Genomic DNA, 53063 nt, shown 5'->3' on the forward strand with positions numbered 1-53063 from the left:
CTCAACGACAGCGGGCGTCTGTGGCGGTATGACCTGGCGGTCTCACCGGTGAGCGCACGCTACGTCCGCTTCCGTGTCACGGCCGGCGGCACGTGGCTGTTCTCGAGCGAGATGTCGACGTACCTCGCCGGTGCGGACCCGATCGCCGCGGCCGCGGGCACGAACTCAGGCCAGACCAAGACGTACGTCACGTCGGTCGCGGCGAGTGCGTCATTCCCCGACACCGGCGGCACCGAGCTGACCGACGGGAACCTCGGAAACCCCGACAGCTACACCGCCGACGCATCGTGGCAAGGCCACCAGAACCTCGGCGCGACGCCGCTTGATGTCACCGTCGATCTCGGCGCGGCGCAGCGGGTCGGCGTCGTGCGCTCGTACCACTTCAATTGCCCCGGCTGCGGCGTGTTCCGCCCCGCCAAGATCGAAATGCTCACGAGCACCGACAACAGCCTGTACACCTCGCGCGGCTACACCGTGGCCGACGCGGCGGTCAACGACGCCGGCAGCCGCTGGCGCTACGAGTTCGACCTCAGTGGCGTGAGCGCGCGCTGGGTGCGCTTCCGGATCACCACCGGCGGCGAGTGGCTGTTCTCCTCAGAGGTGCAGGTCTTCGCCGAAGGTGCGGGTCCGATCACGCTGCCGCTGAGCTACAGCGACCGCCTCACCAGCGTCGTCGATCCGAGCACGCCTGGTCGCAAGGTCAGCTACGGCTACGACCAGACCGGCCGACTCACGCGCTTCGTCGACAAGATCGGCAACACCGCTGGCCAGGACCCGGTCCTGCACAGCTGGCACTACGCCTACGACGGGCCGAGCCAGCACATCACCACCGTGGTCGACCCCGACAGCCGCTTCCGTGTCACCAACACCTACAACACTGAAGGGCGTCTCGCGACGCAGAAGGACGGCGTCGGCAACACCAGCAGCTTCACGTATGGCAACCAGATCACGATGGTCACCGATCCGCGCGGTCACCTCACCACGCAGCTGTTCGATCCGCGTTGGCGACTCAACAGCCAGTCCGAGGTCGTCAACCTCGAGAACTACCTGTTGCAGTACTTCTATGAAGATGCGTGGGAGAACCTGACTCGCACCATCGACCGCAACGGCAACGAGACCATCTTCGAATACGACGCCCGCGGCAACGTCATCACCAAGACCGATCCGCCCGTGCCGCCCGACCCGGCGACCGTTACGCACTATGAGTACGACACCAAGAACAACCTCACACGCATTCTCGACGCGCGCGGCTTCGAGACGATCAATACCTACAACTCCGTGACCAACGTGAAGGAGTCCACCAAGCAGCAGATCGCCACCGGACCCGCGACGTACGCGCTCACCAAGTGGCAGTACCTCGACGGCGCCAACCCGGGGCTGCCGACCAAGATCATCTCGCCCCGCGGCAACACCGATCCGCTCAACCCGAACTACACCTACTCGCAGACGGTGGTCTACGACGGTCAGGGCAACCTCTCCACACGCACCGACGCGGACGGCAACCTCACCCGCTTCTGTTACGACAGCGTGAGCCGGCAGACTTCGATGATCGATCCGGATGGCAGTGCGGCCTGCGGCGTGTCGTCCCCGCACACCTGGATCACGACCTACGACCCGAACGACCGGGTGACGGAGAACAAGGATCCGCTGACCCACAGCGCGTTCACTGGGTATGACGGCGCGGGCAACCGTACCAGCGCGACCGATCGCAATGGCAACATCACGACCTATGCGTACGACGGCGCGGCGCGGCTGCTGAACGTGAAGCAGAAGCCCGATCCGGTGGCGCAGCCGAGCCTCGTGTACACGACCACCGTTACGCAGCGCGATGCAAACAGCAACGCCACGCAGGTGACGCAGGACCAGCAGGGTGCTGGTGGCGCGAACACGATCGTGACCGACTACGGCTACGACGAGATCGACCGCCTCACCAGTGCGACCACGCATCCGACGGCGGTGCTCAACCTGACCACCAGCTACGTCTTCGACCACAACGGCAACACGACGCGGCGGACGACTGCCGACACGGTCCAGACCAACTACCAATATGACGCGCTCAATCGGTTGAAGCAGGTATCGGCGACCGGTCTCTCGACGATCACCTACAGCTACGACGAGCTCAGCCACCGCAAGCAGATGATCGATGGCACCGGAACCTCGACCTACACATACGACGGTCTCGGTCGCCTGAAGACCGCGAACCAGCCCAACGGCAACCTCGCCTACGACTATGACCTGGACTCCAACCGCACGCTTCTGACGTATCCGACGGTCGGCAGCGTGACCTACGCCTTCGGTCCCGCCGGCCGTCTGTCGACCGTCACCGACTGGGCCAGCCGCGCCTCGAGCTACACCTACTACCCCTCGGGTCTCGCGCACACCGTCACGCTGCCGAGCTCGCTCGGCGGCCTCACCACGACGTACGGCTACGACAACGCCCAGCGCCTCACCAGTCTGGAGAACGCGACCGCCGGCGGCACGATCACCAGCGACACCTACACCCTCGATAGCGAGGGCAACCGCACCGCCATCGACGAGCTCATGCCGCCGGTCGTGTTCGCCTCGGCCAAGATCAACACCGACGCCGGCACCGCGGTGCAGGACCATCCCGCGATCGCGGTGGGCAGCGAGCAGCCCAACCCCGCCAGCTACCTGATCTGGGACGACCAGCGCGACGGCGCGACGAACTCGAACATCTACTTCTCGCGCCGCGATCCCGTCACCGGCGTCTGGAGCGCGAACGTGAAGGTCAACACCGACACTGGCACGCGCAATCAGGCCAACCCGGCGATCGCGACGGACAGCAGCAGTAATGCCTACGCGGTGTGGGACGACTTCCGCGACGGCACGAACAACCAGAACATCTACTACTCCAAGCGCTCGGCCGGCACCGGCACGTGGTCGACGCCGAACCTCAAGGTCAACGACGGCACCGGGAACACCAACGAGCGCAACCCGCGCATCGCGGGAACGGCCGCAGGGATCGAGACCGCGGTGTGGGTCGACCTGCGCTCCAGCCAGAACAACATCTACTCCAGCCAGCTGCCGGCCGGCGGCAGCGCCTGGCCCGCGAACAAGAAGATCACCGACAACACTGCCGCGCTCAAGGACTTCCCCGATGTCGCCGTCGACAGCGCCAACACCGCCTATGCCGTGTGGCAGGACTCGCGCAACGGGAATGTCGATGTCTTCTTCTCCAGCCTGACGAACGGCGGCGCCAACTGGGCCGCCAACGTGAAGATCTCCGACGACCCGGGCACCGCCGCGCAGACCAAGCCGCGCATCGGCGTGGACTCGACGGGGAATCTCACGGCGGCCTGGATCGACGCCCGCACCAGCCCGGCCCACGTGCGCGTCGCACGCAAGCCCGTTGCGGGGGCGTGGTCCGCCTCGATCGACATCACGCCCACCCCCGCCAACGTGCAGTCACTCGCCCTCAGCGTCCGTCCCGACGGATTTGCCTGGGCGGTCTGGGGTGACACGCGAGCTGGTGCATCCAACCAGGACATCTGGGGCTCTCGATACGACCCCTCGCTGAACACCTGGAGCGCACCGGTCCGTCTCGACGACGATCCCGGTACCAGCGCCAATCAGCTGAACCCGACCGTGGCCTTCGGCCCGGCCGAGGTGATGCTCTCCTGGAGAGACAACCGCCTCTCCGCCAACGGCGACACCCAGGCCCGCCGCATTCAGGTCATCGCCGGCATGGCCGACCACTTCGCGCTCTCCTATGACGGGCTCAACCGGCTCAAGGGCGTCGTCGGCCCGGTCGCCGAATCCTTCGCGCTCGACGGCCCCTCCAACGTGACCAGCCGCAGCGGCACGACCGAGAGCTATGACAAGTCCAACCGCCTCACCGACGACGGCAGTACGCACAACGTCTGGTCGGACGCCGACCGCCTCACTACCCGCGGCACCGACACCTTCGGCTACGACGCGCTGGACCGCATGACCTCATCCAACGTCAGCGGCAGTCCCCGAACGTATGCGTACAACGGGGACGGACTTCTGCAGAGCCGCACAGGATCCGGCGCGACAACGTTCCTTTGGGAACCTCTTACCTCGCCGAGTCGCCTGCTAAGACAAGGCTCCGACAACATCGTGTACGGGTTCGGCGCGCTCTACATTGTGAAGAGCGATGGAACGACGCTCACGCTCGCGCGCGACGCATCGAAGAATGTGCGCGCGGAGCTCAACGGCGGTGGATCAGTAACCGCGGCCTTCCGCTACCGCTCGTACGGTCAGGTCAGCCAGAGCACGACCGCGTCACCAACGTACCTTGGCATGGCGTCGCAGCTGATCGATCCGTCGGGCCTCTACTACATGCGCGCACGTTGGTACGACGCGTCGGTGGGTCGATTCCTCACGCACGACGCCGTACGTGGCAGCGCCGACAGCCCCGCATCCCTCAATGGCTACAACTACGCGAACGCAAATCCAGGTCTGCTGAGTGACCCGAGCGGGCTCGCTGCGACGGCTGGTGACGACGCCGGGTGCGGGGACCTGTGCCCCGGTGATGACACTAGTCCTTGGCAGCTCGGATGGGAGTGGCTGACTGGAACCGGACCACGCGAGCACAACTTCACGGACGGAGACGCTTTCACGGAGTTGCTCCGGGGTAGCGATTACATACAGCAACTCACGAAAGCAGTAGGAAGTGGGGCGCTTCCCGACAGCGGTCCCGTCGTGTACAGCCTCGGTGGCATCGATGGTGCCGCCAAGTACGCAAGGGACTACTCGACGGTGGTCACTGGTGGTCGGACGGGAAACCTAGCAGTCACGTATCTCGGCTCGTATACGGGCAGCTATTCCGTTACGAATGGGATTCTCGAGATACGGATTAGCAATGAGTCGACCATCGCATCAGCGACTCATCCACCCGTGATTGGGTACACCGACTGGTGGCAAGACGCGATTGGCAATCCACTCAATCAGGCCTTCGCGAGCGGACCGATGTCAAAGACTAGCCAACAGATCGTGCTGCATCAATTGCTCCATCGTTAGGCGCGTGAGCATGTTTGGGCTGGGCGAGGGCGGGCGACGCGTGTTGCTCGTCCTTGCTGCGGCTCTTCTTTCGGTCGGCTGCGCGAAGCCCACGCAAGCCGATCTTGTGGGGCGCTGGGCATTGACGGATGTATCGCGCCAGTACCTGCCGGCTAACTTGCGCACTGCCGCAGGGCAGGTCGATCTCGTGGCTGACGGAACATTTACAGCCGTGGGGCTCCCGGACATGCGAATCGAATCCTCCGGTCGGATCATTTCGACTCGGGACGGTCGCGGTACGTGGAAGATCCTGACGCTCGGTGGGACCGACAGAGTGGAACTGGTGTTCGCGGATGGCCGCGGTTCAGAGCTGCAAATTTCGACATCGATCTCGTCGGGGCCGACGTTGTACTACTTCCTCACCGACCCCGATTCGGGACAACGCCTTGAGTTTGTGCGGCGGCCTTGAGGAGGCTGTGTCGGCGAGCAGTGAAGTTGCCCCGCTTTCGTGGAGCGTTGAACACTAGGTGATCGCAGCCCTATGGATGCGGCGTTCCCTCTACGGGGAGTCAATACTCTTTCGCAAGGGGATGTTCACGCCGCAGAGTGTCCTCAATGCGGGTCTGAATGCCGACCGCATGGTTGCCAATGCCTTCGGTCGCGCGATAGTCGAGACACTCGGAGTTATGGCGGGTGCATTCCGCACGGGAAGTGAACCGGACCAACATTGGGATGGTCTCTATTTCACACAGTAACGACTCTTCGGTGGCGGGCTTGGTACGCGACACGATTGCGCGTCACCCAAGCCCGCCACGCGGGATCGGCTTCAAAGTCGTTCTAGGTGCCGACTGTTCCTGAGCTACGAGCGCTTCAAACAGCGGATGAGCCCGTGACGAGGGTCCTGTGCGTGTGCATCGTCGCCGTCTCGCTGGTCGCGTGCGGCTTTCGTCTGGGCGACCTGAGCCATAGCGTCATCTACGAAAATGCGACCGACGGCCGCGTGACCGTATACCCATTCGGTCGCGAATACCCGGGGGTGAAACGGGTACTCGATCCGGGCGCGTCTCAGAAAGACAACTTGCTGATCAAGGACGAGCGCCCGGAGACTTGGGTCGCCACCATCGAGGCAGTCGACGAGTCGGGAACGTTCATCTTTTGCCACCGCTACACGAACCGCGAGCTCGCGCAGCTTGCGAATCGCGTGGTCGTCAAGAAAGGGGACATCACGTGTTGACGTGTGATCCACCACCGCGGGCATCAGTCAACGACCCAACCACCGCGTCTCGGCGAACTGGCCCGAACACGCGGGGCACGTCTCACCCCGCGGCGTTCTGTCGTCCTTCTTCTTCGGTCGGCGCGGGCGTGCCGTCGCCGTAGACCAGCCACGTGCCGATCCGCTCTGCTTCGGCGCGCTCGACGGGCGACGCCGGGACCCTGATCCTCTCGAGTCGTTCGCGGTAGAGATCGAACATCGCTTTCATGGTCTCGCCTCGCCGCGCTTGTTCCGGGAGCGAGAGCGAGTAGGGGAGCCGCGCCGCGAGCACGAGGGCGATGCCGCCGTAGACGGCCACGATCCGCTCGTCGGCTGTGAGCGCGATCGGAAGACGCATTGCCGCGAGCATTGCCGACCCGATCGCCAGGGCCACGTAGAACACACCGACGAAGAGCACCGCAGCCGTCACGTACGTCCACCCATCCGCAAGCGCCGCGGATCGATCGATCTCCTCGCGCTCATCCTTGGGAACCACGAGCCACAGGCGTTCCCAGTACGCGACGGCGTGCAAGCCATACACGCGCAGCGAGTAGTCCTCCGAACTCGCGAGCACGTTACCGAGCTTCGTCGGACGCGTCGCGACAGGCGTGCCGTCCTCGCGGGTGGGGAATCGCCGCAGCCGATCCCAGGTCTCGAGGTAGCGCCAGTCCGTTTGCGGGAGGCGTCTCGCAGTAGCGCGAAGATGGTTGACGTATCGTTGCCAGCGGCGACGCCGCCACTGGTACAGCCAGTTCGGCCAGAGTCGTCGTCCCTCCAGCACCTCGTAGATCGGGTCGTCGAGCGCTGCGATGACGATCCCGGCGAAGACCGCAAGTCCGACCCACCCGGCAACGGCTTGCAGCGGATCTGCCAGCACCCGGACAACGCGACCAAGGAGCGGCGACAGCAGCACGACCACGATCGTTCCCGGGAGGACGACCCGATAGAAGAAGGGGAGGCCGAAGCTGGTGGCTTTGTCCACCGCGGTGCGTTAGCGGGGCCGCGGCCGGGGCGGTGGTGGCGGTGGCCCGTGCGGACCACCCGGGGACTTGGTCTCCGGTGGCCTCGGTGCGGGCGCGGGTGGTGGCGCCGGTCGACGAGCGCTCACTTCTTCTTCGCCGCCTTCTTGGCTTTCTTCCCAGTCTTCTTCACTTTGTGAGGCGGTGGCGGCGGGCCATTCGTCCGCCCCGGCCCCTCGGTTCGTGGCATCACACCCTCGTCACTCGTTCATGACTTCGCGTCGGACATCTCGCGTTCGTGTCGCGCAGCCGGCGTCCACTGCGTCCCCCACCTCTGCTCCAGCTTCATGCGCGTGTCCCGATCCATCCCTCTGACCGGCTCGGGCTCCTGCGGAAAGATGCGCAGCCAGTACGACTCGGCGTCAAAGACCTTCCCGGTGAGCGGGTCGGCGTAGCGCGCCTCGACCTGCAGCACCGTGACTCGCTCAAATGACACTGGCGTAAGCATGAGCACCATCTCGGCGCTCGGTTGGTAGTCGTTCGCAGGTTCCCATACCGGCAAGAAGTCCAGTCCTCGATCGGGATCGTCCTCGGGCGCGGCGCGCGTGCGAAAACGAATCTTGGTTGCCGCTCGCTGCCCCGTGTTCTTGATGAGCAGGCCGTAGCCGTCGGCAGCGCGAGCCGCATTTGGGTTCATCAGCGAGAGCACGGGACGCTCGAACGGACTCAGCAAGTTGCGTGTCTCGTTGTGGACCCGCGCTGCAAACGCCACGCTCACCAAGCCTGTGATCGCCGAAGCGATAGCGGCGCCCACGCTCAACAACGCTACGTCGCCGGTAGTCAATCGCCCAGATCACCGATTTCGCTCAGGTCGGACTCGTGCGATCCACCGGCGCGCAGGGACTGCAGGGCGATCAGGATCACACCCACCTCAGCGATGACGATGATCAACCCGAGGAACTGCAGGGCGATGACCTGCGCCTCGCCGGTCAGCTTCCCGGTGAACTCAGAGGCGGCGGCGACCCAGCCGGCGCCAACTGCCCCACCCACCAGCGCCGATGATCCAGCGGTAGCTGCTGCGCTGCGGAACGTATGCCCTTCGATCATCGCCCGAATCCCTGACACACCCGTTCCTAGTCGCGCGTGAGCTTCCAGCGCGCCGGCGACGTGGTCACCAACCCGCGAGCTACGACCGCGTCTTGCTCGGCGCCGTTGAGGGTGGTGGTTGCCGACGTGGTCTGGACTTCGGAGACGTTGTGCGCCGCCCGGCTCTTCTTGGTCTCTTGCAGCAGCTTGATCAGCTCATGGGTTGGGTTCGCGCCGAGCCCGAGCAGCAGGCCAGATGCAACGACACCGACGCGCAGGGGCTGGCTCTCGGCCGCCGCGCTCGCCGCGGTGCTCGCGAGCGTTGCGTTGCCAACCAACACCGCTTCGAAGAGGTCGATGCCGAGTGCGCCCGCGACGACCAGTCCGATGAGCATGCCGAGGTACAGGCTGATGAGCCGACGGCCGGGATTGTCTTTGAACGTCCCGACGAAATTCGTTAGACCAGCGATGGCCTCGGTCGCGACTTTCACGGATGCGGTGACCTGCGGGTATTTCTGCTGGAGGACGTTGATGCCCTTCAGCGTGGCACTGCCGATCAACTGGACGCGTTGGTCGTCGGGCGCGAGGGTCCGAAGGTCCGCGATCGCCTGATCGATCTTCGCGATCTCGTCGTGTGCGGCGTCGATCTGCACCTGGGTCCATGTGCCCGCGGCCGCGAGTTGTTGGACCGCGTCCGTTGCGCCCGCGTACACCGGCGTGAGCACCCCGTTGAGGTCAGTGACCATCTCGTCGACCTTCGTCCCAACGATGCTCATGGGCCACCAGGCGCCGCGGAAGAAACCGACGATGGTCCACAGCGTCTCGATGCCGCGCTCGATGCCAACCGCGACGGTCGTGGCAAGCGCGACCGTCGCCGCGGCGTCGCGTGCTGCCGCCGTGGCGACCTTCCCGAACATCGCGACGTACACGGCGACGGCGACCACAATCAGCGTTCCAATCACCAACCACCAGAAGACCGTGCGCTGCAGGTTCGATGTCGACGACGAGCCAACGATCGCCACGGCTGCCCTCCCCGCTCGCCCTCACAGTTCCCCGCCAGCCCCGCCGGAAGCATACCCCTGCGTCTAGTAATACTCGTGCGTGCTTGCTGTCGGTCGCGCGGCGCCCGGGCCGATCAGACGCGCTCCCCGGCCCTCCAGGAGCGCGCTGGGGGCGGGGGCGGTAGCCCGTCGGTCGATGTCTAGTAAAACTAAGAAGACGTAAATTAGAGTCCCAGCCGCAGTCGGCGCGCCTCGCACACACAAAATCGGCGGCCGCCTGCGGAGGCATGACATGGCTAGGCAACTGGTGATCCTGCTGGCGGCCGTGGTCTCGCTACTCGTAGAAGCCAGTGAGGTGGCGCTGGCTGGACCGCGACCGCCCTGCGTTCCCGGTTGGGGTTGCTGAACCCCGTCAAGCGGTGGGCGGCCAGTCGGCCGCCCACCCGTTTCCGTATGCTCAAGTGGTGAGTACGCGAACCGTTAACGCGCGCCGCGTTCGACAGCGAGCGAAGGGACCGATCGATCCCGCATTCGGCGAGCGCGTGCGGTCACTGCGTCAGGGACGCCGCCTCACCCAAGCGGCGCTCGCGGGGGACGACTTTACCACTGGCTTCATCAGCTTGGTCGAGACCGGTCGTACACGGATCTCGCTGCGAGCGGCAGAGATCTTCGCGCGCCGCCTCGGGGTCGCGGTTTCAGAGTTGATGGTTCCCTCTGAGTCGGCACCCGCGGTCGAGCTCGAGCTTCTGCAGTCAGAACGCGCGCTGCTGTCGGGCAACGGCGCGGACGCGCTCGAGGCCGCCGAACGCGCCCACCGACGGAGCAAAGGCCTGGATCGAGCGCGTGCCGTACGGGCGCGCGGGCGCGCGCTCCTGAAGCTCGGCCGTGCGCAGGAAGCGCTCGCGGCGTTTGACAATGCAGCCCGGGACTTTCGCACCAGCGGGGCGCACGACCTTGCCGCACGCACGCTGCTGGACATGGCCCACGCCTACCGGCAGTTGGATGCGCCCGGCGAGGCGCTGCGGGTGGCGGTGCAGTGCGACACCGCGCTGCAGACCGCGCAGGTCGTCGACCGCACGCTGGAGCTACAGGTGCTGCTGTTCCTCGCGAATGCGTTCGTTCGCATGGGGGACTACGCATCGGCAAACGCCAGCGCCGAACGCGCGTTGCAGGTAGCCCGCGATGTCGGAGACGCTGGTGCGCTCGCCGAGCTGTACGCCGGGCTCGCGCTCACGCGTCACGCCCAAGGTGATTCGGAAGCGGCGGTCTCCTACACCGCGCGCAGTCTCCACCTCTATGAACAGCTCGGCCGCGAGCGCGCCGTCGCCGAGGCCTGGAATACCGCGGGCTGGGTGGCGATCAACCGTCGCGAGTACCGGCGCGCAAAGGAAGCTCTAGACCGCGCGGACGCGCTCGCCGCGCGCATCGATCACGGTGAGCTCGCGGCGCTGATCATCGCGACGCGGGCAGAGCTCGCCCTCGCGCAGGACAAAGCGGAAGAGGCGGTGCGCCTTGCCGAGCAGTCGCTCGCGCATCCCCGGGCCACGCGGTACGCGCGCGGCAACGCCACGCTCATCCGCGCACGAGCGTTGAGCGCGAGCCGTACGACGCTGCCACGTGTAGTCGCCGCGTTCGAGCAGGCGATCAAGGCGAACGCTGGCGAACCGCAAGCACGCAGAGCCGAGGTGCACGAGGCCTACGCGGATGCGTTGGCCGCGCGCAACCAGACGCAAGCAGCCTTTGAGCAGAGCAAACGGGCCCTCGCGCTCACCCGTCCTGCGAGTGCGTAGTGGCGCTCACACGTCGTCGTGCCGTCGAATCACATATGCACCCGGACGCAAGGCCTGCGCCCGATCTGGTCCCCAGGCCCGCTGCAGCCGCTCAAGCACAGGTTCCGGCAAATAGGGCAAGAGATGCAAGACCAGTTCCGCCGCGGGTTTGACGCTCAGACCCGCGATGACGGCGTAGAGGGCTCCGGAGGCGTCTGCTGCGCTCTCATCCAGCGACGGACATCGGAGCCTTTCGCACATTCCACGTACGTAGCGCGGCGTACCCTCCACGGCAAGTGACGCGGATGATCTGCGCGTGGAACGCGAGCCGGTGGGTGAGTTGCCGCGCGGCATCGACGGCAACGCGACCTGCCGGTCGATCAGGGTCGCGCGCGGCTTGGGCGTTTCGGGCGACGTGCTCGCGCAGATCCTTATTCGCCGGCGCGGTGTCGAGCAGCAGCTTGAGCGGATCCGGAACCTATACAGGTGGGGCGACATGGCTGAGGACGCGTACCTGACCCAACGCAAGCTGCTCACGCGCGACCTCGAGGAACTCCCAATCGCAGACGACCCTGTCCCACCGGCGGAAGCAATCGCCCTCGCCTCGCGCGTCGGCGAGCTGTGGGGGGAGATGACCGACGACGAGCGTCGGCGCTTCGTGGAGGAGTGGTTCGATGAGCTTCGGCTTGGGCGGGACGGCACGATAGCAGTGCGCGCGAGAGAGACCTACCGCGAGATTGTCTTCAGCGCTCTTGACGCGTGGTGGAGGTCGGACCCGTCACGCCACCTTGGCGCCTTGCACCTCCTCAATGACCTTGACGCGCTTCATCTTCAGCTGAGCGTGAGCTGTGATGGCGTGGCGCCTAATAGCGGGACAAGGCGATGGTCCTGCACGTCGTTGCTCATGATTCCAGTGCGTTTTTCATCTCTGCGAACATCGCCACGCGCTTTGTCTTCAGCGTTCCGGGCGCGTAAGCGGCATGCCAATCGGTGCCCGTCTCGTCAAGCGTGAGCGCCTTCAGCGCCTGATCGTCCTGCTTGCCCTTGCGCGCTTCGGTCACCGAGCGGAAGTAGTAGTGGAAGAAGAGGCGGTTGAACTCGGTGAAGTAGATGTCGGCGACACGGGTGTCGCCTCGGATGATGACCATGTTCTCATCGTTGTCGTTGGTCGACGCCTTGCTGAAGTTCGCCGAGCCAGTCACGACGATCGGATCGTCGCTGAGCGGATCGTGTAGCAGGAACTTCGAATGGATGTAAGCGACGTGCTTGTTGAGCTGGAGCTCGCGCGTATTCGTCTCGTTGACCCACTGATAAAGGGGCGCCTTGATGAACGAGCCCCATGCCTCGTAAACGTTGTTCTTTGCGTTCAGGGCCACGAACGCGGTCTTCGGCTTCGTCCCGGCCTTGGGCTTTGACGGCACGTCGCGCTTCTCCAGGAGCATGAAGATGAGCGGGCCAGCAGCGTCGTTGTTACTGAGCACGTCCTTGAATTGCTTGCCTATGCCGAACGCGAGCGTGATCGCGGCAGACTTCTTCGAACTGTCCACCAGCTTCGCGTACGAGTTGAGGACAGCGAGTCCTTGCCGGGGGGAGAAGACTGGCATGACCCCCTTGATCGCATCCATCGTCGTCGGTGGCTTCGCGATCGCCTCGACCCTCGCGCGATAGTCCTTCTTCTTCTTGTTCGCGTCGGTCCTCGCGTCGCCCTTCTGCGAACCGGGGTCGGTCGAGAGAAGCTTCCAGTACTTCTGGTACGCGCTCGCGACCTTCGCGTCCCGGATCCAGTGCCCGACGTTCGTCTGCCCGAAGATGCCGCCCTGCGTGATGTTCGTCGAGCCCGTCCACACCTCTGCCGGCGCGGCTCTTTTTCCTTTCAGCAGGACCATGAACTTGTTGTGCTCGATGTTGGCCGGATTTGCTTCGCGCCAAATGACGGCGGAGCCCGGGAGGTGGGCTGCGTCTTTCGTCTTCTCGTTCTCATCTCGGGGGAATGGCGGGCTGACCTTCCCGGTCTTCTTGCTCTTCTTCCCGTTCTGTTTGCCGTCGAGGATGATTCGGACTTTCACGCCGCCCGAAGTGCGCGCAGTTTGGAGCGCATTCGCGACGGGCTGGTAGCTGAATTCGTAGAAGCAGCAGAGCAGCGTGTCGCCTTTCTTCGCATTCCTGATGAATTCAAGGATGCCCTGGTCGAGCTTGCGCGACAGCCACTTGTATGCATCCGCCCGTTTTGCTGCTGGCAGCTTGTCCGGCTTCTTGTTCCCGTACTTGCGAGCGTAGGCCTGACTGCTGGCGACGCCGCGGTTGAAGAACACGTCATGCGTCTTCGTGCTGAAGAGCTTCTCTGTCCGTACTTTGATGGAGATCGCTGGGTAGTCAGTGCGCGGCACTAGGTGCGTCTTCGTTCCCTCGAGCGGCGTGACGACGTACTCGTACGGCCGGTCGTCGAGCACGTTGAAGTCGTCCCACACGAAACTTTGGAGTGGGTGCTTCCACATGCTCTTTTCGGGGATCGACGTGGTCGACGTCCCAATCTCGGACTTGAACACTTTCGAGTTGAGCATGGGGAGGGTGCGATTCTTCGCACCATTCGGCAAGCTCGTGTCGGTCCGATCGATCGCGAAGCCGAAGAGCCCGGTGCGTGCCACGTCGGTCGCGGCGATCCCGAACGAGACCGTCCCGTTGCCGCTCACTGCGAAGACCTGGATGCCGTTGACGACCTTCGACTTGAAACGCATCGCCGCCTCCCCGCATGCTCTCTGCGGCGGACGGTCTAACGAGCGGCGTCCGCGACGCCGTCGAGAGTGACCGTCGACGAGCGTAGATCGCTCATGACATGGAACCTCCGTGTGAAAAGAAGCCTACTCGTCAGCAACTGGGTTGCGTGCGCTATGCGGTCGCGCTGTCCTTCACACCGGGCTGCATGCTTCGCGGTGCTCGGCGGTCGGGTCCTCCGCCGCGGCAAACGTTGGCCCGATCACGTGGCGGCCACGGAGAAATGCCGCTACTTGCGCTTGCGCCCTGCCGCCAGCGTCTTCGCTGCTTTGGTTTCGTTCTTCTCGCGTGTGTGAGGGTTGCGCAATGCCTTTCCCGCCTGGCTGAGCTGTGTCTTCGTCGGCTTCGCCATTGATCTCTCCTTCTAAGTCGATGTCCGCGGTCAGGCTAGAGCAGACCGTTGCGACGTAACTGCCTGACCAACTCCTCGCGGAAGAGCGCCGTTGCGACAAACAGGATGGCTAGGCCGATCACATGCTTTGTGCCCACTCTCGCCACCGCCTTTCGCCTTCCGTGCCAGTATATCCATTCGGATATGTCGCGTCTGAGGGCCGGCCCGCCCTAGATTTGGGTCAATGCACGAAGGCTCACCGATCGACCAGGGCAAGATCATCGAGCGGCTGGTTCAAGCGCGCGCAGATCGTGGCCTGACACAGGCATACGTCGCCGAACGGATGGGAACGACCCAGCCGTACATCGCGCGTCTCGAGTCCGCTACCAGCGACCCGCGCCTGTCGACGATCCTGCGTTACGCCGCGATCGTCGCCGGCGCGGCCCTACTCGCCACGATCCTTGCCGACCTTGACACGCAGGGCAAAGGAAGGCGCGGCTCGCGATAAGAAGCTGTCGGTCGAGCGCGTAGCGGAGACCAGCGAGCATTGGCTTTGTGAAGCACTCACGCAGCAACACCTCGGTCGTCTAGCGCACTCCGGAGTCGGGATCGAAAGCGGCTCAGGCTTCTACTGACTGCCTGTTGCCCCTTTTCCTTCCACAGGGCCTTGAGGCCAAGGGCATCGATGCATAGCAGCGCGGCCATCGGGGACAGCATGACCTCGTGGGAGCGCCTTGTCCGCGACGCGATTGAACAGTGGCGCATTTCGGAACGCCTCATCTTCTATCCCGCGGAGCTCGAGTCGCTGCCAGGCATCTGGCCGAGCACTGCTGCGCGCATCGTCCGCGCGCGCGAGAGCTGAAGGCGTCACCAAGGTCGAGGAGCTGCAGACAAGGAGCACAGCCGATGGTCGTCCTGCGCAGACATGTTGGGCTTTGCAGCACGCGATGCGAGTCGCATCAAATCAGCATGACGGCACCCACCTACACCACGTCACCGTGGACGGCCTCGCCGAATGGATCGCATGGTGGGACGCGCAGGAGGCTAGCGCGTGAACCAGCCGACAGGGCGGGTAGGCACTGGAGATCGCCGGTGGAACTTGGGTCGACCCGCCAGTGTTTGCCCTGACATCTCTGTCGAGGGTCTGGAAAAACTTTGCGGAATGTTGTCCGACCGAAGAGCCTAGGCGCGGGGACGGTGGGACCGTTCATGGCAACCGCGTGACGGGCGAGCGTGACCATGGTGAGCGGAACGCGCTGCGTGTGAGTCGCGCGCGACACGGGATAGGAGATAGAGGCCCGTGAAATGGGCCATTTGTGGCCTTGGTGGCGTGCGCGCTGTCCATCTTTCCTTCCGTCACACCGGTCAGTGACAAGTCGGCTATCATCTCTGCCAATGCGTCCTGTCCCGGTTGTCTTCACCGGCAAGCTCATCGGCTTCACGCCGCAGTTGCGGATTGAGCAGGTGCCGTTATCGCAGGATGTCGAAATTGATCTTTCTCAGATCGATTCGATGACCGCGGCTGGTGGGGTGTCGGTGGTGCGGGCGGCCGCTCTCGCCACGCAGCGAGCAAGCAACGGACACGCGGTCGTCCGCATCGTGTTTCCCATCGAGGTCGACCGGGCCGAGGTCCTCACCGCGAGCCACTGGGATCGCGACTTCCCTACGCAGATCGCGACGTCTGGCCCTCGAGCGACAACCTACGGCAGTGGAGTCCCGGTGGTTCTCCTAGACAATGGATCGATCGGTGGGTGGCTGGGTAACACCGCTGGCCTTCTAATCGGCAAAGATGAAGCCACTCGGCCATACGGTGAGGCGGCGTTTTACCTCTCAGAGGCTGTCGGCGAGATCGCACTTGGGGGCGATGGGTGTTACGCCGCGGCGACGTTCATCGGGTACGTCTTCCAGCTTGCGGTCGTGGGGCCGTCGCTCGAGCACATCGGCTATCTAATCGATGATCCTGCCGCGGCTCTTCGCGAAGGTGGAGATCTCGCGAGGGCGGTCGCGCTTGCGCGTCGTCTCGGCGCAGTGCTGATGTACCACGAGAGACGAGGGCTCCGCTTTGTCGGCGACAACCTAAGCAGGGTGAGCGACGTGCCCTCTGGGTCCGGTATCTCGTTCACGATCTTGCTCGCGGAGCGTTAGTGCCGTCGAAGCAGAGATCATCACAGAGGAGGGAAATGAAGAAGACGGGAGATTCGATTTTTCTGCTGCACCTTAGGTTTGCGCAGTTGGACAAATATTTTGGGCTTCGGCGTCGCGCCGTTCAGATTGCTCAGCAGATCGATCATGAGATTGCTCGATCCCGAGAGAGACTGCGAGGAATTGTTTTCGACTTCACGGGAGTCGAACTGGTGGGTCTGGCATTCACCGATGAGTTGTTGGCGCAGTCTCTCGTTTTCGTGCGCCGACCTGACGACGATGGGATGTTCTTGGTGTTCGTGGGCGCGAACGAGGAGGTTCGCACCGCGGTCGATGCTGCATTAGATCGACATCGTGCCATTGCCTTCTCAGCCGATAGCTCAGCCGACGTCGAACGTGGGAACCTTCAGCTAATCGGGGCAAATGACGAGCTTCGCGAGCTCTATGAACGGGTCAGTGCCAGCGGCGAGACACGGGCGAGTGAACTCAAAGACATGATCGACACTTCGCGCACGAACACAGCAAATCGTCTGAAGCGTCTGAGAGAGTATGGCGTCGTCGCCGGCGCGCCCACCCACGGCAAGGGGCAACCACTTGCGTACAAGGCCGCGTTTCCTCCAAAGGGAAACCTTCAGCTGGTCGAGGCCGCAACGCACTGACATTCGCTTGACCTCGGTCATCTCCGCGCGGTACTCTAATTGTCAGTGACAGGTATGACAGATTGAGGTGAGACATGAGCACTGAGGCACGAACACATCTGGTCGAGTTCACGGTGAACGGGAAAGAAGTCCAGACCGCGGAACGTGTTTTGACCGGGGCCGCCATCAAGGCCCTTGGCGGCGCGCCGGCAGATGCTCGTCTTTATCAGGACAAGGGCGGCGGCGCTGCAGATCGAGAAATCGCCGATGGTGAGGAGGTGCACATTCACGAGGACGAAGCCTTCTACACAGTTCCGAAGCACATCGATGCGGGAGCGCAGCACTGAACCCTCAGGCCACCGCTGAAGTTGAGCGACTACGCCGGATCTACGGTGAGGTCACAGGCCAGCCGGTCGATGCGCAGTCTGACCTAGTCATTGTCAGGGCCTTTCCGTGTCCTCCTGGTTGGACACCGGTTTCCGCACGCGTCGGCGTTCGTGTCCCTGCGCTGTATCCGGCGCAGGCCCTCGACACCTTCCTGCTCGGACGTGACATTCGTTCGCCATCAGGACAGCCACCGCGCAGCGTGATGACCCAGGTTCAGGTTGGCGACCAATTGTGGGACCAGATCAGTTGGCATTGGAACGGACCCTGGGATCCGACCGCGGAGAACTTGGTTACATTCGTCCGGAGCATCGGTCGCTACTTCGGCGAGCATCCATGATTCGAGAGATCACGTTCGCGCCCGACACGTACGCGGCGCTCCGTACGCACCTGTTCCCGTGGCCGGAGGAACGCGCGGCGCTCCTGCTTTGTGGGCATGCCCTCGGTGCTGAACGTCAACGGTTGTTGGTCCGAGAGGTGATTCCAATCGAGTCTGCTGCCCTGCTCCGACAGGAGTCGTTCGGCCTCCGGGTCGACGGACGCTTCTTCGTCCCACACGTTAAGCGAGCCCGCGCAGAAGGCTGGTCCCTTGTCTTTGTCCATAGCCACCCGTTCCAGGGAGGCGATTTCTTCTCGCTGACAGATCTCGAAGGCGAACGGGAGCTTCGCGAGTTTTGGCACACTCGTGCGCCGGGACGGCCGCACGCCACTCTCGTACTCAGCCCAGACGGCTTCGCTGCGAACTGGCTCGAGTCAGGTCGGCCGGCAGAGCCGATCGACCGCATTCGAGTGATCGGCCGATCGCTGACGACTTTGCAGCAGTCAGTCAACTCCACCACCAGCAGTCGACACGACCGTCAGATTCGCGCGTTTGGCGAGAGAACTCACTTCCAACTTGCGAGCGCGTCGGTCGCGATCGTGGGACTTGGCGGCATCGGCTCGCTCGTCGCTGTAGCGCTGGCGCGTCTCGGGCTTGGATCCTTTCAGCTGTGGGACAGCGACAAGATCGAGGAAAGCAATCTGAGTCGCGTCGCTGGAACAAACCCAACCGACGCTGAGCCACACCGCTCCAAAGTCGATGTCGCCGCGAGATTAATTCGGTCGATCAATCCGGCCGCCGACGTGATCATGCGTCCGGAGCAGCTGCACGTTGACTCAGGCAAGGCCCTCGCAGATGTCGACTACATCTTCTGCTGCGTGGATACACACACAGCTCGGGCCGAGCTGAACCGGTACGCCCGACAGTACCTCACGCCAGTCTTCAATCTGGGAAGCAGAATCACGACCGCGCCCGTAGGGATCTACGGAGCCATCGACTTTCTTGGACCGGACGGAGAGTGTTTGGTCTGCGCTGGCAAGGTGGACGCGCTTCGAGTCGCGCAGGAGCAGCTAGGGAAAGAGGAAGCCAAGCTGCACGTCGCACGCGGCTACCTCGACATCCCAACCCCTGAGCCAGCGGTGATCAGCCTCAATATGGCGGTTGTCGGCGTCGCCATTACGGATTTCCTCCGCTACCTTTCCGGCGATCAGCTTGAGAGCGCACTCGTCCTCGACCTGACTCGCTCAGTGATTCGCCGGCACGCATCAGCCTCGCGACCTTGTCCTGAGTGCGACGCGACACTCCAAGCTGTTGGTGACATTCCGGTCTGGAATGGTCGCCCATCCTCCTGACCTTGATGTCTCGCGCAGTTACCGTGAGATACGCCTGTGACTGCACACAGCACGACCGTCGACGCAGTGGCTGCGGCTGCGTGCCCGTCCCGAGGCAGAGGCTCTTCCTGCCCTCGCAATTCAGAGAAATTGCAGCGACAGTGAGCGCTGCGATGGGCGGCCAAGCACAACGACTGGGGCGCTCCGATCGCGAGACTGGTCGGTAGTGTGTCAACTGTCGCCAGGGCAACGAAGATCGCCGCACAGGGGGCTTCTTCGGGAGCCCGAGTTTGGTCATAATCTTGCGTGGGCGAAGACTGAAGGGAGCAGAGACGGTGGCAAAAGATCTTGTCAATGCCGAACGTCGGATTCTCACGCTCCTCAAGAACGGGCGGCGCAGTTCGGTGGACGTTGTTGATGAGCTTCGCCGTCAACACTTCGACGACCTGATTGTCCGCGACGCAATCTGGCGTCTAATTGGCTCGATGGAAGTCGAGCTGACGCCGAAGCGCGAACTGCGAGTTGTAGCTCCAAAAGAGCGCCGGGTCGTGTCCGCGTAGGACGCGCGCGCAGAACGAAGCCTCGCGAGCCGAAAACATCCCCGGCGAATGCCCCACCGACGGTTCGGGACGAACGGATTGTTCTGGAAGCCTCTGCGGCGCATCGATCCGAGTCTCAGCGCGATCGAGACCGAATCCTCTACACGAGCGCTCTCAGACGGCTGGCCGGTGTCACGCAGGTTGTCTCCGCCGCCGAAGGCTACGTTTTCCACAATCGACTGACCCACACCCTCGAGGTAGCTCAGATCGCGCGCCGTCTCGCCGAAAAGCTACTCACGGAGCGACCGAAGCTCGCCGAGTTGTTAGGGGGGATCGATGCTGAAGTTGTGGAAGCGGCCGCACTCGCCCACGACTTGGGCCACCCGCCCTTCGGTCACGTGGGCGAGAAAGAGCTTGATCGCGTCGTGCGCGAACGCGGACTGACTGACGGGTACGAGGGCAATGCCCAGACATTCCGAATCGTGACCAAGCTGGGCATTCGTACTGATAAGCCGGGTCTGAATCTCACTCGGGCGACGCTGAATGCAATCCTCAAATACCCTTGGCTGAAGGGCGCGCATGGCCAACACAGTCGAAAGTTCGGATCCTATGCGACTGAGCACGTCGAGTTTGACTGGGCACGAGCCATCTACATTGGTGATGACCGCAGGAGTGCCGAGGCAGAACTCATGGACTGGGCTGACGACATCGCTTACGCCGTGCACGATGTCGAAGACTTCTACCAAGCGGGCCTAATTCCGTTAGACCGTCTCGTTGTCGACCCAAAGGAGGTCGAGCGTTTTCTTAGCGGTGTTTTCGACCGCTGGTCACGAAGGAAAGTCCCACTCCACTACTCACACCCGAATCTCAGAGCTGCCTTCCGGGACCTTGCCATCACCTTCCCTGTCGCCGAACCGTACCGTGGTACACGCGTTCAACGAGCGAGCCTCCGCGATCTGACTAGCGGTCTCATCGGCCGGTACGTTGGTGCCATACGCCTTCGCGTTCCGCGCAACACCAAGGAGCGCAGGGTTGTCATAGAGCCATTCGCTGAAATGGAGATCACCATGCTCAAGGAACTCACGTGGCATTACGTCATCGCGAACCCAGCGCTTGCCGCGCAACAGCATGGTCAAAGGCAGGTGGTGCGGGAACTCTTCCGAATCCTTCTCGCCGCAACTGGCACCGATCGAGACTTGCTGCCTCCCGGGCCGCGTGAGGCGCTTGAGGACGCTGAAGCCACAACACCGAAGCCACAATGGGACGACGCCAGATGTCGCGTAATCGCTGACACCATCGCAGTAATGACAGAGAAACAAGCCTTCGAGATGCACGCACGGTTGACGGGCGTCGAGCCCGGGTCGGTGTTGAACGCAATTCTTGTGTAAGAGTGTGCCTACGCTCTCCTTGCGCTCCGGACCTCTGCGCGGACCCGTGCGAGTAGCTGAATCGTCGCCCAGAGATCCGGATGCGCCGAGGCCCAGTGGTGGCGGTCCTCTTCGGCGTTAGAAATCCTCGCGCCGCACTTCTTCGTTGGCATGACCGGATTCTCGGCGCCGGGTCGTAGGTCGATCCGCCGGTCGCGTTCCGTTGGCTCTCGGTCGGCGACGAGAACACCGCACTCGCGCGGGTATCTGGCGGCCTTCGCTTTTGGCGCCTTCGGCACGAGGTCGGATTGTCTACCTTCGGTCACGAACCAGGCGACGCACCATCTCCAACGTGCCGCTGCGCGGCCTCGCTTGACCTGCCTTCCAGCGCTTCGCCGTGCTTCGTCCGACCTTCAAGGCGCGAATGAGATCGCCAGTCGATATCCGCTTCAGCACCGGCAGCGTCTCGATCACCCACGGGTCACGCCGCGGTTCCTTGTAGACGTTGAGGTACTCGGCCTCGTCGTGCAGCACGCCGGCATCAACCTCATCGAGCCGGTTCGACTCCTTCCCCGCGTACACGATCCGTCCCATGTGCACCGCTCGTCGCTGCAGCTCTTGATTTCGATCGCTAGAGCAGCGGGCGCGAACGGCTGAAGCAGCCTGAAACGGGTCTGGTCAATGGACCACCCCGAAGCTGGCCGATCGTCGCGCTCGGATAGGAGCACAGCGGATGGTCTCGTGCGCAGACATGTTGGGTTTTCCAGCATGCGATGCGAGTCGCATCAAATCAGCGTGACGCGTCGCAGCTACACCACGTGACTGTCGATGGTCTGGCCGAATGGACTGCGTGGTGGGACGCGCAGGAGGCGAGCGCGTGAACTGGACGCATCCTCCTAGCCGCAGGAACTCCTGATCTCGCAGCGTCGGGTGCCTAAATGAGCGGCCGCTTCCTCGCCACGCCCCGAGAAGCTGTTCGTCGCGAACTGCTGCGAGACGCGATCGAAATCTCGTCGTTTTCTGCTGTGCGACTCGTTCCGTAATGCCATAAGCGCCGTCGGCCGTCTTGACGTAGCTCGGTTGATGGCTATCCTCCCAGAGATGTCCGACATCGTACAACTCGACTGGCTGGTTACACCCTGGAACCGTCGGGCTCTGCCGAACCAGCTTGCCAGCGCATTTCGCGATGGCATTCGGGCGCGGAGGATTGCGCCGGGGCAACGCCTGCCCTCTGAGCCTGAACTGGCAACGATCCTGGGAGTCAGCCGCACGACCCTACGAGCTGCCGTACAAGTCCTCGTTCTAGAGGGCCTGTTTGATCGGAAGCACGGCGTCGGGACGTTTGTCTCGGAGACCGCGAGCCATGCCGTCTCCGTTGTCGACGACATCTCTCAGCTGACGTCGACGTCTGATCTGATCCGGCAGCACGGCTATGAGCCTGGAGTCGCGTCCCTGCGCTATGACGTAGAGCCCGCGACGCTCGAATTGAGCGAAGTCTTGAACGTTCCGATCGGGTCGTCAGTTCTTCACCTGTCTAGGACTCGGACTGCCGATGGTCGACGCGCGATTCACGTCGAGGAGTACGTACCGTCGTCCATCGTCTCAAGAGAGCTCGTCCCAACTGGATCGGCTGATTGGTCCCTGTTTGCCCTCCTACGTTCCGTGGGTCACCCGGTCGTTTCCGCTACTTGTCGGATTCAGTCTGTAAATGCCTCAGCCGACCTGGCTAGAGAGTTGGGCGTCGTGCCGAATCACGCACTCCTGCTTCTCAGCCAGACAGCGATCTCATCTCGAGGAGAGATCGTCCTCTACGGCAACAGCTACGTCGATACCAACGTCTTTCGATTTCAAACTCTCCGACGGGCACGAACGGAGAACGAAAGCGCGGACGACGTCGTTTCCATGCGCAGAGGGAGGATTCGTAACAGCGATCACAACCAAGTAGAGAGCCGTGGCACTTAGCGACGAATCTGTAATCGAATCGCGCGCCCCCGAGTCAGTGCAGTCTCGACCAACTAGATGGAGGAGGAATAAGTGGAGAGTCCGACGCGCCGTTTGAAGTCGATAGTCCCAGCGCTCGTCGTTGCATTGCTTCTCTCTGCATGTGCAGGCGCGACACCGACGCCGACGGGGGCGGGCGTGAGCTCTAGCCCAGCAGGTCCATCCCAGACACTCACGACCGCACCTGTCACCTTACGCATTCTTCGGTATACCGCGACCAAGGCCGAAGAGGACCTACACGCCAGCTGGATTGCCGAGTTCAAGAAGGATCATCCCAATATCACGATCGAGGCCGAGGTTGTTCCTTTCGGAGAGTTGAGCAACAAGATTCAGGCGTCCGTCGCCGGAGGGAATCCGCCTGACATCTTCTTCATTGATGGCCCGAACACCAAGACCTATGCATACCTCAAGATCTTGCGACCCTTGGACCAGTACCTACCAGCGGGGTTCAAGGCAGACATCGTTGACGCCACACTCGAAGAGCAGTCGTACCAGGGACAACTCTATTCAATGCCAGACCGCCAGACGGCTCCGGCGCTCTTCTATAACAAGGACATGCTCGACGCCATCGGCGTTAAGCCGCCCACGAAGCTTGCGGACGCTTGGACATGGGACGAGGCACTTAAGGTATGGATGCAGCTCAAAGCGAAGTCTCCGGACGTCTGGCCTCTTGAGCCGTCCAGATTCGGCGCGGGAGGCGCGGGCTTTTACTATCGCGATGGCATCTTCTCGCGCTCAGCCGGCGACCGATCAGCACCCATAAGTTCGAGCCTCTACAAGACCTTCGCTGCGATAAGTCCCGATGGGACGACCGTGCAGGGCTACATCGATTCTCCGGAAGCGATCACTGCCGGAAAGTGGTTCCAGGACCTCACGATGGTTCACGCGGTGACCTCTAAAGTCGGAATTCCAAACGCCTTCCTAGACAAGAAGGCAGCCATGACCATCGACCACGAAGGCATCCTCGGTCGTATGAACACCCAATACCCCAACGGGGGCTTCAACATCGGTGTCACACCGATGCCTTATTTCAAGAAGCCGGTAGTCATGACTGGCAGTAACGCGTCAGGTATCTCGGCGCGCTCCACCCACCCAGCCGAGGCGGCCGCTTACTTGAATTTCATCTACAACGACGCGAATCGGCTGCGCTACTGGGACGCGAACCGCAACATGCCGGCTCGCAAGTCGCTCTTCGACAAGTTGCCAGCGTATAAGGACTACCCGCTCAGCATGCTGAAAGAACAACTTCTGACGATCGGCGCACCACGACCGCCAACGCCCGCGTGGGCGATCTTCGACTCCATCATTAATGCCGCGATTAAGGACATCTCACTTGGCGCGCCTGTTGAGACAACTCTCCATAAGGCTGCTGTCGATGTTGATAAGGAGCTAGCAAAGTACCCAAAGTAGGGTGATGAAAATGCGGGTCGCATCCCGCTCGGGAAACGAATCTGCGGGGGGCTCAGTCGAGTCGGCTGGGCCCCCCAGCATCCACGGGCCCGCCGCCACGCCGGCTCGCCCATTGGGAGACAGAGCGGTGCGCCGTTTGCGAGATGGGGCAACCATCGCGCTCTTCCTAACACCAGCGTTCGTCGGCTTAGGACTCTTTCACTTTCTGCCGATCTTCATTGCTCTTCGTGGAAGCCTATTTGACCTCAATCTTCTCGTGCCGGACCGCGAAACGTTCATCGGCGTAGAGCACTACATGACGATGCTCTCGGACGAAGAGTTCCGTCGATCGCTCCTCAACACTGTTGTTTACACGGGGACCAAGTTGGTGATCCAGCTACCCCTGTCGTTCGGGCTCGCGCTACTCATCGAAACACGTCTGCGCGGTACGACACTTCTTCGCAGCGCCATCTTCGCGCCAACGGTGACAGCGGTCGCGATTGCAGCGGTGATTTGGGGCCTCATGTATCAGCCGCAAGCCGGGCTGATCAATTCAATTCTCGGGGCGGTGGGCATCGAGCCTCAGTCCTTTCTGACTAGCAAAGACCAGGCGCTTCCATCGATCATCGCCCTGGGAATCTGGCAGGACACGGGATTGACCGTGCTGATCCTCTTAGGTGGTCTTCAAGGGATCCCTAGAGATTTCTACGAGGCCGCGCAGCTTGACGGTGCATCCGGCTGGCAAGCTGTGCGGCATCTAACGTTGCCCCTCCTCCGCCGAACCATCCTCTTCACGGTGGTGCTGACCACGATCTTTGCTTTCAAGGTGTTTGCCGAGGTCAAGATCATGACCGAGGGCGGACCGGAGAACAGCACCCTCATGACCGTGTACTACATCTACAAGAAGGCCTTCGTATTCCTCGACCTGGGCTACGCGTTCGCCTTGGCAGTCGTGTTGATGGCGATCCTGATTGCTATTGCACTTCTGCAGGGCCGGATTCTGCGGACGCGGTTCGAGTACTAAGTGAGTCGTCTTCAACGTCGGCCGAGGCCGCTGCGGTTCCTTCTCTACTTACTGATGCTTGCGGTAATGCTGACTTTTGCGACGCCGTTCCTTTGGATGTTCGGTTCTGCCTTCAAGACTCAGGGCGATATTTTCGCCCATGCATATCCGCTTACGTGGGAAACGATCCTTCCCGCGCGCCCGACTCTTGACAATTTTGCGAGTGTCATATTTGGACGGGGGATCGGCCGCAATTTCCTCAACAACCTGATCGTGGCGGCCGCACAGGTCGTGCTTACGCTCACCGTGTGCGCGATGGCGGCATACGCATTCGCCCGCCTGCGATTTCCAGGACGGGACGCGCTCTTCGGGCTAGTGCTCTTCGCCGCTCTGATTCCGTTTGAGGCAACGATGATCCCGCTGTTCCAGGTGATGGGAATCCTCGACCTTCGGTCTACCTATTTCGCATTGTTTCTTCCATGGATTGCGAATCCCCTGGGAATCTTCTTGCTTCGTCAAGCGTTCCTCGAGGTTCCCAGAGATTATGAGGAGGCCGCGATCATCGAAGGGGCATCTCGTCTTCAGATCTTTTGGAACATCGTCTTACCGATGTCGCGGCCGGCGCTTATCACATTGGTCTTGCTGACGTTCCTCTGGTCGTGGAACTCGTACCTATGGCCCCTGATCGTGATGCAGGACTCGTCCAAGCAAGTCATTCAAGTGGCCATCGCGAGCTTTAGTGCTCCCGAACAGCTTCCCTCCTGGGGGGACATCTTCGCAGCGTCCGCCCTGGCGACGGTTCCCGTGCTAACCATCTTCCTGCTCCTCCAGCGCTACTACGTGCGTGGAGTAGCAATGTCCGGGCTGAAGTGATCGTGCGGATTCGATGCTGTGCTTGACTGTGTAGCCGTCGGTGGTCTAACGCTTGATTCCGTAGTTGGACCCCGGGGAGACGTACATCACCGGCAGTGCGGCGGAAATGCGTTTTACGCCGCCGTCGGTATGCGCTTGTGGGCGAAGGCCGTTGGCATCGTCAGCCGGGTGGGGTCTGACTATCCGGCAGACTGTCTCGACGCTCTTGCCGACGCCGGCATCGACACATCGGGCATCCGTCGTGTCAACGATGAGCACGCCCTCCTGTCTGGATACCAGTACGACCAACAGGGCCATCGTCGGCAGGTAGATCCGTCCAGTCGCTTACCTCTATCCGAGCCGACAGTTGGAAAGGAATGGGCCGAGCAATCGTCGATGATTCGAGTGCCGGAGTCTGTTCGGGAGCTATTCGACCCGAGGTTTGACGATGTACCTGCATCATTCCGATCCGCACGCGGTTTTCACATCGCAAATATGGGGTATCCAGCCCAGCGGGCCTACGTCGACTCTCTTCAGGGCAAGCTACTAAGCCTGGATGCAACCGACCCGGATTTGCCGCTCGAGCTTCACACGAAATTGCTGGGCGCCGTGGATTTGTTTCTGCCTAGCGAGATCCAGGCCAAAGGGCTACTCACTGGCGCCAAGGAGGACTGGCCGCATGCTCTGGCAAGGCTCGCTGAGCTCGGCCCCTGGATCGTCGCGGTCAAGGTCGGAAGTGAAGGCTCTTGGGTGCACGACTCGAAGGCCGGACGATCGTGGCACATTCCCGTGGTTCCGCTGGCTCAAGTCAAAGACCCGACTGGGGCCGGCGACGCCTACTGCGGAGGATTTCTGGCCGCAGTCATCGACGGCCATGACGCGCTCGAGTCTGGCCTTCGGGCGACGGTATCGGCGTCCTTTGTCATAGAAGCATTCGATGCAAGACATGGCTTGCAGGTTTCGAGGGACGAGGCCGAGAGCCGACTCGTCCCTCTACGACGGCTTGTGTCGGAGGCAGGGCGAAATTCACAACTCAACTAGAGGTGCGTTCTCCACCATCGTGAACTTACTCACGGCCAAATCAGGTTCGATCCTGCCATGGCAAGTGACGAGAGCGCGCTCTCGCAGATTGGATTGAATTTGTGAATGACCGCACGGACTTTGTGAACAAGCGCGCAGTGAGCGTGGAAACGATGTTGTCAGCTATCGAGCACCAAGCTGAGCTCGTAGATGGCGTCGTGCGAAGTGTCGGAATACAGGCCAGCCGTGTGGTACAGGAGCTTCAGGGACGCGGCATTCGCAATGTCTACGTCACGGGGTGCGGCGACTCCCTGTACGCCGCATTGGCCGTGCGTCTCGCGTTCGATTTGCACTCCGGCTGCCGTATGGAGCCCGTCGAGGCGCTCGAGTTTTCACGCTATGTCGTCCACGGCATTCCCGAGCGGTCGGCCGTCTTTGGCGTTTCGGCGAGTGGGAATAAGGCTCGCACAATCGAGGCCATGAGGCGGGCGAAGACCGCAGGCGCACTCACCGTCGCAGTAACCGGCACGGATGGTGGCGCCTTCGCTGGGGAAACGGATCTGGCGATTTATCAGAATGAGTCGGAATACCGCGTACCTGCTCCACCCGGCGAGGGCACATTCAAGCTGGGCAACTACATCGCGAGCATCGTGTCCCTCTACCTAGTAGCCCTCGGCCTGGGTATAGGCACGGGGAGATTGAATCGCGATGGACACGCCGAGCTCGTCGAGGAAATCCGAAGAGCAGGCACGGTGATTTCGCGAACGATTCAAGCGAATGCCGAGTCATTGGACCGGTTAGCCAAGGTGCTGTCCGAAACGGACGAGTACCACATCCTAGGAGGCGGGCCCAGCTACGCGACGGCACTGTTCATGGCGGCGAAGATGTTCGAGTTACCGCAGCGCCATGGAGTACCGGTAGAACTTGAAGAGTGGGCACACGAGCAGTACTTCCTTACGCGCCGCGGGACCCACCTCATCGTCATCGTTCCGCCGGGGGCGAGCCGCGATCGAGCGCACGAGTTGATTTCGGGTGCAAAGGCCATGGGCGCACACATCACGTCGGTCTGCGACTCGGAAGATCGGGAAACTCAATCCATATCCGACTCCACATGTCCGGTCGTCGGAACAATTCGTGAGGAGTTCTCACCGCTGACCTACTGCGTACCTGGGCAACTGTTGGCGACGGCGATTAGCAAATCGCTCGGCAAACCAGCGTTTCAGTTCATCAGCAGTGATCAGTACGAGACCAACGTTCGGATGGTCGCGGGAAGTCAAATCAGATGAGATATGCGCTGTTTGGTGGGCCGGATGCTCAGCCGCGTGCCCATCCGTTGATGCCAATAGCTGGCGGAGACAATCGATGACGCAGCCCGGTGGGCATTTCTTTCAGACGATCAAGAAGCCAGTGATCGCAACTCTCCATCTCAAGGCTCTGCCGGGCAGCCCGTCGTACCGGGGAGAAGGTCTGGATCGCGTCATTGAGAACGCTGTTTCCGATGGCGCAGCGCTGGCGGCAGGAGGAGTAGACGCAATCTGCATCCAGAACAATCAGGATTGGCCTCCAGCCGCAGAGAGGGCAGAGACCATCGCGTACATGACTCGAATTGCGACGGAGATGCGTCGTGAGTTCGGCCCGATCCCGCTAGGGATAAGCATCCTTCCTAACGGGACCGACAGCGCATTGTCGGTTGCGCACGCCGTCGACGCGGCGTTTGTTCGGGTCAAGGTTTATGTCGGTGCCGTGGTTGCGTTCGGAGGCATCATTGAAGGAACGGCGTACGAGGCACAGTCCTTCCGCGCACGCACGGGCGCACAAGACATCCAGATTGCGGCGGACGTCTATGACCGGTCCAGCTCCCCTTTAGGGTCGATGCCGATCGAGGAGGCCGCTGTTCAGGCGTCTCGCCAAGGAATGGCCGACGCCTTAGTTGTCACGGGGACATCAGTGGAGGAGAGCCTGGCCAGGGTGCGGCTCGTGAAGCCCAGGGTCGGCAACACGCCGGTGTATGTCGGAGGCGGGACCACGCACGAGAATGTCGGACGATTTCTCGCTGAGTTCGACGGGGTGATCGTGGGCCATACGTTCAAGAGAGATAAGGAATCAGGTGGTGGAGTCGATGTCGCGCGAGTCCGTCAATACATGGAAGCTGTTAAGCGTGTCCGGAAGTAGACGCGAGTTTCCCCGGAGCGCGTCATGCCGGTAGATCTTGTTATCAGAAACGGAACTGTCGTAACCGGTGACGAGACATTTGCGGCCGGCATCGCCATAGATAAGGGCCGCATTGTCGCCGTCGCTACCGAGAACTATTTGCCTCCCGCCTTGAAGGACCTCGACGCAGGTGGCATGTACGTCATGCCCGGCCTGATCGATGCCCACGTCCATTTCCGAACTCCGGGTCTGGAGCACAAGGAAGACCTGACAACCGGATCGATCGGAGCGGCGGTAGGTGGCGTGACTTGCGTGCTTGATATGCCGAATACCGTTCCGCTCACAGCGAGTTCGGCCATCGTCGCACTGAGGCAAAGGCTCATAGCCGAGAGTTCATATGTGGACGTGATGCTTGTAGGCGTCTTGATTCCAGACAACGGCGGCGAAATCGTGCCGATGGCGGAATCGGGAGTCGTTGGTTACAAGGTTTATCTCGGCGAGAGCGTGGGAGGAATAGCAACTCCAGACGACGGGCAGCTTCTCGACTACATGGCTGATGTCGCAAACACCGGCCTTCGCTTTGCGTTTCATGCCGAATCTGGTCCGATCTTGCGCCACGCTCAAGCGAAGGTCCGCGTTGCTGGTCGGACCGACGGGGCAGCATTTGCCGAGTCCCGCCCGGTCATCGCGGAAGTGGAAGCCATCCACCGTGTCTGTCTATTTGCGTCGCATACTGGCGCGAAGATTCACATCCTGCACCTCAGCTCGAAAGACGGCCTAAACGCCATTCGAGAGTGGCGCAGGAAGGGCGTTGATGTCACAGCGGAGACCGCGCCCCAGTACTTGTTTTTGACCCACGACGACCTCGTGCAGCAGGGATCCCGTCTGCGTTGTAATCCGCCTGTGCGCACGGCCGATGACGCGGCCGAACTCTATCGCGGTCTCTTAGACGGCGATATCGACATGATCGCCACTGATCACGCGCCACATACGGACGCCGAGAAGACGGCTTCGGACATTTGGCAGGCAATGTCGGGCATCACGGGAGTAGAGACCGCTGCTGCCCTCGTTCTCTCCGAAGCTGTCAACACACGTGGGATGACGCTCGAGCGATTCGTCAACGTCTCCTCTGTCAACCCCGCCCGAGTTTGGGGAGTTTGGCCGCGGAAGGGTGCTCTGGTGGTTGGTGCGGATGCCGATGTCACGATCGTTGACTTGAAGCGCGATTGGGTAATTGATGAGAAGACGCTCCACAGCAAGAACAAAGTCTCTGTGTGGCATGGCCGCTCCGGCCGGGGAAAGCCCGTCAGCACGATCATTGGTGGTCGACCAGTAGTGGTGAACGGTGAGTTAGTAGCCGCGCAACCTTCAGGTCGTCTGGTCAACCCTGTACGACCAGAACGCCGTGACGGTTTCGCATGACCGGCACGAGCCCCGACGGGATGACGTGGTTAGGCGTAGATGGATTCCTCGATGGACGCCAAGAGCGGCAGAAGAACATCGTCGTTGGTCTTTCGGGCTCACACATTTCCTGGGTCGGTTCTGCAAACGACTTGGACCAAGAGCGTCGCTCCACCGTGCAGTGGTTTCCTGGATGCACGCTTCTCCCAGGCATTATCGATGTCCATACGCATTTGTCGTTGGCTGCGGATGGCCGAACGTACGAGGAGATGGCCGCCGACGATGACCGGGCGATGGTCGAAATCGCGGCCCGGAATGCGCGAGTTCACTTACAGGCGGGAGTGACGACAGTTAGGGAGAATGGCGCGCGCAACGACGTGGGATTCACGATCCGAGACACGATCGCCTCCGGGCGCGCTACGGGTCCCCGTGTGCTGGCTAGCGGCCGGCCAATAACACCATCGGGCGGGCACTTCCACTGGTGCAATGGCGTAGCCGATGGGGAAGTCGCGCTTCGCGCCGCCGCGAACCAACTGATCGATCAGGGCGCGGATCATCTCAAGATCATGGCAAGCGGCGGAGGAACAAAGTCAAGCAATCCGCGGTTGCCCACCTACACGATCGGTGAGTTATCCGCAGTTGTAGCTGTGGCGCACGAACGCCAGCGACTTACGACTGCGCATTGTCGAGCAACCGAGAGCCTCGCGCGAGCACAGAACGCTGCGATCGATTGTGTAGAACACGCTGAGTTTCTGGGTCCCGATGGTGCAATTCAATTCGATGAGAAGATTGCAGAAGGGCTCGTCGCGTCCGGGACATACATCAGTCCAACCTTGCAAGCCTTCGGTCATTACCGTCTCGTGGAACTGCGCCGTATCGCGCTCGAGCGGGGCCTCTCTCGTGACGAGCAACTCGCTGACGACCAACTCCGGCGGCACCTTGACACTCACCTCGGTACCTTTGCGGCTTTCCTCAGACTCGGCGCTGGTGCCCGTATGGTGTACGGGTCCGATGCTGGGCCTCACTTCACCCGCTTCGGCGACGTGGCATTTGGTCTCCAACTCATGGTGGATGGCGGTATGAGCCCGCTCCAAGCCATTGCAGCGGCCACGAGCGTTGCCGCGGAAGCCTGCGGGCGGGATGACATCGGGATCATCGCGGTCGGTAAACGTGCTGATTGCATTGTCGTTCTAGGCGATCCATCGGCCGACATCGCGGCGATCGCGAGAATCGTCGCTGTTTATAAGGACGGCGCCCTCGCGCACGCGAGTCCTTCGTAGCGGTCTTAGCTTCACCTTCCTGCCTGGCGCGTTGCCTCTAATCCACCACGCACCGACGTTTGGACAGACGTCGAACGTGCCTCGGCGGCGGGCTCGTCATTCATCGCTTACGAGCGGGAGCTCCTTCGGCCAGGGACGCAACGCATTCGGATTCGTCAGGTGCCACGCGCGTCCGCCGTAGAACTGCCGACCGTCTGGCCGCGTCTCTGACAGAGGCTCGCTCTCGAACACGATTCGTCGCGCTCGGACAGGAGCACAGCGGATGGTCTTCGTGCGCAGAAATGTTGGGCTTTTCAGCATGCGATGCGAGTCGCATCAAATCAGCGTGACGCGCGCAGCTACACCACGTGACTGTTGACGGTCTGGCCGAGTGGATTGCCTGGTGGGACGCGCAGGAGGCGAGTGCGTGAACGGACCCATCTTCGGGGGTCAGCTGCGCTGGCCGATGCCGGCTCGAACGGGGGTCGAACCCGCCGGTCTTTGCCAGTGACATAGCGGTCGAAGGTCTTGAAGCGTCAGATCGGCTGCTCGAGGGGGTTTGCCCAGAGGCGCTTAGGTCGCGATGGTGAACGACCCACCCGGCGTGTGAGTCGAGCGCGACGGGGGGTATGGGAACGTGCAGGTTTGTGAACACATGCCCTTTGGGACGCGACTAGAGTCTCGTGGATGACAGTCGGCGTCGAGCCAAGCTCCTATCGAGACGGTCGCCTTGTCTTCATTCCGAACGGCGGCGCTCTCCCGCGATCCTGCGTGCGGTGCGGAAATGTCGCCTCGGGCGCGGTCGACCGCGAGTTGAAGTGGAAATCAGCAGGTCAACTTGCGCTCGGCCTCGCAGTCGGCTTCTCGCGTCAGTGGAAGACTACCGTCGTTGTACCGCTATGTGAGAGGCACTCCAGTCTGTACACGCAGGGGACCCGCCTCGTGTGGATCGGGCTCGTTACCACGGTCGCGTCAGTGATTTGGGTCATCGCTTCACAGCAAGGAAGTCTTCTCGCTCTCATTGGCATCATCGGCGGTCTCGTGCTGGCGATCTTTGGTGACTGGCGCCGCTCGCGGACCGCGGGCGTAGTTAGTGCGTCGCGCATCGACAAGACTGGGGTGTGGCTGGACGGTCAATCCAGTCTTGTATCCCCTTGGGGACTATTCGGACGAATCCGCCGACGAGGAAACCGAACATAAGCATGACCACGATGTATGGGAGATTGAGAACGAAGATGATGCCGACGCCAATCTTGTCCCCGAATGAACCGCGCATGAAGTCACGGGGAAACTCACTAACGAGTTTCGTATACATCGTCCAAATGTCGTCGTCATCATCCGTTGGGACCGTCGGCTCCGCGGCAATCGGTAAGGTTTTGTGGGTGGAAGCGACGAGGGCGGGATACTCGCGCTTGTACACCGCATAGATTCCCCAGAACGAGCTAATGACGATCAGCGCGACAGAAGCCAGTAGCTCGAGACCAGGAGCCCGCAGCAACAGGACCGTAGAGACGCCGCCGATGACCAGGAGACTCAGCACGAAAAGCCCAACCGCTACCTGAAGGCGGCGATTCGGCGCGACAACGGCACCGGCAAGGATTGACGCGGCTGGTAGAACGAGCGACTGAACGAGACGCTGCGCCGTCGTAGCTGGGATGAATCTGATCAACGACAGCGACCCGTCGTCGGAACGAAGAAGTTGCACAACGACATTCACGGCAAGGGTTGTGGCGAGGGTAACGAGCACCACCGCGGGCAGGACCAGGAGCCAACGCAGCCAGTCGGGGATAACCCAGGCATCTTCGTCGTTCTTCACGCCTCACTCGCAGTGCGGCGTGTTATGCCCAAGACGCTCTTTGTCGATTCGTCATGCCCGCAAGTCTCGTCCACCTGTCTAGCCAATCTGCAATTCAGCCCAGGCGACGCACAATCTGTCGCGCGACAACGTGACCCGAGTGCTGCGCTCAACATTCGTTCAGAGCACCACAGGCGGTCAGGCCGCCCCTTTCGCGCGATCCTGATTGGAGGCCGCTTCCCTGACGCGCGGAGCAGGTCGTCTTGTGAGTCGTGTGGACGAACACAATCTCACGACTCCACACTGGAGCGGTACTTGCGTGACCAACTTCGCAGACTCGTGCTCGACGTACGGCGGGTTCGCGACGGCTTGGACGACGTCTACGAAGTGCGGCCGGTGCGGGCTGACGATGGCGCTCGAGGTGGCCCGACCAGAGACGCAGGCGACGTCCGTATTCGTCATCGTCGCTGGCGTTGTCGGCTTCGGTCTCGGCGCACTTTCGCGAAGGATTCGCTCCTAAGCCGAATCGCGGTCTCTAGGCGTCGCCTCGTGGCTCGAGAGGGTTCTGGTTCACACCGACGCTGACTTGGCCCTCGTAGATGAAGTTCCCGAATAGCTTCTCAGGCGCCGGTCGCCGCATGTGCTCATCGGCAGCGAAGTCGTAGTACTTCGCAAGAGTGCCCGTCGGGCAGAGAACGTAATGCACGCAATGCGTCGCGTCTCCCGCGAAGCCGTTCGCGAGTACCTTTCTCGGCGCGTATGTGGCGAGGAGTTCTCGGTCGCCACTCGCGATGACCTCGGACCACTGCGGGTCATCAAAGACGCTCGCGGCGAGCCAGAAGTCATCCCGGTGTATTAGCGGAAGCCTCGCCGCTTGATTGAAGATTGGCGACTCGACGACAAGGTAGCCGTATGGCTTGTTCGTGCCAGGGTCTACGACTTTGTCGTCGACGATCTGTGTGTCCTTCCGATCGAATGCAGTGACGCGAACAACCTGTCGAACGATGTCCTTCCACGGAATCTCGACACCGACGAGTGGCTCCGACCCGCCCGCCCACTCCTTCCGAATCATGTTGCTTGCGAACTCGTTCGCTTGCCCATGAACTCGACTGGCGAAGAGCGCCATGCTGCCCAACGCAAACACAGGGCCGATGACGACAAGAGCTAGACCGATCCAAAGGACCATCCAGTTGCCGGACGTGAGCCCTAGAACTATTCCCGCGGCCGCGGCGAGGAGACCGAGCGGCAGCACCACGACCATGCCGAACATGTACGGGCCCCTCATGGCGGGTGAAAGTAACGCGAGGTGGGTCAGCAGGCCAGTGGGCACCGTGTTTCGTTCCGCACTCATACCCCGCGACGTTGCTGCATCTGTGGATCAAGCGCGGGCAAGGATCTCGCTGACGAACTCGACTGGACACGCGGGGCGCTCCCGCACATCTGTGACTAGCACCTCGGCGCACACTGAGGTAGTGATGAACACGGGTGCCTAACGGAATTGGTTCTGCAGTTGGCCCCGAAGCAATAGCAGGGACCCTCCGACAAGCAGTATCGGGAGCAAGACGCCCGCGACGCCGACCCACAGCAGCACGGCCTGGGACACGGTGCGCGATCGGGGATCGCCTTTGCGCCACGCGTACATGGTCAGAGAAGCGAAGCCGATTCCGAGGGAGAGTGAGAGAACATTCGGACCGAGGGACACGGTAGGTGAGACTCCCCACCACAAGAACATGATCGCAAAGAGCCCCGCCGCAGTGGTCCAGATTGCCGGGCGCTCTTGCTGCATTTCGGCCGGGCGCTCTCGCTGCACTTCGGTAGTGCTCGCATCAACACTCGGCTGCTTGTACTCGACGCTGGCGTCGCCTTGAGGTCGTCTAAGCCCGGCGTCTTTAGGTTCGGACATCCGCCACCCTGCAACGTTTTCCAGGCAGTCTACGTATCGTCCTCCTGCGCACCCAAGGGCACCTTCGTCACTCTCCCTTGAACTGAGGGGGCGCGGTCGAAAGATGCCCAAAGCCACAGAGGTCAGCAATAGCCTGAAGAATCGCGAGCAATTCCGTGAATCGCGGTGTGCGGAAGCTCGCGGCTGATACCGAAGTTCAGGCTCCAAGAGCAGTGGTGTAGGGCGATCAATAGTCTTGAGAAGTGCGGCGGGCAGGCCGCGCCCCCTTGCGCACCGTCGTCGTCAGTCTGGCGCGGTCGCCGCCTCGATCGCGGCCGCGACCCGCCGCGTGAGGTTGATCAGCGAGCGCAGCTCGGATGCTGTCGGCGGCAACTCATAAGCGTGGTGATGGCACGCACGTGAGAGCGCGCTCCATGCGTACGAAGCGTCGCGGGCCGCCTCTTGATCGCGCAGGTAGGAGGGCAGCACGAGCAGCTGCGCGGTCGTCGAGCACTGCGCCATGATCGGCGAGCGCTTCCGCCACAGGAGATCCATCGCCATCTCCAGCGACTGACGCGCCAGAAGAGCCGAAGCGCGCGCCCAGCATCCAAAGAGCACGTCGCCCGGATCCACGAGCACGCGCTCGGCGGCGTCCACGAGTTCCTTCGGGCTCACTTGAGCTTCCGGAGCTTCTCGGTGAGTGTCGAGGTGCGCTGCGTGAGTGCCTTCAGGTCCCCGGCGTATCCCTCGTGTGGCCCGGTGTTGCTCGCCTTGAACGCGTCCCCCTGCTCGGGCCCGAAGTCGCGGTTGATCCGCGGGAGGACATCGGCACCGCGGTCCTTCTCGTCGTAGAGCGCAAGGCTGGCGAGCTGCGTCAGCGTCTTCGCTTCAGCGATGGACTCCTCGACCCTTACGAACGAGTCGCCTCGCAGCAGTCGTCTTCTGCGCACGACCTCCCAGCACGCTGCCTCGATAGCCAAGCGGCAGAAGCCCGGGACCGTCCGCCGCGCGATCTCGAGTGGCAGCTCCTCCGTGAACGCGAGCGTGCGCGCGTCGGCGATCGCGCGCCAGACCGGATCGGCCTCGGTGCGCACGTGAACGACGGATCCTTCGCGCCGCGTGACGCCGAGGATCGTCGCCCGTATCTCGAGGCGGCGCACCGCCTCCGGCAGGCGGTCGTCATGTGTGAACACGAGGACCTGCCGCTCGGAGGCGACGAGCTCGAGCACGCGAGCGAGGCCATCGACGCGGGCTGGGTCCATCGACTGCACCGGATCGTCGATGACGATGAAACGGAACGGGCTCTCGGCAGTCGTGGCCCGCGGCACGAACAGGCTCAGCGCGATGGCGTGCAGCTCGCCCTGGCTCATGACGCCGAGCGCCTGTGCGGGTTTCCCGTCGACCTCTACGCGCAGCACCGAACGACGCTGCGCGCCGCTGCCTTCGAGCGTGAGCCCTTCGAGCTCGACGTTGCTCTGCTGACGCATGAGCTCCCACAGCCGTCGCGCGTGGTCAGCGACCGGAGCGAAGCGCTCGCCGCGGATCTCGTCGCTCGTGTCCCTTAACCACGCCTCGGCACGCGTGATCTCAGCGACGCGAGTTGACGCCGCGGCGGCGGACTCCGCCTCATCGATCCACGTCGCGAGCGCCGGAACAAAGCGCGCCCAGGCCTCGTCTCGTGTTGCGACCGCGGCGCGCGCCTGCTCCTGCGCGGTGGCGAGCAGGGCGGCGACCTCCTTGGCCTGCGTCTCGATGCGACGCGCGGCGGCCTTAACGTCCGCGTCGTCCGCCGAGAACCACGCATTCCACGCTGTCGCGAGCCTGGTCGTGTCGATGGCCGACTTCTTGAGGCTCGTCACGCACGCGGGCACTGGCCGGAGGAGGGAGGTGAGGCGGGAGAGTGCGACGCCCGCAGTGCGCTGCGTCTCGTCGAATTTCGCGGCGCGCGCCTCAAGCTCCCTCACTTGCTTCGCGGTCGCATCTCGCCACGGCTTCCCGAGCTCACCTGACGAGCACACCGGGCACTTCTTCGGCTTGTGCCGCTCGTGATACGCGAGCGCCGACCCGAGCAGCTGCGCGAGCTCGCGCGCCTCGGCCGCCGGCGTACCGGCAAGCGCGTCCTGCGCCGCGACGGCCTTGCGAAGCCCATCGGCAGCGCGCGCGATTGCCTCGGCGTCGATCGGCTCGAGCTCGGCGAGCTGGCGCATCGCCGCGCTGACCGACTCCTGGGACGCCTCACCCGTGACGAGCAGCTTCCGCAGCGCCACAAGGTCCGGCGTGGGACCCTCGAGTTCCTTGCGCGCCTTACTCGCACGATCGTCATCGAGGAGACGCAGCTGTGTGATGAGGCCGGCGGTCTTCGAGCGGACCGCATCCTTTGCGCGACTCGCCTCGAGCCGTGCCTGCTGCAGCGCCTTCTGCGCGGCGGCGAGATCGTCCAGACCGAGCATCGCCGACAGCTTGTCGTGGAGCGCGGTCGGCCCTTCGTCGAACATCGCGCCGAGCTCGTTGTACGAGAGGAACGGCCGGTAGAGTTCGAGCGATCGCGTCCAGCCCAGCGACTCGAACTGCGCTTTCTTTCCGTTGGCGCGCTGGATCGTGCGCGTCCCGTTCTCGACATCGCCATCGGCGGGCCACTGCTGGACCGCCGTGGCGACGCCGTCGCCCTCGAACACGAGTTCGACGCGGAGCTCTGAGGATCCGTGGTGAAGATTGCGCCAGCCCTCGCGCCAGACCTTCGAACGGGTCGACCAGCGGCGGTTCGTACCCGTGGTGAGGAGTTCGACGGCCTCCGCGAAGCTCGACTTGCCCGAGCCGTTCCTGCCCACGACAAGCGTCAGGCCGTTCCCGGGCGCGAGCTCGAGTGTCGAGGGAGCGCCGATGCCGCGAAAGCCCTCTACGGTGACTGACTTGATGTAGGCGGGACCCGAGACGACCTCGCTCTTGCCCGTCGCCTCCGGCTTCCACTCGGCGTCGTCGAGCGCCGCGGCGAGCGCACGATCGCTCGAACAAGCGGCAAGGACGAGCTTTGCCCACGGCGTCTTCGCGTAGCCGCCCTGGTCGAGGCGCTGCCGAACGATCTCCAAGAGCGTCCGATCCACAGACCGACCCCCCTCACATCGTTGCTGACCATTTAGTCCATAGCGTCGAGGTAGAACTGGAGTCGCGCGCGCGACACCTTGGACCACTTGAGCTCGAACTGCGGAGCCTGCGGGAAGGTTAAGCGCGACGCCTAAAAGTTAACTGAACGGATGTACCATCCCGAGCAGTAACGCGGGGAGGTTTGGAAGTGGCCAAAGGCAAGGACATCCACGTGGTTCCGAAGGGTCCTGGGAAGTGGCAGGTCAAGCCGGAAGGCGGACAGCCGCTCTCCGACCACCGCACGCAGCAGGCCGCGATCGACAAAGGACGCCCGATCGCGCGGCGCAACGAGAGCGAGCTCGTGATCCACCGTCCCGACGGCGAGATCCGTGACGCCGATAGTCATGGTCACGACCCGCGGAAGTCGAAGGGCTAACGACAGCCGCCATTCAGCTTGAGGAGTCGAAAGTACGGGTTCTGAGCCGACCGCTGGTGGCGATTCCGAGAGCGCGGCAGTGACAAGTGCCGCCACGAGTCCGGCAGCAGTCGCAATTCTCGGATGGGGTTCGCTCTGCTACGACTGGCATGGGTTAGCTCTAGCCGAGCCAGTGCGATGGCGCCTCGCTGGTTTAACCCTTCCGATTGAGTTCTCGCGTAAGTCGCGGCAAGGCGCACGAAAGGATCTCCTGACCGCGGTGATCGACCCATCTTGCCCCAACGATGTGCCGGTCCGTTTCGCAGTATCCACTTACACGACGCTCGACACAGCGCGAGAACACCTCCGCATACGCGAGAACAAGACGCGTCGAGAATGGATTGGGTCGATCGATCGAGACGGCACTGGCCTGGGCGACGTCACCACCGAGCTACGCGATCGAATCTACGGATGGCTGCTCAAGACGCCGCACATAGGAGTCGTGTGGACAGCGATCCCACCCGACTTCGGTGGACAGCAATTCTCGGTCCCCGCCGCAGTGCGCCACTTTTGCGAGCTAGACAGAGGCAAGAAGCAGGACGCGCGCAACTACATTGCCCAGGCCCCTGACGAGGTCGACACGCCTGTGCGGCGGGCATTGCGTGATGCCGGTCTCTTGGCTGGCGCGGATCCTCGACCGATCGACGTCGAGACTGTCTGGGAGGACTAAGGACGCCTACCGCTCAGCACCTCTGCACGAACCCGCGCAAGTAACTGGATCGTCGCCCACATGTCGCGCATCCTCTAGCTTCGAGCGGGCCCCAGGGAACTCAGCCACGTCCGTGACGATAGGCTGGTCGTGCTGCGGCGAGCGGCATGATCCTTAGATCACGGCCACGGACCCCAGAGCTCAACGATTGCGGCTCCATCGGCAGTCCGGGTTGGCATGCCCACGAAGACGAAGCATCCTTCCGCCACGTGGCGGCGATAGTCGTCCATCTTGTCCAGCGGCCCGCCCTTATTGCCCCACGGGTCGGCGCGAACCACGAAGCGATCGGCACCGGCGCTGGTCAGGGCCGAGGAGACGAGCTGGATCGCATCCGCCCTCCCAAGGCATTGGCGAAGGAGTTCGTCGATCAAAAACTCCTTGGCCTCGGCAACCTGCCGGCTGATGCCAGGTATGAGAACGACGGTGTGGTGCGGGACGACGATGAAGGAGCTCACGCAGGACGCCTCCGCGGCCCCCGGCCGCGACTCGATCACCCAGTCCGTTTTGCCCAGCGCATCCAGCTTTGCCTGGATAGCCTGGGTCGCAGCGGTCGCCGTCAGGCAGTGGCCGGCCAACACTTCCTTGAGTGCGGCTTCGAGAGCTGGCTCGGGGAGGTCGGGATAGGTGATTCGCTGGGCGATGGCGACGGACCCGGCCAGCAGGAGGGTGGCCGCGGCCAGCAGCACGATCAGCCCGCGGCGTCGCCGTGGAGCCCCCGACCGTCGCCCAGTGACAGCGGCGGGCGGTCCGGCCGGCGTCGGCACCGATGGGAGTCGCGGAGCCGGGATTGCAGCGTCGAGGCGCTCGAGGCCCTCGCGCAGTCGCGTGTCGACGTCAGTCATGCGTCACCTCCGAGAAGGGCACGGAGCCGCTCCTTCGTCCTCGACAGCCAGCTCGAGACGGTTCCCGGTCGGACGCCGAGCATCTGGCCGATCTCTTCGTGCGTGTATCCGTCGAGCGTGCTCAACACGAGAGCTGCTCTGTGGTGCGGCTCGAGCTGCTGAAGGGCGGTCCACAGGTCCGGGTCCGATGACATCGCCCACGTCGGCTCGTCAACGAGATCCGCGACTGCCATCCTCCGCCGACGCCGCAGCTCGTTGAAGGCCAGCCGAAGCCCGATGGTGTAGAACCACGCCCGCACGTCGCCTCCAGCGAATTTGTGTCGGTGCTCGAGCGCCCGCGTGAACGCGGCCTGGGCCACGTCCTCCGCTTCGCTCGCATCGCGCAGGACGAACGTGAGCCGACGCATCAGCGCTGGATACGCAGCGAGAAGCTCCGCGTCGACGTTGCTCACCGCCGAAGCAGCCCGGGCAACTTCCAAGTTGTCCTCCTTGGTCCGTTCTCCGATACAACACCACGACGCCCCGATTCCTTGCGGCCATTACCAAACACAACCGGAGGGACGCGAGATGGATGACGTACGCCTGCTTCGAATTGGCGAGGTCGCTGATCTGCTGCGGATCAGCAGGACCAAGGTCTACGAGCTGGTGTCGTCGGGGCAGATTCCGAGCCTGCATGTGGGACGCAGCCGGCGAGTGCCCATACGTGCGCTGGCCCAGTGGATCGACGAACAGACAACGCGAGCTGCGCCAGCCAATCCACCACCGCCGACGGGACCGCTATTACTGCGGGCCCGTTCCACAGCGTCAACGGCGCGGACACGACGAGCTCCCGGGACGCGAACACGTAGCGCCGCTCGGACCGCGCCACCGCCGAGAGCGAGCTGGCCGTTTTTCAAGCCTTGGATGCCACGTCCGATGGAGAAGGACGAATACGAGTCGTGGGTCGCTCACCTCGACGCGCATCCGGACGAGAAGGCGCGCGTAATCGAGGAGATGGAGCGATACGACCGGTCGCGCCGTTAGCAGCGGCCACTGCGCGTGCGCGAACTCGTCGACTAGGTGTAGTTCCTCGAGGGGAGCGACACCACGACCGGCTCGCCCTACTTCTCTTCGATTAGGTGCCACGCGCTCTCGAACCGGCCGCCGTCCGCCAGCACGGCGGCTCGTGAGACGTTGACTCGCCCGCCCGGGAAGGAGCGCTTGAAGCGCTCAACTTCGGCGAACGGGACCACCCAGACACGCGGCGCGGGCATGGCCGGATCGTCGATTCGTCCCTCGAAGCTGACGAGCGCCACGAAATGCCGATCGGGGGTCGTGGTAACAAGGTTGTTGGCGGGCCAGTCGTATTTCTGAGCGACGCCTTTCACCTCTACGGTCACGGCATCGCCCGCCTGCCGCACGACGACCACGTCCACGCCCTTCTTGTTGCCCAGTGTGAGGTTGGCGGCAATGCCGAGCCGGTGCAGGCACGACAGGACGTGGAACTCCGACGCAAGGTTCGTGTCGTAGCCGCTCACCCGACGAAACGGTAGCGCACGGGCTATGTCGTAGCGTGGCGCCGTATGGACGTAGTGCCCGAGCCGATCATCGGCAACAAGAACATCGAGGACGCCGCAATCCGGTTCGTTGTGGATCAGGAACGGGGATTCGGTCGCGCGGCGCGCGACACCCGGCATGCGAGTGCCCCAGCAGACATCGAGAGCGACGGGCGCACGATCGAGGTCAAGGCATTCGGCGGATGGTTGCGGACGCAGGGCGCGTTGCTGCTTGAGGCACGTCAGGTCGATGAAGCGAGGCGGAACTCCGAGTTTTACGTCTACGTCGTCGAGAACGTCGCGCAGGGCAATCCCGCCAAATTCGAGCTCCGCGTGATCGGTGGCGGCCAACTGCAGGCGCTGCTCGCTGCCGCGAAGGTGCACCGCTACTTCGAGATACCCGTTCGTGCCGCTGACTATGCGAAGCTAGGGCGATTGAACAGATGACGACCGTCGATCTGACGACGCTCGGCGTCAAAGACGTCTTGCGTCTCTATGGCGCGATCCTCAAAGAGATGAGGCGCCGCGAGATCACTACCACCAACGACGGTCCGATTGGCGGGTATGGCGAATGGCTCGTCGCGCGAGCCTTCAACGGGGTCCGCAAGGCAAACTCGTCTAAGGGCTTCGACGTTCTAGCCGACGACGGCCTGCGACTTCAGGTGAAGACGCGCTGGCTGCCCCTCGGCACAGAACTCCGACAGCTGAGCGCCATCCGCAAACTCGAAGAGGCGGGCTTCGACTTCATCGTTGCTGTCCTGCTCGACGAGGACTTCGACGTCGGCGAGGCATACCAGATCCCGCACGGCGCGGTCGCACGGCTCACAAGTCGCGCCGAGTTGACGAACTCGCGCCGGCTTGTGCTGACCCCTCGCGTCTGCCGCGACGCAGACTGCCGGGATATCACCGCCAAGCTTCGCGCCGCGGATCGCGAGATCGCAGGCGCTGTGGCTGCGCCGCCGCCCGCGGATTAGGCTCCTGGCGGACGCCGCCCTGGCGCCAGCGAGTTCGCGGCGCTTTCATGCGATTCGCCTAGTTGCTGCACGGCTACTGCGCGAGAACACAATCGCGGCCTAGCGATGTGTCCAGATACGCGAATTCCCTATGGATTTCTGAGCCGACGGGCAGACTCGAACTGCCGACCGGCGGACGTTGAAGCGGGCGCGTCGCCGCGCGTGTGCAGGCGACTTCGCCTACCCGCGTCCTTCCGCGTACCTCACCGCAGCACGAATGTCTCATCCGTAGCTTCCGAGTCGCCAAAGGCCACGCTCGTTTTCACAACATCCCAGCGCGTCGTCGGCTACGGAAGGAAGTTCTTCGAGCGACCCGACCGCATTCGTCGGCGCGATGCTCTGCACGGCCGCCGGGATCTTCGCGCTCTCGCAGATCGTCTTCCCTCGGCGCAGGCCACGGTCGCGAGGATCGGTGGGACGGCGCCCGACGCGCCGATCGCATCTACCTAGACTGATCGTCGACATCTCGGATACGAGCGGTCGGTGAGGATCGAAGGGTTGCGCGGTGTCAATCGGGTGAGCGGAGGAATGTTGCCAGCCACGGATCTCACTGCGGTCGGCCGCAAGGCCGGTCAGATCGATGTGCGCATCGGCTACAAGATCATCGAGCTCTTCAGCGAGGGCCTTTACTCGAGCGCCACAAAGGCGATCGAGGAGCTCGTGTCGAACGGCTTCGATGCCGGCGCTCTGAACATCCACGTGCTCCTCGCGGCCGATCTCACCGCTCCGGATGCGTCGATCGCAGTTATCGATGACGGCACTGGCATGGACCCGAGCCGCTTTGAGCAGCACTGGCTGATCGGGGTGAGCAACAAGCGTGACCCAGGCTACGTCGCACCATTGAGCCGCAAGCAGATCGGAAAGTTCGGCATCGGAAAACTCGCGACATACGTTCTGGCCAACCGCCTGACCCATATCTCGAAGCGCGACGGCAAGTACTTCGCCGTGACGATGGATTACCGTCGCGTCCCCGCCAGCAAGGCAGGCAAGAACGCGATGGCCACAGAGAGCGTCCCCCTCGACCTCCGCGAGCTATCGGAGACCCAAGCGAAGACGGCGCTGGAGCCCTGGCTCTTTGGCGAGGGCGATGGCTACACCGCTCTACGCCTGTTCGGCGCCAAAGCACGAAAGTCCTGGACCGCTGCGATTATGACCGAACTGAAGCCAATGGCCGGCGAGCTGCGACGGGGCCGGCTGAAATGGGTTCTTGAAAGCGCAATTCCTCTGAGGGACGACTTTCATGTCTACCTCAACGGCGAGGCGATCTCGCGTTCGAAGCTGAAACTCAAGCGCGTGGGCAGGTGGGTCCTGGGCACCAAGGATGTTGACCTACCGGAACCGGCGCCAGATGGCGAGAAGACGGTAGACCGCTCCGCCGCGGCGGATGCCGTACACGGCGTGACCTACTCGAAGCTGGGCCGCGTCACCGGATACATCGAGGTCTACGCAGATCCGATCGACACAGGGAAGTCGGAGGAGATCGAGCGCAGCAACGGCTTCTTCGTGTACGTGCGTGACCGCCTGGTCAACACCGATGATCCGGGATTTGGAATCGATCGCAACAAGCTTCGTCACGGCACCTTCTCGCGCTTCCGGATGGTCCTGCACGCCGATGGTCTCGACGATGAGCTGCGATCCTCCCGCGAAACTATCCGCGAAGGAATCCTCACCAACATCGCGCGCAACGTCGCCCACGCTGGCTTCAATCTCGCGCGATCGAAGCTCGAGCAACACTGGCGCGATATCGAGCCTGGCGCTCAGGTGTCACGACGGGTCGCATCGACGCCGGCGTCGCTCACGCGCCGCCCACTTGCTGCGGCCCTCTCGGCATTCTTCGAGGGTAGCTACGTCCCGCGGTACCTGGTGGCGCCCGGTGACTTGAAGCCTAAGCAGCAGGCCGCCCTCATCGAGCGTGTGCGCGAGTCCGGCGAGGGCGCGGACAACCTGATTAAGAGCACCGTGCTCGAGCAGCTCGCGCAGGAACAGCCATTTGCGGTGCTCGACATCGAAGGCGGCGTCCTTCGCATCAACACACTCCACCCATTCGTGGCCTACTTCCTCGACGAGTACGAGGACGAAAAAAGCAGCGTGCCGCTCGAGCTCGTTGCCGTCTCGGAGGTGCTGCTCGAAGCATCGCTCGTCCAGACGGGCCTAGAGCGGGATGAGATCGTCGAGATCCTCGATCAGCGGGACGCGCTTCTGCGAGAGCTCGCGCGGGGATCGAGCCGTCGGAACGCCCGCACGGTCGCGCAGGCCCTGGCGGACGCGGCGACCGATCAGCGGAAACTTGAGCTGGAGCTTATTGCCGCCTTCGACAGCATGGGATTCAGCACGGTGCCGCTCGGCGGCAGTAATAAGGCGGATGGCGTCGCGAAGGCCCACCTCTCTGGCCAGGGAAATAAGCCTCAGACGTACACCGTGTCCCTCGAGGCAAAAAGCAAAGTGCTTGCTGGCACTAAGGTCACGGCGAAGGCCGTCGGAGTCGCGACCATCGCACGCCATCGGGAGGACCTACACGCCGATCACGCGGTGGTGGTCGGACCGGACTTTCCGACGAAAGACGAACATGCCGCACTTGTGAAGGAGCTCGCGGCGAACCGAAAGCACACGAGCAAGACGATCACGCTCCTGCGGATCTCGGACGCAGCGCGTCTAGTCCGGCTCGTCCCGCTGAAGCGAGTTGGCCTCAACCGACTGCGGAACCTATTCGAAACGGCGTCCACACCGGACGAGGCAAAGAAATGGATCGACGCGCTCGAGGCAGAACAGCGGGCACGCCCTCTCTACCGTCAGATCCTCGAGACCATCTTCGAGGAGCAGGAGCAAGACCCCAACGAGCTCGTGGAGTTCGGCGGACTGCGCACGGCGCTGCGGCGAGGTCCCAAGGTCGACATCAGCCAGACCGAGCTCATCGAAACTTGTACCGCAATGAGCCGGCTGGTTCCGGATCTCGTGACCATCCAGGGCAGCGCGATCGAGATCAACCAGCGACCCGACAACATCATGAAGGCGCTGGCCGCTGCGATTGGCGAGTATCCATCGTCAGAACGCAAGGAAGATGCGAAGTGACGAGGACAGGGTCAAAGCGGACCCTCAACCCGCCAGTGCACCCATTCCCTGCGCGCATGGCGCCGCTGATCGCGGGCCGGAAGCTCGCCGAGCGCAGGACGTGCACAGTTCTGGACCCCATGATGGGATCCGGGACCACCATCGCGATGGCACGACTTCACGGGCATCGCGCGATCGGATTCGATTTGGATCCTTTGGCGGTGCTGCTGACCAACGCCTGGTGCACTGATGCGCTTGCCGCCTCCGTCCGCGAGGCCGGCGAACGCGTACTCAGGAGGGCGCGAAAGGTTGCGAAGTCGCTCACTCCGGGCACCGCCTATCCGCGTGGCGCGGATGCGGCGACGAAAGCGTATGTGAGGTACTGGTTCGACCAGCGGTCGCGCGTCGAGCTCTCCGCCCTCGCCATTGCCATAGGCCGAACACGAAACGGCCCACGGCGCACGCTTCTGTGGTGCGCATTCTCCCGGCTCGTAATCACGAAGGACGCTGGAGTCTCACTCGCGCGTGATGTCTCTCATAGCCGCCCGCACCGGGCCTTCGATGCGGCCCCAGTCAGGCCGTTCGGAGCGTTCACGAACGCGTTGGAAAAGGTGATCAAGGGGATAGCTCCGGCAAAGGGTGCGAAGCCAAAGCCGGTGAAAGCGGAGCAGGGCGATGCGCGGCATTTGCCGCTGCGTGCGAGTTCTGTTGACATCGTGATCACCTCACCCCCGTACCTAAACGCCCTGGATTACATGCGTGGCCATCGCCTGTCACTCGTATGGATGGGGCACCGACTGGCCGAACTGCGAGACATTCGTTCGGGCAGCGTCGGTGCCGAGACTGGCTTACCAACCGATGCTTTTCCTGAGGAGCTTCAGCCGGCGCTCCGCGCCCTCCGCGCCGCGAAGGTCGACGCGCGTCACGCGGGGATGCTCCGACGCTATGTACGAGACATGAGTGAGGTCACTGGCGAGATCGCGCGCGTGGTTCGACGCGGAGGCTCAGTGATCTTCGTCGTCGGAGATTCGACCCTACGTGGAGTCCTGGTGCGGAACTCCAGCGCGATCAGAAAACTCGCAGAACGGCACGGCCTTCAGTTCGCCCGTCGTAGCACGCGAGTAATCCCGGAGAACCGGCGCTACCTGCCACCGCCGCGCGCGATGCTGCCGGCGAGCGAGCTGGGGCGCCGCATGCACCGCGAAGTCGTCCTTGAGTTCGAGAAGACCGCTTAGCCGACTGTCGTTGAGATTGCGGCCGCGCTCGCTGCGGACTCGGTCAGCCTCCTTCGTCGTGACCGGCGCTACAGCGCGGCGACGCTCGTCCGCCAGATGATCGAGTGCGAGTACTTGATGTGTCATGTTCTGGATTCGCGCGGCATGAGCCGCACGACAAGCAGCCGCGTCTTCTGGATCGGGCGCATCTCCGGTCTCAGGGTCCAGGTTTCCGCAGCTGGCGCGGCCTGCGCCTGACCCTGTGAACGCACCCGCCACGAGAGAACCGCCACGAGCCCGGCGCCCTGTCGCGTGTGAGCCCAGTACGCGCAGACCAGAAACACAAGGACGAGCAGGCAACCGAGGATGCCTAGGGCCAGCGCGTCGAAGCCGAACACCAACCCGCGAACACTAGTGACAGCCGGATGCGACACGGTCGCACACGCCGAACCCCGCCAGCCCGCCGTCGGAGGTCCACTCGACGAGTCGCACCGCTGGGTGGCTGAGATAAAAACGCGCCCAGCGCGTCGTCCTCGTCGGCATACCCTCGCATGACGGAAAACTCTTCAGGGGTCCGACATATCTGCCCCCTGGATCGCAGGCACTGATTCGAACATCAGCCGCTCCAATGTCCGCGACTGGTCCGATGATGTAGAGAGCGATGCCGACTGACACGAGTAGTCGCCAGTGTTGGCGCGCCCATCGAAGTAGCTGGCGCGCTCGTGTCACGGCGGTAGCGTACTTATCCCACGGTTGTCGCTACGCGGCCCGGCGTCGATGCCTAAGGCGCCCTGCGTAACCGCCTTCCCACGACTGCGCCAGCGACGGCACCACCCATGGCCCCGACCAGCAGCGCGATGACAGACAAGGAACCTGTCGCCACGGCTTCACGCGGGAGGAGATTCACCACGAGGATCGCAGCGAGCGTGCCGACGATGAGGCCGACCAGAATACCGCCGACCGAGAGGCCCGCCGTTCGGAGCGAGTAGAGCCCGACGATAGCGAGTGCGGCCACTCCGGCGATCACAACAGTGCCCAAAAGGAGCACGGGGCCGAAGTCCCTGCTCGTTACCGCCCGGGTGACACCTAGGACCAAGAAGATGGCCCACCAGGTCACGAGTCGGCGACGGTTTGCGTCGAGCCAAGACAATTGCGCGCCATCGTACGCGCACGCAATCACCGTCCCGAGCGGCGATGAAAGCGAGGGCCAAGCAGCACCCGAAGCGTTATTCGCGGTGACCGCTTGAACGAAGGGGCGTGCTCTACGCTTCGCTTCAGCCGTGGCGCTGGTGCATCTTGAGATGGACGGGCGCGGCGGCTCACCACAGGACTGTGCGGAAGGGCTCCACGTTGAGGCGAAACAGCACTGACGGCGAGTCCGGAGACACGACTCCGGTCCTAACCACGGCGGCCTTGAGGTCGCAGCTATGGAACTGCGCGGATATCCTGCGCGGGAGCGCCGTCGACCGAACAGATTGGAAGGCGTACATCCTTCCGCTTCTCTTCTTCAAGCGGCTCTGCGATGTCTGGGACGAAGAGACCGCCGAGGCCGTCATTGCATTCGGCGAGGCTGATCCAGCGCTCTTTCCAGAGGCTCACCGTTTCCAAATGCCGAACGGCTGCCATTGGCGCGACGTGCGGGCTGCGGCTGCAAACGTCGGAGCTGTCTTGGCGCACGCGATGCGCGAGATTGAGCGCGCCAATCCCGAGAGCCTCTACCGCGTGTTTGGTGCTGCTGACTGGGGCAATCGCGAGCTCCTCTCAGACGCACTTCTCAAAGACCTGATCGAAGCCCTGTCGGTGATCCCGCTCGGCAACGACGCCGTGAGTACCGACATCCTCGGAGACGGCTACGAGTACCTCATCGGGCGCTTCGCCGACGTGACGAAGCGAAAGAAGGCAGGTGAGTTCTATACGCCACGCACGGTCGTCCGAATGATGGTCGACATCCTTGATCCCAAGGAAGGCCAGACTATCTACGACCCCGCCTGCGGAACGGGCGGCATGTTGCTAGGCGCGATTGAACACGTGCAACGCGCAGGTGGCGACGCCCGGACCTTCTTCGGGAAGATCTATGGCCAAGAGAAGAACCTCACGACCGCGGCGATCGCGCGCATGAATCTCGTACTTCACGGCATCGAGGACTTTCAAATCGTGCGCGAAGATACCCTTCGCAGTCCGGCGTTTATGGATTCAAGCACCGGCGGCCTCGCGACCTTCGATTGCGTTCTTGCCAATCCTCCGTTCTCGCTTAAGGAGTGGGGCTTCGAGGTTTGGGAGAAGGATCCTTGGGGTCGCGCCGTCTTTGGCATGCCTCCAGACAGCTACGGCGACTACGCCTGGGTCCAGCACATGGTCGCGTCCATGGCGCCGGGCACCGGCCGCATGGCCGTGGTTCTCCCGCAGGGCGCGCTCTTCCGCAAAGGCGCTGAGGGGCGCATTCGCCAAAAGCTCCTTGAGCAGGATCTCGTCGAGGCCGTGATTGGGTTGGCACCCAACCTGTTCTACGGCACTGGTCTCGCTGGGTGTGTTGTTCTCCTCAGACGGGCGAAGCCAAAGCGAGAGAAGGGGAGAGTTCTCATCGTTGACGCGTCAACCCTGTTCCGGAAGGGGCGAGCACAGAACCACTTGGAGCCAGTCCACGCTGCTCAGATCGTCGAGTGGGTGCGCGCGTTCGAGACCATTGAGAATCGGACCAAGGTCGTCAGCGTCGAGGAGATCAAGCGCGAGGATTGGACGTTCAGCATCTCTCGGTACGTGAGCGCGGCACCCGACGAGACCACGCCGCCTTTGCGAGAGGCTGTCGCGGTGCTCAAGGTGGCTGTGGCTGAGTGTCGGGTCGTGGAAGATCGCTGGCGTGAAGCGCTGACGACGGGAGGTTGGCTCAAATGAGCAAGGCCGCTGAACGCCTGAGCCAACAAGAACTCGAATCGTATCTCTGGGGTGTCGCTACGCTCCTCCGCGGTCTAATCGACGCGGGTGACTACAAGCAGTACGTGTTTCCCCTGCTCTTCTTCAAGCGTCTGTCCGATGTGTGGGATGAGGATTATGAAAACGCGCTGAACGAGACTGGTGACGACGCCTACGCACGGGCGACCGCGAAGGAGCGCTTTGACATTCCGCTTGGGGCGCACTGGTCCGACGTTCGGGCAGCGCCGCGTGACGTAGGCCGCGCACTTGTCAATGCATTCCGCGCGATTGAGACGGCAAATTCCGAGCGCCTAGCTGGCATCTTCGGTAACGCTGCCTGGACCGACAAGGCCCAGATGCCCGATGCAACTCTGAAGAATCTTATGGAGCATCTCTCGAAGCAGTGCCTCGGTCTCGCAGTGGTACCCGAGGACCAGCTCGGCAACGCGTACGAGTACCTCATCAAGCAATTCGCCGACGACAGCGGGCACACCGCGCAGGAGTTCTACACGAACCGGACGCTCGTGCATCTGATGACGCAGATGCTCGAGCCCAAGCCGGGCGAGCGTGTCTACGACCCGACCGTGGGGACGGGCGGCATGCTCATCTCCGCACTCGCGGAAGTAAGACGCCGCGGTGGCGACCCACGGACGCTTGGCCTCTATGGCCAAGAGCTCATCAACATCACCGCGGCGATTGCCCGTATGAACCTGGTCCTTCACGGCGTCGAGGATTTCAGGATCGCCGTTGGGAACACCCTGAGCAGTCCCGCGTTCGTCGAGCGTGATCGTCTGATGACCTTTGACGTAGTCTTGGCCAACCCTCCGTATTCGATCAAGAAATGGAACCGCGAGGCATGGCAGAACGACGCGTGGGGACGTAACTCCTTGGGCACGCCGCCGCAGGGGCGCGCCGACTACGCGTTTCTCCAGCACATCCTTAGGAGCATGGATGCGAATTCGGGCCGCTGCGCGATTCTCTTCCCCCACGGTGTGCTGTTCCGGAACGAGGAGGCTGAGATGCGGCGGAAGTTGGTCGAGTCGGACCTTCTTGAATGTGTGCTCGGTCTCGGCCCGAACCTCTTCTACAACTCGCCGATGGAAGCCTGCATCGTCATCTGCCGGACTAGGAAGGGGGAGGAGAGGCGCCATAAGGTCCTCTTCATCGACGCGGTCCACGAGGTCGCCCGCGAGCGGGCTCTTAGCTTCCTAACCTCGGCCAATCAGAAACGAATCCTCGATGCGTATGCCAAATTTCTCGACGAGCCAGGATTCGCGAGGGTTGCCACAACCAAAGAGATCCTCGACAAGAACGCGAATCTCTCTATTCCTCGTTACGTGAAACCCGTCAGCAGTGGCGTGCCGGCTGACCATGAATCTCTGGCCTCAGCCTGGCTCGCGTTCGAAACGAGTGGACGAGAGTTCTGGGAAGCAATCGACGGTGTCGTCGGGGACGTCGACTCTGCGGCAGCGGGAAACAACGCCGATGCCTGAGCGCTTGCTCCGCGAGGGCTGGGCGAGGGTTGCCTTTGGTGATGTGGTTCAACTCAGTCACGCGCGCTCGGCCGACCCCGCCGGCGACGGGTACGATCGCTACGTCGGCCTTGAACACATCGAACCAAACGATTTGACGATTCGTCACTGGGGTCGAGTGGCAGACGGGACCACGTTCACGAACGTGTTCCGCGCAGGACAGACGCTCTTTGGCAAGAGGCGCGCCTATCAGCGGAAGATTGCCGTCGTCGACTTCGATGGAGTGTGCTCTGGGGACATCTATGTTCTTGAAACCAAGGACACAAAGCTCCTACCCGAACTCCTACCACTCCTCTGTCAGTCGGAGGATTTCTTCGCGCATGCGATTGGCACTTCAGCAGGATCCCTGTCCCCCCGAACTAACTGGGAGAGCCTCGCGAAGTACGAGTTCCTCCTGCCGCCACTCGACGAGCAGCGACAGATCGCGAGTCTCATCGAGGGAGCCCGAAGGCTCGAAGAAGCAACCGGTGAAGTGGTCAGGGCCTTAGCTGCGACTCTTAACAGTTGGTTGGAACACGAACTGGAAGTTCACGCGGTCAAAGGCCGAGCCCGCCCAGCCGCGGATTTGTTGGCTCGAGCGACCGTCGGAATCGTCGTCCGCCCTGCCTCGTGGTACGTACGCGACGGCGAGGGCATTCCTGCGCTGCGCTCTCTGAACGTCATTCCCAACAAGGTGGTCATGAAGGACCTCGTCTTTATCTCACGGGAGGGGCACGCCGAACACAAGAAGTCCCGCCTGTGTCCTGGCGACGTTGTAATTGTGCGAAGCGGCCGGCCTGGGGATGCCGCTGTCATTCCAGAGGATGCGCCGGAGATGAATTGCATTGATCTCATCATTTGCACTCCGGGCCCTGAGCTTCTGGCCCAATTCTTCTGTGCCGTGCTCAACTCGAGTTACGGTCGGCGACAGTTCGCGGCTGGTAGCGCCGGCACGGCACAACAGCACTTCAATGTCGAGGCCGTTCGGAAGTTGCTCATACCCGTGCCCGATCTTGAAGCGCAGTCGATATTCATCCGGCAGTTCACCAAGCTGAAAGACACCTTGGACCGCGCCGAGACCCGCGTTCAACAGGTGCGC

The 53063-nt window shown here is 62.7% G+C and carries 44 protein-coding genes and 1 pseudogene (1 of these 45 only partly in view); 29 read left to right on the forward strand and 16 right to left on the reverse strand.

Going from position 1 to position 53063, the window contains the following annotated elements:
• From VI056_05450 to VI056_05460, 3 genes are all read left to right on the forward strand, one after another.
• Positions 1-5004 carry the 3' portion of an RHS repeat-associated core domain-containing protein gene (locus VI056_05450; GenBank protein ID HEY6202469.1) on the forward strand. 2097 nt of this gene lie to the left of the window's left edge, so only the last 5004 of its 7101 coding nucleotides appear in the window; its start codon lies beyond the left edge, outside the window; it ends in the stop codon at positions 5002-5004.
• 4 nt (positions 5005-5008) lie between these two features.
• Positions 5009-5452, forward strand: coding sequence for a hypothetical protein (locus VI056_05455; GenBank protein HEY6202470.1), 444 nt, complete (start codon positions 5009-5011; stop codon positions 5450-5452).
• 420 nt (positions 5453-5872) lie between these two features.
• Positions 5873-6217 (forward strand): hypothetical protein, encoded by a 345-nt coding sequence (locus VI056_05460; protein HEY6202471.1) that lies wholly within the window; start codon positions 5873-5875, stop codon positions 6215-6217.
• A gap of 82 nt (positions 6218-6299) precedes the next feature.
• On the opposite strand, the gene VI056_05465 is transcribed toward VI056_05460, so the two are convergent.
• The 4 genes from VI056_05465 to VI056_05480 form a co-directional block, all read right to left on the reverse strand.
• On the reverse strand, positions 6300-7217 hold the full coding sequence (locus tag VI056_05465) for a hypothetical protein (protein ID HEY6202472.1): 918 nt from the start codon (positions 7215-7217) through the stop codon (positions 6300-6302).
• 245 nt (positions 7218-7462) lie between these two features.
• Positions 7463-7972: a hypothetical protein gene (locus tag VI056_05470; GenBank protein HEY6202473.1), complete on the reverse strand. Its 510-nt coding sequence runs from the start codon at positions 7970-7972 to the stop codon at positions 7463-7465.
• Between the two features lie 62 nt (positions 7973-8034).
• Positions 8035-8244: a hypothetical protein gene (locus VI056_05475; GenBank protein ID HEY6202474.1), complete on the reverse strand. Its 210-nt coding sequence runs from the start codon at positions 8242-8244 to the stop codon at positions 8035-8037.
• An 83-nt stretch (positions 8245-8327) separates the two neighbouring features.
• Entirely contained in the window at positions 8328-9302 is a 975-nt protein-coding gene (locus VI056_05480) for a hypothetical protein (protein ID HEY6202475.1), read from the reverse strand.
• A gap of 329 nt (positions 9303-9631) precedes the next feature.
• Between VI056_05480 and VI056_05485 the strand changes: the two genes are divergently transcribed.
• Positions 9632-11071 carry a tetratricopeptide repeat protein gene (locus VI056_05485; GenBank protein HEY6202476.1) on the forward strand — a complete coding sequence of 480 codons (1440 nt, stop codon included), beginning with the start codon at positions 9632-9634 and terminating at the stop codon, positions 11069-11071.
• An 881-nt stretch (positions 11072-11952) separates the two neighbouring features.
• On the opposite strand, the gene VI056_05490 is transcribed toward VI056_05485, so the two are convergent.
• Both VI056_05490 and VI056_05495 read right to left on the reverse strand, forming a co-directional pair.
• Positions 11953-13785, reverse strand: a complete 1833-nt coding sequence (locus VI056_05490) for a phospholipase D-like domain-containing protein (protein HEY6202477.1) — start codon at positions 13783-13785, stop codon at positions 11953-11955.
• A gap of 266 nt (positions 13786-14051) precedes the next feature.
• Positions 14052-14174, reverse strand: coding sequence for a hypothetical protein (locus VI056_05495; GenBank protein HEY6202478.1), 123 nt, complete (start codon positions 14172-14174; stop codon positions 14052-14054).
• A gap of 223 nt (positions 14175-14397) precedes the next feature.
• Here VI056_05495 and VI056_05500 point away from each other — a divergent pair, with 223 nt between their 5' ends.
• From VI056_05500 to dgt, 8 genes are all read left to right on the forward strand, one after another.
• Positions 14398-14661: a helix-turn-helix domain-containing protein gene (locus tag VI056_05500; protein HEY6202479.1), complete on the forward strand. Its 264-nt coding sequence runs from the start codon at positions 14398-14400 to the stop codon at positions 14659-14661.
• A gap of 177 nt (positions 14662-14838) precedes the next feature.
• Positions 14839-15015, forward strand: coding sequence for a hypothetical protein (locus VI056_05505; GenBank protein HEY6202480.1), 177 nt, complete (start codon positions 14839-14841; stop codon positions 15013-15015).
• 533 nt (positions 15016-15548) lie between these two features.
• Positions 15549-16298, forward strand: coding sequence for a hypothetical protein (locus VI056_05510; GenBank protein ID HEY6202481.1), 750 nt, complete (start codon positions 15549-15551; stop codon positions 16296-16298).
• 35 nt (positions 16299-16333) lie between these two features.
• A complete protein-coding gene (locus VI056_05515) occupies positions 16334-16954 on the forward strand; it encodes a hypothetical protein (GenBank protein ID HEY6202482.1) in 621 nt (206 codons plus the stop codon).
• A gap of 74 nt (positions 16955-17028) precedes the next feature.
• Positions 17029-17280, forward strand: coding sequence for a multiubiquitin domain-containing protein (locus tag VI056_05520; protein ID HEY6202483.1), 252 nt, complete (start codon positions 17029-17031; stop codon positions 17278-17280).
• Between the two features lie 373 nt (positions 17281-17653).
• A complete protein-coding gene (locus VI056_05525; GenBank protein ID HEY6202484.1) occupies positions 17654-18988 on the forward strand; it encodes a ThiF family adenylyltransferase in 1335 nt (444 codons plus the stop codon).
• A 314-nt stretch (positions 18989-19302) separates the two neighbouring features.
• A complete protein-coding gene (locus tag VI056_05530; protein HEY6202485.1) occupies positions 19303-19527 on the forward strand; it encodes a hypothetical protein in 225 nt (74 codons plus the stop codon).
• 83 nt (positions 19528-19610) lie between these two features.
• Entirely contained in the window at positions 19611-20894 is a 1284-nt protein-coding gene (dgt, locus tag VI056_05535) for a dNTP triphosphohydrolase (protein HEY6202486.1), read from the forward strand.
• A 291-nt stretch (positions 20895-21185) separates the two neighbouring features.
• Here dgt and VI056_05540 read toward each other — a convergent pair whose 3' ends face one another.
• Complete coding sequence (locus tag VI056_05540; GenBank protein ID HEY6202487.1) at positions 21186-21467, reverse strand: hypothetical protein; 282 nt, start codon at positions 21465-21467, stop codon at positions 21186-21188.
• A 1440-nt stretch (positions 21468-22907) separates the two neighbouring features.
• Between VI056_05540 and VI056_05545 the strand changes: the two genes are divergently transcribed.
• The 8 genes from VI056_05545 (at position 22908) to VI056_05580 (ending at position 31970) form a co-directional block, all read left to right on the forward strand.
• Positions 22908-24284, forward strand: coding sequence for a sugar ABC transporter substrate-binding protein (locus VI056_05545; GenBank protein HEY6202488.1), 1377 nt, complete (start codon positions 22908-22910; stop codon positions 24282-24284).
• 127 nt (positions 24285-24411) lie between these two features.
• Complete coding sequence (locus VI056_05550) at positions 24412-25287, forward strand: sugar ABC transporter permease (GenBank protein ID HEY6202489.1); 876 nt, start codon at positions 24412-24414, stop codon at positions 25285-25287.
• Between the two features lie 66 nt (positions 25288-25353).
• On the forward strand, positions 25354-26139 hold the full coding sequence (locus VI056_05555) for a carbohydrate ABC transporter permease (GenBank protein ID HEY6202490.1): 786 nt from the start codon (positions 25354-25356) through the stop codon (positions 26137-26139).
• Positions 26140-26268: 129 nt separating this feature from the next.
• Positions 26269-27159, forward strand: coding sequence for a carbohydrate kinase family protein (locus VI056_05560; GenBank protein HEY6202491.1), 891 nt, complete (start codon positions 26269-26271; stop codon positions 27157-27159).
• Between the two features lie 101 nt (positions 27160-27260).
• Positions 27261-28424, forward strand: coding sequence for an SIS domain-containing protein (locus VI056_05565; GenBank protein HEY6202492.1), 1164 nt, complete (start codon positions 27261-27263; stop codon positions 28422-28424).
• 76 nt (positions 28425-28500) lie between these two features.
• Positions 28501-29310 carry a BtpA/SgcQ family protein gene (locus tag VI056_05570; protein HEY6202493.1) on the forward strand — a complete coding sequence of 270 codons (810 nt, stop codon included), beginning with the start codon at positions 28501-28503 and terminating at the stop codon, positions 29308-29310.
• A 24-nt stretch (positions 29311-29334) separates the two neighbouring features.
• Positions 29335-30711, forward strand: a complete 1377-nt coding sequence (gene allB / locus VI056_05575) for an allantoinase AllB (GenBank protein ID HEY6202494.1) — start codon at positions 29335-29337, stop codon at positions 30709-30711.
• Positions 30708-31970, forward strand: a complete 1263-nt coding sequence (locus VI056_05580) for an amidohydrolase family protein (GenBank protein ID HEY6202495.1) — start codon at positions 30708-30710, stop codon at positions 31968-31970. Before allB ends, VI056_05580 begins: the two co-directional genes overlap by 4 nt.
• A 1069-nt stretch (positions 31971-33039) precedes the next feature.
• Here the strand turns inward: VI056_05580 and VI056_05585 are convergent.
• The 4 genes from VI056_05585 to VI056_05600 all read right to left on the reverse strand — a co-directional run bounded on the left by VI056_05585 (position 33040) and on the right by VI056_05600 (position 38727).
• Positions 33040-33765: a hypothetical protein gene (locus VI056_05585; GenBank protein HEY6202496.1), complete on the reverse strand. Its 726-nt coding sequence runs from the start codon at positions 33763-33765 to the stop codon at positions 33040-33042.
• A 514-nt stretch (positions 33766-34279) separates the two neighbouring features.
• The gene (locus VI056_05590) at positions 34280-35029 is read right to left on the reverse strand and encodes a hypothetical protein (GenBank protein HEY6202497.1); all 750 of its coding nucleotides are present in this window, start codon (positions 35027-35029) and stop codon (positions 34280-34282) included.
• Positions 35030-35929: 900 nt separating this feature from the next.
• Complete coding sequence (locus VI056_05595; GenBank protein HEY6202498.1) at positions 35930-36301, reverse strand: hypothetical protein; 372 nt, start codon at positions 36299-36301, stop codon at positions 35930-35932.
• Entirely contained in the window at positions 36298-38727 is a 2430-nt protein-coding gene (locus VI056_05600) for an AAA family ATPase (GenBank protein ID HEY6202499.1), read from the reverse strand. The genes VI056_05595 and VI056_05600 overlap by 4 nt, the downstream gene beginning before the upstream one ends.
• A gap of 188 nt (positions 38728-38915) precedes the next feature.
• On the opposite strand from VI056_05600, the gene VI056_05605 reads away from it, so the two are divergent.
• Positions 38916-39143, forward strand: coding sequence for a DUF2188 domain-containing protein (locus VI056_05605; protein ID HEY6202500.1), 228 nt, complete (start codon positions 38916-38918; stop codon positions 39141-39143).
• A gap of 867 nt (positions 39144-40010) precedes the next feature.
• Here the strand turns inward: VI056_05605 and VI056_05610 are convergent.
• A complete protein-coding gene (locus tag VI056_05610; protein ID HEY6202501.1) occupies positions 40011-40733 on the reverse strand; it encodes a hypothetical protein in 723 nt (240 codons plus the stop codon).
• A complete protein-coding gene (locus tag VI056_05615; protein HEY6202502.1) occupies positions 40730-41212 on the reverse strand; it encodes an RNA polymerase sigma factor in 483 nt (160 codons plus the stop codon). Before VI056_05615 ends, VI056_05610 begins: the two co-directional genes overlap by 4 nt.
• A gap of 88 nt (positions 41213-41300) precedes the next feature.
• On the opposite strand from VI056_05615, the pseudogene VI056_05620 reads away from it, so the two are divergent.
• Positions 41301-41453: pseudogene (locus VI056_05620) on the forward strand (helix-turn-helix domain-containing protein).
• A gap of 380 nt (positions 41454-41833) precedes the next feature.
• On the opposite strand, the gene VI056_05625 reads toward VI056_05620, so the two are convergent.
• Positions 41834-42250 (reverse strand): hypothetical protein, encoded by a 417-nt coding sequence (locus VI056_05625; GenBank protein ID HEY6202503.1) that lies wholly within the window; start codon positions 42248-42250, stop codon positions 41834-41836.
• A gap of 45 nt (positions 42251-42295) precedes the next feature.
• Between VI056_05625 and VI056_05630 the strand changes: the two genes are divergently transcribed.
• The 4 genes from VI056_05630 to VI056_05645 all read left to right on the forward strand — a co-directional run bounded on the left by VI056_05630 (position 42296) and on the right by VI056_05645 (position 47564).
• Positions 42296-42715, forward strand: coding sequence for a DUF3883 domain-containing protein (locus tag VI056_05630; GenBank protein HEY6202504.1), 420 nt, complete (start codon positions 42296-42298; stop codon positions 42713-42715).
• Entirely contained in the window at positions 42712-43242 is a 531-nt protein-coding gene (locus VI056_05635) for a hypothetical protein (protein ID HEY6202505.1), read from the forward strand. The genes VI056_05630 and VI056_05635 overlap by 4 nt, the downstream gene beginning before the upstream one ends.
• Before the next feature lie 567 nt (positions 43243-43809).
• A complete protein-coding gene (locus VI056_05640; GenBank protein ID HEY6202506.1) occupies positions 43810-46350 on the forward strand; it encodes an ATP-binding protein in 2541 nt (846 codons plus the stop codon).
• Positions 46351-46931: 581 nt separating this feature from the next.
• Positions 46932-47564, forward strand: coding sequence for a hypothetical protein (locus VI056_05645; protein HEY6202507.1), 633 nt, complete (start codon positions 46932-46934; stop codon positions 47562-47564).
• Between the two features lie 122 nt (positions 47565-47686).
• On the opposite strand, the gene VI056_05650 is transcribed toward VI056_05645, so the two are convergent.
• Both VI056_05650 and VI056_05655 read right to left on the reverse strand, forming a co-directional pair.
• Positions 47687-47944: a hypothetical protein gene (locus VI056_05650; protein ID HEY6202508.1), complete on the reverse strand. Its 258-nt coding sequence runs from the start codon at positions 47942-47944 to the stop codon at positions 47687-47689.
• A gap of 380 nt (positions 47945-48324) precedes the next feature.
• On the reverse strand, positions 48325-48558 hold the full coding sequence (locus tag VI056_05655) for a hypothetical protein (protein HEY6202509.1): 234 nt from the start codon (positions 48556-48558) through the stop codon (positions 48325-48327).
• 398 nt (positions 48559-48956) lie between these two features.
• Between VI056_05655 and VI056_05660 the strand changes: the two genes are divergently transcribed.
• From VI056_05660 to VI056_05670, 3 genes are all read left to right on the forward strand, one after another.
• The gene (locus tag VI056_05660; GenBank protein ID HEY6202510.1) at positions 48957-50435 is read left to right on the forward strand and encodes a class I SAM-dependent DNA methyltransferase; all 1479 of its coding nucleotides are present in this window, start codon (positions 48957-48959) and stop codon (positions 50433-50435) included.
• A complete protein-coding gene (locus tag VI056_05665) occupies positions 50432-51946 on the forward strand; it encodes a class I SAM-dependent DNA methyltransferase (protein HEY6202511.1) in 1515 nt (504 codons plus the stop codon). Before VI056_05660 ends, VI056_05665 begins: the two co-directional genes overlap by 4 nt.
• Positions 51939-53063, forward strand: a 1125-nt coding sequence (locus VI056_05670; GenBank protein HEY6202512.1) for a restriction endonuclease subunit S, incomplete at its 3' end; no start/stop codon positions are given. The genes VI056_05665 and VI056_05670, both read left to right, overlap by 8 nt.

The sequence above is a fragment of the Candidatus Limnocylindria bacterium genome (assembly GCA_036523395.1).
Classification (GTDB): domain Bacteria; phylum Chloroflexota; class Limnocylindria; order P2-11E; family P2-11E; genus CF-39.

Bases quoted from the DNA above. Each gene is read 5' to 3' on its own strand.
- VI056_05580 (HEY6202495.1), top strand. From the start codon at position 30,708: ATGACCGGCACGAGCCCCGACGGGATGACGTGGTTAGGCGTAGATGGA.
- allB (HEY6202494.1), top strand. From the start codon at position 29,335: ATGCCGGTAGATCTTGTTATCAGAAACGGAACTGTCGTAACCGGTGAC.
- VI056_05520 (HEY6202483.1), top strand. From the start codon at position 17,029: ATGAGCACTGAGGCACGAACACATCTGGTCGAGTTCACGGTGAACGGG.
- VI056_05505 (HEY6202480.1), top strand. From the start codon at position 14,839: ATGCATAGCAGCGCGGCCATCGGGGACAGCATGACCTCGTGGGAGCGC.
- VI056_05640 (HEY6202506.1), top strand. From the start codon at position 43,810: ATGTTGCCAGCCACGGATCTCACTGCGGTCGGCCGCAAGGCCGGTCAG.
- VI056_05525 (HEY6202484.1), top strand. From the start codon at position 17,654: ATGATTCGAGAGATCACGTTCGCGCCCGACACGTACGCGGCGCTCCGT.
- VI056_05540 (HEY6202487.1), bottom strand. From the start codon at position 21,467: ATGGGACGGATCGTGTACGCGGGGAAGGAGTCGAACCGGCTCGATGAG.
- VI056_05665 (HEY6202511.1), top strand. From the start codon at position 50,432: ATGAGCAAGGCCGCTGAACGCCTGAGCCAACAAGAACTCGAATCGTAT.
- VI056_05500 (HEY6202479.1), top strand. From the start codon at position 14,398: ATGCACGAAGGCTCACCGATCGACCAGGGCAAGATCATCGAGCGGCTG.
- VI056_05590 (HEY6202497.1), bottom strand. From the start codon at position 35,029: ATGAGGGGCCCGTACATGTTCGGCATGGTCGTGGTGCTGCCGCTCGGT.
- VI056_05495 (HEY6202478.1), bottom strand. From the start codon at position 14,174: ATGGCGAAGCCGACGAAGACACAGCTCAGCCAGGCGGGAAAGGCATTG.
- VI056_05570 (HEY6202493.1), top strand. From the start codon at position 28,501: ATGACGCAGCCCGGTGGGCATTTCTTTCAGACGATCAAGAAGCCAGTG.
- VI056_05490 (HEY6202477.1), bottom strand. From the start codon at position 13,785: ATGCGTTTCAAGTCGAAGGTCGTCAACGGCATCCAGGTCTTCGCAGTG.
- VI056_05635 (HEY6202505.1), top strand. From the start codon at position 42,712: ATGACGACCGTCGATCTGACGACGCTCGGCGTCAAAGACGTCTTGCGT.
- VI056_05555 (HEY6202490.1), top strand. From the start codon at position 25,354: ATGCTGACTTTTGCGACGCCGTTCCTTTGGATGTTCGGTTCTGCCTTC.
- VI056_05560 (HEY6202491.1), top strand. From the start codon at position 26,269: ATGCGCTTGTGGGCGAAGGCCGTTGGCATCGTCAGCCGGGTGGGGTCT.
- VI056_05510 (HEY6202481.1), top strand. From the start codon at position 15,549: ATGCGTCCTGTCCCGGTTGTCTTCACCGGCAAGCTCATCGGCTTCACG.
- VI056_05630 (HEY6202504.1), top strand. From the start codon at position 42,296: ATGGACGTAGTGCCCGAGCCGATCATCGGCAACAAGAACATCGAGGAC.
- VI056_05515 (HEY6202482.1), top strand. From the start codon at position 16,334: ATGAAGAAGACGGGAGATTCGATTTTTCTGCTGCACCTTAGGTTTGCG.
- VI056_05610 (HEY6202501.1), bottom strand. From the start codon at position 40,733: ATGACTGACGTCGACACGCGACTGCGCGAGGGCCTCGAGCGCCTCGAC.